Below are 57671 nucleotides of genomic sequence, written 5' to 3' on the forward strand. Positions count from 1 at the left end.
TCCTGCACCATGCCCGCGACAGCATGGTCCGTCTGGCGGCCGAGACCGGCGACACGCTGCTGCTGACGGTGCCGCAGGACGACCATACCCTGTGCCTGGAACGGATCGAGGGCGATTTCCCGGTACGGACCCATGCGCTGATGCGGGGCGACCGTAAGCCCGCGGGCGTCGGCGCGGGCGCCTTGGCGATCCTTGCCGCCCTGCCCGAAGCCGAGGCCGAGGCGCTGCTGGACCGCGTGGCGCCCTTGGTGGGCGAGTGGATGGCCGGCCTGCAGGAGGATCTGGCCCATGCCCGCGCCCAGGGCCATGCCCTGAACCCCGGCCGCATCGTGGCGGGTTCCTGGGGCCTGGGGGTTGCGATACTCTGGTCCGACGGGCGGCCTGCGGGGGCACTCTCCATCGCCGCCATCGAGAACCGCATGACCCCGGCGCGGCAGGCCGAGCTTGCCGCCGCGCTGCACCGCGAGGCCAGGGCCATCGCCGCCCGCCTTGCCGAACTTGAAAGGACTACCGCATGACCGATCCCCTGATCGTCGGCTGGGCGCATACCAAATTCGGCAAGGCCGAGGCGCCCGACACCATGGCCCTGATGACCGAGGTGGCCCTGCCCGCCTTGGAACACGCGGGCATCGCGCCCGATGCCGTGGATGGCATCTTCACCGGCGTCTATAACAACGGCTTCCAGCGCCAGGACTTCCAGGGCGCATTGGTCGCCATGGGCAGCCCGGAACTGGCGGGCGTGCCCTTCATGCGCACGGAAAACGCCTGCGCCACCGGATCGGCCGCGCTTTATGCCGCCGCCGACTTCATCGCGTCCGGGCGCGGCAAGGTGGCCCTGGTGATCGGGGCCGAGAAGATGACCGCCATTCCCATCGCCGATGTGGGCGGCGTGCTGCTGTCGGCCAGCTTCGTGGCCGAGGAGGGCGACACGCCCGGCGGCTTCGCGGGCGTCTTCGGGCGGATCACCGACAGCTATTTCCAGCGAAACGGCGACCGGTCCGAGGAACTGGCCATGATCGCCGCCAAGAACCACGACAACGGCACCCGCAACCCATACGCGCACATGCAGAAGGCCTTCGATCTGGCCTTCTGCAACACGCCCTCGGACAAGAACCCGCTGGTCGCGGGGCCGCTGCGGCGCACGGACTGCTCGCTGGTGTCGGACGGGGCGGCGGCCATCGTCCTGGCCGCGCCCGAGATCGCGGAAACCCTAACCCGCGCCATCCGCTTCCGCGCCCGCGCGCAGGTGGGCGACATGCTGGCCCTGTCGCGCCGCGACCCGACCGAATTCGCGGGCGCCCATCGCGTCTGGGGCAAGGCCCTGGACCAGGCGGGACTGGCGATCACCGACCTGTCGCTGGTGGAAACCCACGACTGCTTCACCACCGCCGAGATGATCGAATACGAGGCCATGGGCCTTGCCCCGCGCGGCCAGGGCTGGCGCGTCATCCGCGAAGGCACGACCCGCATGGACGGCACCCTGCCCGTGAACCCCTCGGGCGGGCTGAAATCGCGCGGCCATCCCATCGGCGCGACGGGCGTGTCCCAGCATGTGATGGCGGCAATGCAACTGACCGGGGACGCGGGCGCCATGCAGGTGCCCGGCGCCGAACTGGCCGGGGTCTTCAACATGGGCGGCACGGCCGTCGCCAATTACTGCTCGATCCTGGAACGAGAGAAATGACCGATCCCGCTGGCGGGCTGGCCCCTGTGTCCACCCGCGTGATGAACCTTGCCACCTTCCTGGCCCAGGCCGCCCGGCGCGATCCCGACGGGGTGGCCCTGGTCATGGGCGATGCCCGCTGGACCTGGGCGGAATGGAACGCCCGCACCGACGCCCTGGCCCATGCGCTGCAAACCCGCTTTGGCCTGCAAAAGGGCGACCGGGTGATGTGTCAGTCGCAGAACTGCACCGAGATGATGCAGGCCATGTTCGCCGTCTGGCGCGCGGGCGGCGTCTGGGTGCCCGCCAACTTCCGCCAGACGCCGGATGAGGTCGCCTATCTGACCCAGGCATCCGGCGCGTCGCTGATGTTCTGCAACGCGGGCTTCCCGGATCACGCGGCGGCCTGCGGCGTCACGACCCTGGCCTTTGGCGCGGCGGATTTCGGGCCGGACGTGACGGCGATCACCGCCGACCACATGGGCCGACGCCCCCAGGTGGCCCCGGTGGACCGCGACGATCCCTGCTGGTTCTTCTTCACATCCGGCACCACGGGACGGCCCAAGGCCTCCGTCCTGACCCATGGGCAGATGGCCTTCGTGGTCACGAACCACCTGGCCGACCTGATGCCGGGGCTGACGGCGGATGACGCCTCGCTGGTGGTGGCGCCCTTGTCGCATGGGGCGGGGGTGCATCAGCTGACCCAGGTGGCGCGGGGGGTGAAGACCGTCCTGCTGCCCACGGAACGCTTCGACGTGGCGCAGGTCTGGGATCTGGTGCGCGAATGGCGCGTGTCCACCATGTTCACCGTGCCGACGATCCTGAAGCTGCTGGTCGAACATCCCTCGACCGCCGCGGCCGACACGTCCTCGCTGCGCTATGTCATCTATGCGGGGGCGCCGATGTATCGGGTGGACCAGCAGAAGGCCCTGCGCACACTGGGTCCGGTGCTGGTCCAGTATTTCGGCCTGGGCGAGGTCACGGGCAACATCACCGTCCTGCCCGCCCACCTGCACCAGGCCGAGGACGGTCCCACGGCCCGCATCGGCACCTGCGGCCATGCCCGCACCGGGATCGAGATCCAGATCCAGGACGACAATGGCCACGAGGTCGCGCCGGGCGAGACCGGCGAGATCTGCTGCATCGGCCCCGCCGTCTTTGCGGGCTATTACAACAACCCCGAGGCCAATGCGAAATCCTTCCGCGACGGCTGGTTCCGCACGGGCGATCTGGGCCACATGGACGAAGAAGGCTTCGTCTATATCACCGGGCGGCAGTCGGACATGTTCATCTCGGGCGGGTCCAACGTCTATCCGCGAGAGATCGAGGAAAAGATCCTTACCCATCCCGCCATCAACGAGGTCGCGGTGCTGGGCGTCCCCGACCCGCTGTGGGGGGAAATCGGCTGGGCGGTCTGCGTGGCGAACACCCCCGTGGCCGAGGAGGATCTGGCCGCCTTCCTGGACGGCAAGCTGTCGCGCTACAAGATGCCCAAGCGGTTCCTGTTCTGGGACAGCCTGCCGAAATCGGCCTATGGCAAGATCACCAAGAAGATGATCCGCGAGGAACTGGAAGCCCGCGGCATGATCGCATGAAGCAGCGGATGATCCATCCCGGCCCGCGCGCTGCGGAACGCGCGGTGGCGGTGCCCGCGTCGCTGCGGCGGATTTCAGGGGTGCTGCCAGCGGGGCGGACGGTGATGACGGCTGTGGCGCGGCTGTTTGCTGATGCGGGCTGCAAGGGCGGCGCGGTCTGGCTGGACGGCGCCCTTTGCGACCCGATGCGCTTCGTGCTGCCCGCGCCTTCGACCGACGGGGTCCATGCGGCCTGGTATTCCGACACCCATGCCCCCGACGGCCCCGTGACCATCGAACGGGCCACGGCCACGGTCGGCTGGAAGGACGGCGCGCCCTTCCTGCATTGCCACGGCACCTGGGGCGGGACGATGGGCCACCTGCTGCCGCTGGATACGGTGCTGGCGGCGGATGCGCGCGTCACCGGCATCGGCGCCCCGGATGCCTGGTTCGAGGCGCTGCCGGATGCGGAAACCGCCTTCACCCTGTTCACCCCGCAGGGCGGCGGCAGCGGCACCGGCCTGCTGGCCCGGATCGGGCCCGGAGAGGATGTGGTCACGGCCATCGAAGCCCTTTGCGCCCGCCACGGCATCGCGGATGCCCGGCTGCACGGCGTGGGCAGCATCGACCATATCTGCTTCACGGATGGCAGCCGCATGGACTGCCATGCCACCGAATTGAGGCTGGACGGGGCCACCCTGGCCCAGGGCCGCGCCACCGTCCCGATCGAGGTCGTGGACATCCGTGGCACCATCATGCGCGGCACGCTGGAACGCGGGGGAAATCCGGTCGGCGTGACGCTGGAACTGATCGTTGAAAGGACCGACACATGACGCAGGACGCCAAGGTGGCAATCGTGACCGGGGGGTGCCGGGGCATCGGCCTGGCCGCGACCGAGATTTTCCTGGAACAAGGCTGGCGCGTCGCCGTGGTGGACCGCGACACCGAGGAACTGCACCGGGTCTGCGACGGGATGGAAAACGTCCTGGCCGTCGAGGCGGACGTGTCGAACCCGCAGGCGGTGGACGGCATGATCCGCCAGACGGTCGCCCGGTTCGGTCGCGTCGATGCCCTGGTCAACAACGCAGGCGTGGCGCTGTTTTCGCGCGCGGACATGACCAGCTTCGAGGAATGGCGCGAAGTGATGTCGGTCAACCTGGACGGCGTGTTCCTGTGCACCCAGGCCGCCGTGCCGGAACTGGCGAAAACCAACGGCGCCATCGTCAACATCGCCTCGATTTCCGGGCTGCGGGCATCGACGCTGCGGGTGGCCTATGGCACGTCCAAGGCCGCGGTGATCCACCTGACCAAGCAATTCGCGGCCGAACTGGGCGAACAGGGCATCCGCGTCAACTGCGTGGCCCCCGGCCCGGTCAGGACCAAGCTGGCCATGGCCGTCCACGCGCCCGAAATCATCGCCGCCTATTACGACGCGATCCCGTTGAACCGATACGGCGAAGCGCGCGAGATCGCCGAGGCCATCGTCTTCCTGTGTTCGGACAAGGCCAGCTTCATCAGCGGGCAGACATTGGCCGTGGATGGGGGCTTCGATGCCACCGGCGTGGGCCTGCCCGCGCTGCGGCGCGAAGCGGCGGCGAAATAGAACCATTTGAATTATCTGAACAACAATGGATAATATATCAGGCTGATGCCTGATATATTGTTTTATATTAATTGTGGATTATCATTTTAGTTAATGATATTCATTCAAATGGGAATCATTTATTTGGGCTGAAAACAGGAAGGCCCGAAATATCCCGAAAAACCGCAGCCCTGCGGCCATTCCTTGTTCGGCGCAAAACCCTTTTGCGTCGGTGTGATCACGATTGCCTGGAGTTCAAGATGCTGTTTTCTCTCAGCCACGGAACGCGGATCGTCCAGGATACCGCCGTCCCTCAGCCCGCCATTGATGCCGCCCTCACCAGGGGAATGGCGGTCCTGGAAAATCCCGCCGCCCAAATGGAACGTCTGGACCTCAAGCCGTTGTCCGCCGTGGTGGACGGCGCGACCGCCCCCGCCCCCGAGGCGGGGAGCCTGCGGGCCATGTCCACCGCGCCGGGGGCTTTCCGATATCTGTTCCGCGACGCGCCCGGCCTGCCGGAAGGTCCTGCCACGCTTGCGGCGCTTGACCAGCTTGCCGACAGCATGGCGACGGAAACGACGGGGCCCGGCGACGGCTCGGTCGCGCCGATCTTCACCTATTTCGGACAGTTCATCGACCACGACATCACCGCCAACACCGACCGGGAGGTCGCGGGCCTGTCGGAAATCGCAGGCGACATCGCCCCCATGGACCGCATCCAGGTCGAGGGTGAGCTGGACAACCTTCGCGAAGGAACGCTGGCCCTGGACAGCCTTTACGGCGATTCCCCGGGCCAAGGGGCCTTTGCGGCCAAGCTGGCCGGGCTGATGCGCCATCCGACCTTTTCCGACAAGATGCGCCTGGGCGTCACCGCCGATTCCGGCGACGGACGCCCGCCCCTGCCCGCCGATCCTGCCGCCGACCTGCTGCGGCTGGGCTTTCTGATGGACCGCGGCGACATCACGGTGGCGGAACTGAACGCCCTGCCCCCGGATCTGCGCGCCAACTTCGTCGATGCCGACGGCCCGATCCGCACACGCGCGATCATCGGCGACGGGCGCAACGACGAAAACCTGCTGGTGGCGCAACTGCATGTGGCCTTCCTGCGCCTGCACAACCGGATGGTGGATCTGGGCCACGACTTCGAGGAAGCCCGCCGCCTGACCCGCTATCATTACCAATGGCTGGTGCTGAACGCCTTCCTGCCCGCGATCTGCGCGGGTGACGTCGTGGACGAGGTTCTGGCCACCGGCGCGCCGCTTTATGCCGAATTCCTGGCCGACAATCCGCCCGCCGATCCGGCCAAGATGCCGATGCCGCTGGAATTCTCGGTCGCGGGCTTCCGCTTCGGACATTCGATGGTGCGCGGCGGCTATGACCACAACCGCTTCTTCGGTCGGGCCGTGGCGGGATCGACGCAGCTTGCGCCATTCGCCAGCTTCACCCAGTTGTTCCAGTTCACCGGCAGCGGCAAGATGCCCTCGCCCCTGACGGCCGATCCCAAGACATCCCTGCCCGGCAACTGGGTGATCGAATGGGACCGCTTCGTCCATGCCGAAACCCCGCTGCGGTCGGCCCGCAAGATCGACACGCATCTGGCGCCGCCCTTGGACGACATGATCAACCAGCCCGCCAGTCCGGCCGTGATGAAGCGCCTGGCCAGCCGCAACCTGCGGCGCGGTTATCGGCTGAACATGCCGTCGGCCCAGGGCCTGATCGAGGCGATCAACGCGACCGGCCTTTACCGCCCGATCCCGGTGCTGACCCCCGAACAGGTGGCCGAGGGACGCGATTTCCTGACCGGACCCGGCCTCGATGCGGCAACGCCCCTGTGGTTCTATGTCCTGCGAGAAGCGGAACTGGTCGGCGGAAACCACCTTGGCGCCCTGGGCAGCCATCTGGTCGCCAACACGCTGGCGGGGCTGGTAATCCACGACGCCGGTTCCTACTGGAACGCGAAGATCGGCGGGCACCGCTGGTCGCCGCACCTGTTCCAGCCCTCGCAGCCCATCGACAGCCTGAAGGCGATGCTGCGCTTTACCGGCTTGCTGGCCTGACGGTCTCTGCCTGGCCGAACCGGTCGGCCAGGGTCTGGACCATCTGCCGCCCCAGGGGGCCTGGCCTGCGATGCGCGGGCCAGGCCACGACCACGGTGCGGACCGGGTGGAACTGCATGTCCTCGCAGACAAGCGGCACGACCTCGCCCCGCGCGATCTCGGGGGCAAAGGTGCCGCTGGCGGAAAAGCACCAGCCAAGGCCCGCCGTGACCATCGACTTGATCGATTCCACGTCGTTCACCGTCCAGACATCCGTCGAAAACAGCCGCCCCACCCGTTCCATGTCGATCTGCGGGGATCCGACGTAATAGATCTGCCGTTCCCGGTCGAAGGCGCGCATCGCCAAGGGCTGCGGCAACCCGGCCAGCCGGTGCCCCGCCGCGCAGACCGGGCCCAGCGTCTCGGTCCCCAGGTGGCGGGCGGCGATGTCCGAGGGGATCGCGGCAGCCAGGGTCAGCGCGAAATCGAAATTGCCGTCCCGCAGGTCGTCCCACAGCGTCGCCAGCGATGAATTGAAGAACTGGAAGCGCGCATGGGGATGGTCGTCCGCAAAGGCCCGCAGCGCCCGGTTCAGGTCGGCGCGGGGAAACAGCACGTCCACCAGCACGCGCAGCCGCGTTTCCTCGCCCTTTTCCAGCGACTGGGCGTGGGTGGTGAAGCTGCGGGCGCGTTCGACCACGCTGCGCGCCTCGGCCAACAGGACCCGGCCGCGTTCGGTCAGCTCCGCCCTGCTGGTGCCGCGCCCCAGCAGGGGAAAGCCGCACTGGCTTTCCAATTGCGCCAGCGAATAGCTGACCGAGGAGATCGGCCGCCGCAATTCCTTGGCCGCCGCCGTCAGGCTGCCCGTGTCGGCGATGGCGCAGAAGGCGCGCAGGTGATCGACCAGGTTCGGGTGCATCTCAGAAATCCCGAAAGAACTTTGCCATTCTTTTCGGTTTACTCAAAAATGCATCCGATGCTAGCCTTTCCTTATCCACGGTCGGAGGAGGAACCGGCCGGCAAGACTGTTTGGGAGGACAGGCTATGCGCGGACTGAACGGGCTTGTGCCCGCATGAGCGATCATACCCTTGTCTGCGACAATGTCGTGCGCCGTTTCGGCGGCGTCGTCGCGCTGAAGAACGTATCCGTGGCCGTGAACCGGGGGGAAATCTTCGGCCTGGTCGGGCCGAACGGTTCCGGCAAGACCACGCTGGTCAATGCCATCACCGGCTTCTATCCGCCGCAGGAAGGCACGATCACGCTGGACGGGCAGCAGATCAACGGGCTGAAGCCGTTTCGCATCGCCTCCATGGGCGTGGCGCGCACCTTCCAGAACGTGGCGTTGTTCCACGGCATGTCGGTCCTGGACAACATCCTGATGGGCCGGCACATCTTCATGAAGCCCAATCCGCTGGCCTCCTTCTTCTATCCCTGGTGGGCGCAAAAGGAAGAAGTGGCCCACCGCCGCCATGTCGAGGAGGTGATCGACCTTCTGCAACTGGCGCCCGCGCGCGACGAACATGTCGATGTGATCCCCTTGGGCCTGCAGAAGCGGGTCGAACTGGCCCGCGCGCTCTGCGCCGAACCGCGCCTGCTGGTCCTGGACGAACCGATGGCCGGCATGAACCAGGAGGAAAAGGAATACATGGTCCGCTTCATCCTGGACGCGCAGGAGGCCCTAGGCCTGACAGTCCTGATCATCGAACATCACATGGATGTCGTGACCGCGCTTTGCGACCGGGTTCTGGTCCTGAACAACGGCCAGGAAATCGCCCAGGGCCCGGCACGCGCAGCCATCGCCGATCCCCGCGTGGTCGAGGCCTATATCGGAAAGCCCCGCCATGCAGCATGATCCGGTGAACATCGCCCAGGCCCAGGCGCTGCACCCGAACTGGCGCCAGGACGACACGATCCTGGCGCGCCTGGCGCAGAACGCGGCCGAGGTGCCGAACCAGGTCGCCATGCGCGAACGCGACCACGGCATCTGGCAGGAATATACCTGGGCCGACTACCTGCGGGCCGTGGTCGAATTCGCGGCGGGGCTTGAAGCGCGCGGCGTGAAGCCCGGCGACGTGGTCATGGTGATCGGCGACAACCGCCCGAACCTGTATTTCGCGATGCTGGGCGCGGCCTGCCTGCGGGCGATCCCGTCCCCCGCCTATGCCGATGCCCCGACCGAGGAACTGGCCGCCCAGATGGAGCGAGAGGACATCCGCGTCGCCGTGGCCGAGGACCAGGAACAGGTGGACAAGATGCTGGAGGCCAAGGGCCGCTGGACGCATCTGGACCTGGTCATCTATGACGACCCGCGCGGGCTTGCGGGCCGCGAACCGGCTGGCGTGGCGGGCTTCGACGCGATCCGCGCCGAAGGGGCTGCGCGGCTGGCCGCCGATCCGGGCCTGGCCCAGGCGCTGATCGCCCGGTCCACGATCCATGACATCGTGGTGCTGATGCATTCGTCGGGCACCACCGGCGCGCCCAAGGGCATCCCGCTGAAGCACGGCCATGTCCTGTCGGGCGTCCGCAATGCCGCCGCCGCCGGCTATTTCCAGCAGGGCGAGGTCCATATGGCCTATCTGCCGATGGCCTGGGTCGGCGACTTCATCTTTTCGGTCGGCGCGGCGATGGAATTGCGCTTTACCGTCAACATCCCCGAGGCGAATGAAACCGCGCTGCACGACCTGCGGGAAATGGCGCCCACGCTGTATTTCGCATCGCCCCGCGCCTGGTCGGCCATGCTGACGCGCGTGCAGGTGGGGATCGCGGAAACCACCGGCCTGAAGCGCAGGCTGTATGATTACTTCATGCCCCGCGCGATGGAGGCTGAACGCGCCCGCCTGGACGGCAAGCCCGCGGGCGGCGGTCTGACGCGATTCCTGGGCGAATGGCTGATCTATGGCCCGATCCGCGACCAGCTTGGCCTGGGCCGCGTGAAGCGCGCCTATACCGCCGGAGAGGCCATCGGCGAGGACGTGTTCCTGTGGTTCCGCGCCATCGGCCTGAACCTGCGCCAGTTCTATGGTCAGACGGAAAACTGCGCCTTGGCGGTTGCGCAAAAGCCCGAGGACATCTCGCTGACCACGGTCGGGCGCCCCTTCCCGGGCGTGGAGATGAAGATCGACGAGCATGGCGAGATCCTGCTGCGCGGCGACAACATCTTCGACGGCTATTTCCAGAACCCGAAAGCCAGCGCCGAGGCGCTGCAGGACGGCTGGCTGCACACGGGCGATGCGGGCCAGATCGAACCCGACGGGCAGTTGGTCGTCCTTGGCCGCGTGTCCGAGGTGGTGGAGAAACGCGACGGCACCCGCTTCATCGCCACCTATCTGGAAAACCGACTGAAATTCAGCCCCTATATCAAGGACGCCGCCGTCATCGGCAAGGGCCGCGACATGCTGGTGGCGATCGTCTGCATCGACTTCCAGGCGGTGGGCCAATGGGCGCAGGAACATGGCGTGGCCTATACCTCCTATGCCGAACTGTCCCAGGCCAGTCGCATCTATGACCTGATCTCGGGCGAGATCGCGGCCGTGAACGCCCATCTGCCGCATGGGCTGTCCATCGACCGCTTCGTGAACCTGCACAAGGATTTCGACCCCGACGACGGAGAGGTCACGCGGACCCGCAAGCTGCGGCGCAACGTGATCGACGACCGATACGGCCCGATCATCGAGGCGCTGAACCGGGGCGACGACCAGATCGACTTCAAGGCGCAGATCACCTATGAAAACGGCCAGACCGGGTCGCTGGACCGGGTGCTGCGGCTGTCCGACGTGAAGGGGGCCGCGTGATGGCTTATTTCCTGGAACTGCTGATCTCGGGCGCGCTGACCGGGCTGATGTATTCGCTGGTCGCCCTGGGCTTCGTGCTGATCTATAAATCCGCGGGCGTGCCGAACCTGGCGCAAGGCGCCCTGGTGATGACGGCGGGCTATGCGGTCTGGCTGGTCATGGCCTGGGGCCTTCATGTCTGGATCGCCATCCCGCTTGCGGCCGCGATCATGTTCGGCTTCGGCCTTGTGGTGGAACGGCTGCTGCTGCGCCGCATGGTCGGCCAGCCGGTCATCATGGTGGTGATGCTGACCCTGGGGCTTGAGATCCTGCTGCGCGGCATGGTGCCGGGCATCCTGGGATCGACGCCCAAGCCCATCGACCTGGGGATCGACTTCGCCCCCATCATCATCGGCGACGTCTTCATCAACCGCACCTCGCTTTACGGCGGCATCATCGCGCTGCTGCTGGTCGGGGCCTCGCTTCTGTTCTTCCGCACCCGGACCGGCACCAAGCTGCGCGCCGTCTCGGACGACCATGTGTCCAGCTGGGCCGTGGGCATTTCCGTGGAACGCGCCATCGGCATTTCCTGGGGCCTGGCGGGCATCGCCGCCGTGGTCGCGGGGGCGCTGTGGGGATCGTCGCAGGGCGTGGACTGGACGCTCTCCGCGCTGCTGTTCCCGGCGGTCGCCGTGGTGATCCTGGGCGGCGTCGATTCGGTGCCCGGCGTCCTGGTGGGCGGCATCCTGGTGGGCGTCCTGGGCACGGTCATCCCCGGATACCTGGACAGCTTCGCGGGCGGTTCGACCCGCGACGTCGTCACCTCGCTCATCATCCTGCTGACCATCATGGTCCGCCCCTTCGGCATCTTCGGCCGAGAAGACATCGAGAGGATCTGACGCCATGTTCTATCGCCTCTCGGGGACGTATCACACCAGCTATCAGGCCGACCGCAAGCTGTGGAAGATCCCCACGGACCGCTGGCTGGTGATCGGGCTTCTGGTGCTGGCGCTTCTCGCGCCGCTTTATGTCTCGCCGCTGTATCTGGGCAGCTATGTCCTGCCATGGGTGATCTGGTCGGCGGCCGCGCTGTCGCTGACGCTGCTGATGGGCCTGGCGGGGCAGCTGCATTTCGGCTTTGCCGCCGTGATGGCGATCGGGGCCTATGCCTCGATCCACCTGGTGCGGGCGGGGGTGCCCTTCGAACTGGCGCTGCTGCTCTCGGGGCTGATCTCGGCGGTGATCGGCGCGATCTTCGGGGGCGCGGCGCTGCGGGTGAAGGGGCTTTACCTGGTGATGGCCACGCTGGCGATGCAATATCTGGTCGATTGGGTCGTGGTGAACGTGCCCGCGATTTCCGGGGGCGCACACGCCACCCTGCGCACGCCTGCGGTCAGCTTCCTGTTCTTTCCCATCGAAAGCCTTTCGGCGCGCTACTGGCTGGCGCTTGGCTGGGCGGTGCTGCTGACGGTGTTCTTCATGAACGTCAAGCGCACTTCGTTCGGGCGCGCCCTTGTGGCGATCCGCGACAAGGATTTTGCCGCCGCCGTGATCGGGGTCGATCCCTTCAGGACCAAGCTGATGGCCTTCTTCACCTCGTCCTTCATGGGCGGCGTGACGGGCGCGATCCTGGCCTTCTGCTTCTATCGCGCGGTGACGCCGGAACAATTCGGCTTCAACGTGTCCATCCAGCTTGTCGCCATGGTGCTGGTGGGGGGCCTGGGATCGGTGATCGGATCCTGGCTGGGCGCGGGCTTCGTGCTGCTGGCGCCGATCTTCCTGACCAACCTGGTATCGGGCCTTGCCGCATCCGGCTGGGTTCCGGTCAGCCAGAACTTCCTGTCGCACCTGCCCCTGATGATCTACGGCGCGATGATCATCGGCTTCCTGCTTCTGGAACCGCTGGGCCTGGCGAAAATCTATGACAACATCCGCAAGTATTTCCTGGTCTGGCCCTTCCGCCACGCCAGAAGCTGACCCTGGGAGGGGGAACGCATAACATGGGAGGAAAACACATGACCTTTCTGCGCAAGCTGGCGCTGACGACGGCCCTGGTGGCCGGGCTGTCCGCCCCCGTGGCCGCCGAGGACGTAAAGTTCGGCCTGCTTCAGGATTTCACGGCGGTTTATACCTTCGTGACCGGCCAGTATAACCAGGGCCAGCAGGATTACCTGGCCCTTGTGAACGCCGAAGGCACGCTGGGCGACGGCAATACCGTCACCGCCATCGTGCGCGACACCGGCAACCAGCCGCAGCGCGGGATCGAGGCCTATAACCGCGCGAAGGAGGAAGGCGCGGTCCTGTTCGACTTCCTGTCCACGCCCGTGTCCGCCGCGATCCTGGACCAGGCGCAGGCCGACAAGAACGTGGTCATCACCCCCGCCCACGGGCGCGGCGACGCCTCCGACGGCACGGTCTTCCCCTATGTCTTCCCGATGTTCGCGACCTATTGGGCGCAGGCCGCTGCCCTGATCGAACACATGAAGGAAACCGGCGGGCTGGAAGGCAAGAAGATCGCCATCGTCCATATCGACAGCCCCTTCGGCCGCGAACCCGGCCCGATCCTTCAGGCCCTGTCCGAACAGGAGAAGTTCGAGTTCCAGGCCTTCCCCTATGCCAGCCCCGGCAACGAACAATCCGCCGCCTGGTCAGAGGTTCGGCGTTACCGCCCCGATTACGTCCTGATCTGGGGCGCGGGCGGCGGTCAGGCCGTGTCGGTCCGCACCGCCATCCAGAACGGCATCCGCCCCGAACAGATCCATTCGGTGATCTGGCTGGCCGAAACCGACGCGGCCAATGTGGGCCCGCAGATGAAGGGCGTGAAGCGCTTCGAGGCCACGGCCTCGGGCACCGACCATCCGATCATCCAGCGCATCCAGGAAAAGGTCATCGACGCAGGCAAGGGTTCGGGCGACCAGGCCAATGTCGGCACCAGCTATTACAACCTGGGCGTCGCCACCATGGCCGTCGCGGTCGAGGCCGCGCGCCTGGGCATGGAAGGCGGCCAGCCCTTGACAGGCGATGCGCTGAAGGCGGGCTTCGAGAAGATCGCGGGCTTTGACGCCGAAGGGCTGATGCCGCCCGTCACCTATACCGCCGAGGACCACCAGGGCGGCGGCGCAGGCCGGGTGTCGGAATGGGACGGCGAGAAATGGGTGCCGGTCAGCGAATGGCACGCCGCCTATCCCGAGCTGATCCGCCAGGTGATCGAGGAATCGGCCGCCAAATACGCAGCCGAGCACTGACGCCATGCCCGCGCTTGTTCTGGAAAACGTCGAGGTGATCTATGACAAGGTCTTCCTTGCCATCAAGGGCGTCTCGCTTGAGGTTGGCGAGGGCGAGATGGTCGCCCTGCTGGGATCGAACGGCGCGGGCAAATCGACGACGCTGAAATCCATCTCGGGGCTCTTGGGCCCCGAGCGTGGGCTGGTCACGCGGGGCGAAATCCGCTGGGGCGACCGGTCGATCCTGAACATGGGGGCGCCCGAACGCGTGGCGGGCGGACTGGTGCATGTGCTGGAAGGCCGGCGCATCTTCGGCCACCTGACCCCGGACGAAAACCTGGTCGCCGCCTATCGCGGGCGTTCCGTCGCGCGCTTCAACGAATTGCGCGAACAGGTCTATGCCTATTTCCCGCGCCTCAAGGAACGCATCAAGTCCAAGGCCGGATATCTGTCGGGCGGGGAACAGCAGATGCTGGCCATCGGCCGGGCGCTGATGACCGAACCGAGGCTCATCATGCTGGACGAGCCGTCACTGGGCCTGTCGCCCCTGCTGGTGCAGGAAATCTTCGGCATCATCGGGGAAATCAACGCGCGCGAGGGGTTGTCGGTGCTGCTGGTCGAACAGAACGCCGCCGCCACCCTGGACATCGTGTCCCGCGCCTATCTGATCGAGCAGGGGCAGGTGGTGATGTCGGGGGCGGCCGAGGTGCTGAAGTCGAACCCCGACGTGCAGGACTTCTATCTGGGCGGGGCGGAACATACCGACTACCGCAACGTCAAACACTATCGCCGGCGCAAGCGCTGGCTGGCCTGAGGAAAGCCCATGACCGTCGATCTTGACCACGCCCGCGACACGCGCGAGGGGCCGCCGCTTGCCCGCCTGAACGCGCAACTGGCGCGGATGCGCGACACCCAAGCCTTCTGGGCGGACCTGCCTGCAACACCGCTGGACAGCCTGGCCGACCTCGCGCGCCTGCCGGTGCTGCGCAAGTCGGATCTGGTCGAATTGCAGGCCAAGGATGCGCCCTTCGGCGGGCTGACGGGCGGTCCGGTATCCGGGTTGCGGCGGCTGTTCGTGTCGCCCGGCCCGATCTTCGACCCGGAAGGGCGCGGGCCGGACTGGTGGGGATCGGCGGCGGCGCTGTCCGCCGCCGGGGTGCAGGGGGGCGACGTGATCCTCAACACCTTCTCCTATCACCTGACGCCCGCCGCCTTCATCTTCGAGGCCGGGGCCGAGGCACTGGGCTGCCCGGTCATCCCGGCCGGTCCCGGCAACACCGCCGACCAGCTTGTGGCGATCCGGCAATACCGCCCGCGCGTCTATGTGGGCGTGCCGGATTTCCTGAAGATCATCCTGGACAAGGCGGATGAAGGGGGCGTGGACCGGACCTGCCTTCAGGTGGGCATGGTCACGGGCGCGGCCCTGCCCGACAGCCTGCGGGCCGAACTTTCGTCGCGCGGCGTGGCCGTCAGCCAGTGCTATGGCACCGCCGACCTTGGCATCGTGGCCTATGAGGATGGCGGGCCGGGCATGGTGCTGAACGACGGCGCCATCGTGGAAATCGTCCGCCCCGGCACCGGCGATCCCGTTCCCGACGGCGAGGTGGGCGAGATCGTGGTGACGCGGCTTGACGCCGACTATCCCCTGCTGCGCTTCGCCACGGGCGACATGTCGGCCATCATCCCCGGCGCGACGGGCGCGCGCCGCATCAAGGGCTGGATGGGCCGCGCCGACCAGGCGGCCAAGGTCAAGGGCATGTTCGTGCGCCCCGAACAGATCGCAGCCATCGGCCGCGCGGTCCCGGGCTGCGAGCGCCTGCGCCTGGAAATCAGCCGCAGCGGCGAACAGGACCGGATGCACCTGCTGGCCGAACATCCCGACAGCAGCGCCGCCGCCGCGTTGGCCGAGAAACTGGCCGAGATCACCCGCCTGAAAGGCTCGGTCGAGGTGGTGGCGCCGGGCAGCCTGCCCAATGACGGCCGGGTCATCGCCGACCTGCGCTGATTATTCGACCGCCGGCGCCCCGTCCGCCAGCCGCGTCCGGTCCAGCACGCGGACGGCGCTACGGCCCATTTCGATGATGCCGGCGTCGCGCAATTCGCCCAGCATCTTGTTGACGGTCTGGCGCGAACAGCCGATGACCACGCCAAGCTGCGACTGGCTGATGCGCACCGCATCGTCCGAATCACCGGTCAACTGGCGCAGATACAGCCGCATCCGCTGATCGGCGGTATAGTAATGATCCGCGGTGCGGTTGCGGTTTTCCCGCATCAGCCGGTCGTGCAGCAGCGTGCACAGGTTGGGGATCAGGATCTGCGGCGGAACATGGGTGTAAAGCGCCTTGGCGGGACAGAACAGCACCGTCGTATCTGTCAGGGTGACGCAGCCGGCCGCGCAGGGCCGACCCGACAGGGCTTCTACCTCGCCCAGCATCTCGCCCGCGGTGGCGATGTGGATGATCACCTGATTGCCCGAACTGTCGACATAGCAGACCTCGACCCGGCCCGAGGCGATGAAATAGCTGCCGGTGGTCGGCTCGCCCTGGCGCAGGATGGGGGTCGAGGCCTTCACGAGGCGAGAGGTGCAGGCCGACAGCAGCGCGTATTTCTGGTCCCGTGTCAGACCTGTCAGGATCGGGGCCTGGAACAGATGGGCGAAATCGTGCGGATCAATCATCGCGGACAGGTCCATCGGCAACGGGGCTGAGTGCCAGTAAACCAAAGTGGACCATGAATGGAACGTAAAAATGGCTATCCCGGCCCCAAGGGGCACCGCATCAACATGATGCAACGGGATAGCCGTAACTCGCACTCAACCATAATCTTGCAGCGCACCACGACTGCGCCCTTAGACTGATAGTCCTTTTGTCTGGCACGAAGTGTCAACCAGACGACATTTCCGCCCTCAAAACGCAGTTGTGCAGCAAACTTGCGCGGCAATGCCCGTCGCATTTGTCACAATATCAACATGACCCTGAAATCGTTCACATTGGTCAAGGTGGGCCCGGTCACCACCTGCGCCCCAAGGGCCGCGAAAAACCCGTGCGCATCGTTCCGGTCCAGCGCAAGCCTGGCCTGGGCGGGGGGGATCGACGTCAGGGTCCGGGGCGAAATCAGCGCCCCCGCGACGTCCGCCGCGCCATCCACCCCATCGGTGTCGCAGGCCAGCGCATGAAGATTCGGCGCGCCGTCCAGGGCCAGGGCCAAGGCCAGGCAATATTCGGCATTCGGCCCGCCCAGGCCGTCGCCCCGGCGGGTCACGGTCAGTTCACCCCCCGACAGGATCACCAGGGGCGAATCGCCCGGCCGGCGCGCGGCCTGTCGCGCCAGGGCCAGACGGGCATGATCCGCCGCCACTTCCCTTGCCTCGCCTTCCAGCGAATCGCCCAGGGTTTCGACCGCGCAGCCCAGGTCGCGGGCCAGGTCGGCGGCGGCTTGCAGCGATTGGGCGGGGGCGGCGATGATGCGGTTTTCGACCCGCGACAGGCGCGGATCGCCCGGCGGGACCACCCCGCTGCCCCCTTCCAGGACGCGGGCCAGGCTTGGCGACTGCGGGATGCCCCAGCGATCCAGCACCGCGCGGGCGTCAGCAGGGGTGGACGGATCGCCGACCGTCGGCCCCGATCCGATCACCCCCGGATCGTCGCCCGGCACGTCGGAAATCATCAGCGTCAGCATCCGCGCGGGCCATGCGGCGGCGGCCAGTTGCCCGCCCTTCACGCGGGACAGATGCTTGCGCACCGTGTTCATGGCCCCGATCGGCGCCCCCGAAGCCAACAGCGCGGCATTCACCGCCTGCTTTTCCGCCAGGGTCAGGCCCTGGGCCGGGGCACACAGCAATGCCGAGGCCCCGCCCGAGATCAGCGCCAGCACAAAGTCGTCCTGCCCCAGGCCGTCCAGCAGCGACAGCATCCGCAGCGTGGCCTGCGCGCCCGCCTCATCGGGGACGGGATGGGAAGCCTCGACGATCTCGATGCCCTGGCAAGGGCGGGCATGGCCATGGCGGGTGATGACCAGGCCTTCGCAGGGGCCCCAGGCGGCTTCCACGGCCTCGGCCATGCGCGCGCTGGCCTTGCCCGCGCCGACGACCACGACCCGGCCGGACGGCCTGGGCGGCAGATGGGCCGCCAGCATCCGCATGGGATCGGCGGCCTGGACGGCGCGGTCGAACAGGCCGCGCAGGAAGGCGGCGGGATCGGTCACGGGGTTCATCGTCTTTGCCCCAAACCCCCGCCGGACTGACGGCGGCGGGCGGTTTCGTCATGGGCCTGCGATTCGGCGATGTCGCGGGCGGCCTTGCGGACATAGGCCAGATGCGCATGGGCAGCGCTCCGGGCGGCATCGGGATCGCCCGACAGGATCGCCAGGCCGATGGCGCGGTGCTGGTCGCGCAGATGGTCGCGGATCCGGTGCAAGGTGAACATCCGCCCCCGGTTCCGCGCCACGTTGCTGCGCAGGTTGCCCGACAGCGCCCGCATGATCTGCAAAAGGACAAGGTTGTGGCTCGCCTCATAGATCGCCTGATGCAGGGCGGCGTCGGCCTCGGCCTCGTCGGCGGGATTGGCGGCGGCATGGGCGGCCTCGATCGCGTCAAGGGCGGCGGCGATGCGGTCGCGATCCAGTTCCGTGGCCCGCAGCGCGGCCAGCCCCGCCGCGTGGCTTTCGACCACGTCGCGGAAATCCAGGTAATCGTCCTCGACCTCGGGGTGGTCGGCCAGAAGCGCGATCAGCGGGTCGGTGATCGCCGCCCGGCCCAAGGCCGCCACCCGCAACCCGCGTCCCTTTTCGCCCGTCAGCAGCCCCCGATCCTGCAGGATCCGCAGCCCGTCCCGCAGCGTAGGACGCGACACGTTCAGCCGCGCCGCAAGATCGCGTTCCGGCAGAAGCCCTTCGTCGGGGGCCAGCGATCCTTCAAGGATCAGCGTTTCGATATGCCGCGCCACGGCCTCGGCCGCGCGTTCGGGGCGGATGGAAAAGTCGGTCATGGCAAGAACCCTAGTGTCGCGCCCATTTCATCGCAATTGACAGGCTTGGTCAATTTATTTTACCAAGGCCCGAACACGGAGGCAAAGCCATGTCCATCGCCATGCCGACACCCGATGCGGGGGTCATCGCCCGCGGTCCGCAGATCGTCGCCGCCCTGCGCGCCGTCCTGCCCCCCGACGCGGTGATCGACGATCCCCAGGAAACCCGCGCCTATGAATGCGACGCGCTGACGGCATACCGTTGCCCGCCGCTGGCCGTGGTCCTGCCGCGCAGCACGGCCGAGGTCGCGGCCGCCATGCGCATCTGCGGCCAGATGGGCGTGCCGGTGGTCCCGCGCGGGGCGGGCACCTCGCTTGCGGGGGGCGCGCTGCCCACCGCCGATTGCGTGATCCTGGGCACCATGCGCCTGCGCGAGGTGCTGGAGATCGACACGGACAACCGCTTCATCCGCGTCCAGACCGGCGTGACCAACCTGTCGGTCAGCGCGGAACTGGAACCATACGGCTTCTTCTATGCGCCCGACCCGTCCTCGCAACTGGCCTGCACCATCGCGGGCAATATCGCGATGAACTCGGGCGGGGCGCATTGCCTGAAATACGGCGTCACCACCAACAACCTTCTGGGCGCGACCGTGGTCCTGACGACCGGAGAGGTCGTGGAACTGGGCGGGCCGGAACTTGGCCCCGCGGGCCTGGACCTGCTGGGCGTGCTGTGCGGGTCCGAAGGCCAGCTTGGCGTCGTGACCGAGGCGACCCTGCGCATCCTGCCCCGCCCGGAAGGCGCGCGGCCCGTGCTGATCGGCTTCGATTCCCCCGAGGTCGCGGGCGAATGCGTGGCCAACATCATCCGGTCCGGCGTGCTGCCGGTCGCCATCGAATACATGGACGAACCCTGCCTGCGCGCGGTCGAGGCCTTCGCCAAGGCAGGATACCCTGATTGCCCTGCCGTCCTGATCGTCGAGGTCGAGGGGTCCAAGGCCGAGATCGACGACCAGATCGCCCGCATCCGCGCCATCGCCGACGCCCTGAACCCCGTCGAGTTCCGCGAAAGCCGCAATGCCGACGAAGCCTTGGCGATCTGGAAGGGCCGCAAGTCGGCCTTCGGCGCGATGGGACGCTTGGGCGACTACATCTGCCTGGACGGCACCGTTCCCGTGGGCCAGTTGCCCTATACCCTGCGCCGGATCGGCGAACTGTCGCGCCAGCACGGGCTGGAGGTCGCGAACGTCTTCCATGCAGGCGACGGCAACATGCACCCCCTGATCCTGTTCAACGCCAACAAGCCCGGCGACCTCGCCCGGGCCGAGGCCTTCGGCTTCGACATCCTGCGCCTTTGTGTCGAGGTCGGCGGCTGTCTGACCGGCGAACATGGCGTGGGCGTGGAAAAGCGCGACCTGATGGGGGACCAGTATGCGCCCGACGACCTGGCGATCCAGATGCAGGTGAAGGATGTCTTCGACCCCGGCTGGCTTCTGAACCCCGCCAAGGTCTTCCCGCTGGACGCCAGCGCCGCCCACCGCGCGAGGGCTGCGGAATGAGCGTCGCCCTGGATCTTGCCCCCGCGACCGAGGCCGAAGTCGCGGAAGTCCTGGCCGATTGCCATGCCCGGCGCACCCCCCTGCGCCTCACGGGCGGCGGCACGCGGGTCGAAAACCGCGCGGCCGGCGAAACCCTGTCGCTGTCGCGCCTGTCCGGCGTCGTGACCTATTCCCCGGGCGAGATGACGCTGATTGCCCGCCCCGGCACGCCATTGCCCGAGATCGAACGCATGCTGGCCGCGGAAGGCCAGGCCCTGGCCTTCGAGCCGCCCGACATGCGCCCCGTCCTGGGGGGCAACGGCACGCCCACCCTGGGCGGCACCGTCGCCGCCAATACCAGCGGCCCGCGCCGCCTTCTGGTCGGGGCCTGCCGCGATCACCTGCTAGGGGTGCGTTTTGTCGATGGTCGCGGACGCATCCTGAAGAACGGCGGGCGGGTGATGAAGAACGTCACCGGCCTGGATTTGTCCAAGCTGCTGGCCGGATCATACGGCACCCTGGCCGTCCTGACCGAGGTGGTGCTGAAGACCCTGCCGCTGCTGCCCGCCCGCACGACCCTGGCCTTTCCCGACGTGACCGAGGACACCGCCCTGCGCATCTTCACGACGGCTTTGTCCACCCCCTATGAGGTGTCGGGCGCGGCCCATGTCGGCGGCACGGCCTATCTGCGGATCGAGGGGCTGGATGGCCAGCTTGCCTATCGCCGCGACCGTCTGCTGGCGCTTCTGGCCGAGTGGCGCCCCGAGGTGACAGACGACGCCCCCTGGCAAGCCATCCGCGACGTGGCGCATTTCGCCGGCGGCGGCCCGCTGTGGCGGATCCTGTGCAAGCCCAGTGATGCGCCCGGCCTTTGCGACGGGCTGCGAACGATGGGCGGGGACTGCTCGCTGGACTGGGGCGGCGGCCTGATCTGGTATCATGGCCCCGGCAACCCGCGTGCCCTTGCCCCCCATGCCACGCTGGTCCGCCGCGAGGGCGCGGAGGGCCCGGCTTTCCCGCCGCTGCCCCCTGCCGTCGCGCGGCTTCAGGACGGGCTGCGCCGCAGCTTCGACCCGGCGGGCATCCTCAACCCCGGCCTGATGGACGCTTAAGATGCAAACGACCTTTACCGCCCAGCAACTGGCCGATCCACTGACCGCGCGGTCGAACGAGATCCTGCGCACCTGCGTCCATTGCGGTTTCTGCACGGCGACCTGCCCCACCTACAAGGTGCTGGGGGACGAATTGGACAGCCCGCGCGGGCGGATCTATCTGATCAAGGACATGCTGGAAAACAGCCGCGTGCCCGATGCCAAGACCGTCCAGCATATCGACCGCTGCCTGTCCTGCCTGTCCTGCATGACCACCTGCCCGTCGGGCGTGCATTACATGCACCTGGTCGATCACGCGCGGGAATATATCGAGGCGAACTATCGCCGCCCCCTGCCCGACCGGCTGCTGCGCTGGATGCTGGCCAAGATCCTGCCCTATCCCGACCGCTTCCGGCTGGCGCTGCGTGGCGCGAAACTGGGCCGCCCCTTCCGCAAGCTGCTGCCCGATCCCCGGCTGCGGGCGATGCTGGACATGGCCCCCCGCGACATCCCGCCGCCCAGTCTGAACGACCGCCCGCAGGTCTTCGCGGCCCAAGGCGCCCGCCGCAAGCGGGTGGCGCTGCTGGTGGGCTGCGCGCAGCGGGCGCTGAACACCGACATCAACGACGCCACCATCCGCCTGCTGCGCCGCCATGGCTGCGAGGTGGTGATCCCCAAGGGCCTCGGCTGCTGCGGCGCGCTGACCCATCACATGGGCCGCACGGACGAAAGCCATGCCATGGCCGCGGCCAACATCCGCGCGGTCATGGCCGAGGTGAACGGCGACGGCCTGGACGCAGTGGTCATCAATACCTCGGGCTGCGGGACCACAGTCAAGGATTACGGCCACATGTTCGCGGGCGATCCGCTGGAAGCCGACGCGGCGCGCGTGGCCGGTCTGGCCCGCGACATCACCGAGGTCATGGCCGACCTGGGCCTGTCGGACGCGACCCATGCCGCGCCCTTGCGGGTCGGCTATCACGCTGCCTGTTCGCTGCAGCACGGACAGCAGATCAAGGCCACGCCCAAGGAATTGCTGGCGGATGCCGGTTTCACCGTGCTGGAACCGAAGGACAGCCATATCTGCTGCGGATCGGCCGGCACCTATAACCTGATGCAGCCCGCCATCAGCGCCGAGTTGAAGGCCCGCAAGGTCGCCACATTGGAGGCCACCAGGCCCCAGGTCATCAGCGCCGGGAACATCGGCTGCATGATGCAGATCGGGTCGGGCACGGGCGTGCCGGTCGTCCACACCGCCGAACTGCTGGACTGGGCCACCGGCGGGCCGCGGCCCCGGGCCTTGGAAGGCATGGACATGTTGCAACCGGGATAATGGTATAGAATTTCTGTCGGGAATCCTTGACGCGAAGCGCAGGATCGGGTGAATGCTGGCCCGTCCAACAATCGCCCAGCGGCTTCCAGCAGGTTCCCCATGTCCGGTCTGTCCCGATCCCTTTTCCTGGCAAGCGTCAGCGCGCTTGCCCTGGCCTGTCCCGCCTTGGCGCAGGATGCCGCCGCACCTGCCGACGATTCGGTCTTTGTGCTGGGCGACATTACGCTGACCGTGGATGACGTCGCGGGCTATTTCGCCAATGGCGCGCAGGCCACCAAATCCGCGCTGCCGATCAGCGAGGCGCAGCAATCCATCAGCGTCGTGACCGAGGAGCAGATCACCGAGCAAGGTTCCGAGAACCTGGGCGAGGCGCTGAACTATTCCACCGGCGTTCTGGGCCAGCCCTTCGGCAACGACCCGCGCTTCAACAACCCGACCCTGCGGGGCTTTCCCGGGGAACGCGCGCAGTATGTGAACGGCTTGCGCCAGGGCCGCCTGTTCGGCGCCGTCGATTACGAAACCTACGGGATGCAGCAGGTCGAGGTTCTGCGCGGGCCTTCGTCCTCGCTTTATGGGTCCGGCTCGCCTGCGGGGATCATCAACCAGGTCCAGAAGCGCGCCCAGTCCACCGATTTCGGCGAAATCGGGCTGGGCCTCGACAGCGACGAAGGCAAGCAGCTGTTCTTCGACGTGAACCGCGCCCCTAACGCGGATCTGTCATGGCGCCTGACCGGGACGGGCCGCGACATCCGCACTCAGGTCGATGACCTGGACAACAAGCGCGGCTATCTGGCGGGTGCGGTCCGCTGGACCCCGGACGAGGCGACGACCATCGACTTCCTGTCGTCCTATACCAAGGACTCGCCCATCACGCCGGTGGGCGTGCCCTATGCGCTGGCGCAATCGGGCGACCTGGACGACCTGCGCGACCTCAACGCAGGCGAGCCGGACTTCGACGACAGCGATCGCAGGCTGTTCACCCTAGGGGTCGAGGTCAGCCACGAACTGGCGAATGGCTGGACCCTGTCACAGGGAGTGCGCTACGAGGACTTTGACTGGAACTACGACGCGACCTCCTGCGCCTTCTTCTGTCCGTTGAACGCGGACGGCACCTTCGACCGCACCACCATCCGCCAGAGCGAGGACAGCCGGACCATCAGCGCCGACACCCGCCTGTCGGGCGAGATCGTGACGGGCGCGGCCACCCATCAGGTGCTGCTTGGGCTGGACGTGCAGAAATACGATTCGGAAGACTTCACCATCTTCGGCACGGCGGCGCCGCTGGATCCGTCGAACCCGGTGTACAATCCCGATGCCGTGACGCTGGACGGTTTCGCAGGCGGGCGCGACATCACCTTCAAGCAGATGGGCCTTTACGCCCAGGATGAGGTGTCTCTAGGCAACTGGCGCGGATCGGCAGGCATCCGCTATGACCGGGCGGAACAGGACGGCCTGTCCTACGGGTCGGATTCGAGCTTTGACGACAGCCAGGTGACGGGACGGCTGGGCCTTGGCTATGCCTTCGCCAACGGGCTTCTGCCCTATGCCAGCTATTCGACCTCGTTCGAGCCGCTGCCGGGCACCGATATCGAGGGCGCGGCCCTGCAACCGACCGAAGGCAAGCAGTGGGAGGTCGGTCTGAAATACAGCCCCGCCGCCTTTGACGGGCTGTTAACCGCCGCCATCTACGACCTGCGCCAGACCAACCTGACCCGCCCGGTGTCCGAGCAGATCGGCGGCGAAATCCGCAGCGGCCTTCGCCAGATCGGCGAGGCCAGGTCACGCGGGCTGGAACTGTCGGCCATCGCCACGGTTGCCGAGGGCTGGGACGTGCAAGCCAGCTATGCCTATAACGACACCGAACAGCTTGAAGGCGACAACGAGGGCAATGCCCTGCCCAACGCCCCCAAGCACCTTGCCAGCCTGTGGGTGATGCGCGATTTCGGCAACGGCATCCGCGCGGGCGGCGGCATCCGCCATGTGGGCGAACGCTTCGGGGACGAGGCCAATGCCCTGGAACTGGACAGCCAGACCCTGGTGGATCTGGGCGCCAGCTATACCCGCGGCAATGTCGAGGCTGCGCTGAACGTCTCGAACCTGACCGACAAGGCCTATGTCGCAAGCTGTTCCAATTTCGGCTGTTTCTTCGGCGAAGGCCGCACCCTGTCGGCGACGGTCAAGTACACATGGTGACGGGCGGGGGCATCATGCCCTCGCGTCGTGCGATCCTGACCGCCGCCGGGGCATTCCTGGCGGCGGGCTTGCCTTTGCGGGCGGCCCCATCCGCGCCACGTCTGGCAGCCATCGACTGGGCGATGCTGGAAACGGCAACGGCCATCGGCCACATGCCCGTCGCCGCCGCCGAACTGGTCCGCTTCCGCGCCGATGTGATCACGCCCGCGATTCCCCCCGATGTCACCGACTTGGGCCTGCGCGGCGCCCCGAACTTCGAGCTGCTGCAGCTGGTGCGGCCGGACCTGATCCTGTCCTCGCCCTTTTACACCCATTACGAGGATCGGCTGCGCCAGGTCGCCCCGGTCCTGTCCCTGCCCTTCTTCGTGCCTGGCGAACCGCCCCTGCCCAAGGCCCTTGCCGCCCTAACGGCCTTGGCCGATGCCATCGGCGATCCGGCCGCGGGCGCGCGTGCCAGGGCAGAAACCGAGGCCACCCTGGACAGCCTTGCCGCGCGGCTGGCGCCCTTCCGCGACAGGCCGGTGGCCCTGGTCAATATCGGTGACGGGCGTCACATGCGGGTCTTCGGTTTCGACAGCCTGTTCGGCAGCACCCTGGACCGGCTGGGCCTGCGCAATGCCTGGGCCGGCGATACCGCCTTCAGCTTCCTTGCCCCCGTTCCGCTGGAGCGTCTGGCAGACATGCCCGATGCCCGGCTGGTCAATATCGGCACCCTGCCCCCTGCGGCCGACCGCGCCCTGTCGCGCAGCATCCTGTGGCGCGCCCTGCCCCCGGTGGCCCAGGGGCGGACCCATCTGTTGTCTGATGTCAACGCCTTCGGCGCCGTTCCTGCCGCGCTGCGCTTTGCCACGCTGCTGGCGCAGGCCTTCGAGACAGGGCCAAAGGCCATCGCATGACCGCGCGGTTGCTGCCCCTTGCCCTGCTGGCATCGGCCCTGTGGCTGTGGGCGGCGCTGCATCTGCTGCCCTTGGCGCAATGGCCCGCCTGGCCGCTGGATCCGGCACGGATGGACATTCCGCAGATCCTGCTGGGTTTCGGGCTGATGCCGCGCGGGATCGTCGCCCTGCTGGCGGGCGCGGCCCTGGGCCTGTCGGGCGCGATGCTGCAGGTCGTCCTGCGCAACCCCGTGGCCGACCCCACCACGCTGGGAATCTCGGCCGGGGCGCAACTGGCGCTGGTGACGGCCACGATCATGGCCCCTGGCCTGTTGCAGGAAGGACGCTGGCCGGTGGCCCTGGCGGGTGCGGGACTGGCGGCCGGGCTGGTCCTGCTGATCGGCGCGCGGCGGGCCTTTGCGCCGGTGACGATGGTGATCGCGGGGATGCTGGTCGGCATGACCGCCAGCGCGGTGGCCACGGCCATGACGCTGGCGCAGGGCGAATACCTGCTGTCGCTGGTGATCTGGAACGGCGGTTCGCTGGTCCAGCAGGACTGGTCGGGGGTGCGGGCGCTGGCGGCGGTGCTGGCCTTCGGCGCCGCAGCGGCGGCCCTGCTGGCGCGTCCCCTGCGCGTGCTGTCGCTGGGCACCGAGGGCGCGCAGGGCCTGGGCCTGAACGTGGCCGCGGTGCGCCTTCTGGCCGTCGGCGTGGCGGTGATCCTGGCCGCCGCCGTGTCCGCCGAACTGGGGCTGGTCGCCTTCGTGGGCCTGGCCGCGCCCGCCTTGGCGCGATCCATGGGCGCTGTGTCGATCCCGCGCCTGCTGGCCCTGTCGTCGCTGGTGGGCGCGCTGATCCTGTCGGTTTGCGACGGGCTGGTGCTGCTGGTGGCAGGCCAGGTGGGCGAGATGTTTCCGACCGGCGCGCTGACCGGCCTGATCGGCGGGCCGCTGCTGATCTGGCTGTTGCCGCGCCTGCGCGGATCGACCCCGCCCGGAACCGAACGCGCCGAAGGCCCCGCGCCGCGCCGCGAACGACCCGCGCCGCTGCTGATCGGGCTGGCGGTGTCGTTGGTCGTTGCCGCCCTTGTGCTGGTCTGGATCGGCCGGGTGCCGGGCGGATGGGCGGTGCTGGACGCCCAAAGCTTCGCGGCCTTTCTGCCCATGCGCCTGCCGCGCCTGATCGCGGCGGCATCCGCCGGGGCGGCCCTGGCGATCGCGGGCGCGATCCTGCAACGGTTGACGGCGAACCCGCTGGCCTCGCCCGAGGTGCTGGGCGTTTCGGGCGGCGCGGCCATGGGCTATGCGGGCGTGGTCTATCTGGTGGCGGCGCCTACGGCTGCCGCGCTGACGGGGGGCACAATGGCCGGGGGGGCGCTGGCCTTGGTCCTGATTGCGGCCTTCGTCAGCCGCCGCGACATGCCCGCCGAAAGGGTGCTGCTGGCGGGGATTGCGGTGTCGGCCCTGGCCTCGGCGCTTCTGTCGGTGGCGATGGCCGTGGGCGATGCGCGGTCCTTCCAGATCCTTGCCTGGCTGTCGGGATCCTCCTCGGTCGTCACCATGTCCGGTGCGCTGGCGCTGGCGGCGGTAGCGGCGGTGCTGTGGACCGGGGCGCTTGCCGCGCGGCGCTGGCTGGCGGTGCTGCCGCTTGGCCCCGGCGTCGCAGGCGGGCTCGGCCTGCCGCTGCGACCGGCGCGGATGGTGCTGATCGCATTGGCCGGGATGGCCACGGGCGCGGCGACCGTGCTGGTCGGCCCCTTGTCCTTCGTGGGCCTGATGGCCCCGCACATGGCCCGCCGTTTGGGCCTTGCCCGGCCCGGCGATCACGTCACGGGTGCCGCGCTGATCGGGGCGGGGCTGATGCTGGCCGCCGATTTCGGGGCGCGGATGGCGGGCTTTCCCTATGAACTGCCGCTGGGGCTGTTCGCGTCCCTGATCGGCGCGCCCTGGCTGATCTGGCTGATGATGAGACCGCAGCGATGAGCCTTTTTTCCATCACCGACCTGAGCGTCGATGTCCCCGGCCGCCGCTTGCTGCACGGGTTGACGCTGGACCTGCCGCCGGGCCGGATGATCGCGCTGATCGGCCATAACGGATCGGGCAAATCCACGCTGCTGAAGGTGCTGGCCCGGCAGATGACGGCCAGCGGCGGCCGTGTCGCCTTCGAAGGCAGGGCCCTGGCCGACTGGCGCGCGCGCGATTACGCCCGCCGCCTGGCCTTTCTGCCGCAGCACCCCCCTGCCGCCGAGGGCATGACCGTGCGCGAGCTTGTGGCCCTTGGCCGCTATCCTTGGCACGGCGCGCTTGGCCGGTTCGGTCCCGATGACCACGCCGCCGTCGCCCGCGCCATGTCCGAATGCGGCGTGACCCCCTTTGCCGACCGCCTGGTCGATACCCTGTCGGGCGGCGAACGCCAGCGCGCCTGGCTGGCCATGATGGTCGCCCAGCAGGCGAGAACCCTGCTTCTGGACGAGCCGATCAGCGCGCTGGACATCGCCCACCAGGTCGAGGTTCTGGCGCTTGTCCGCCGCATGTGCCATGAGGCGAACCGCAGCGCCGTGATCGTCCTGCACGAGGTCAACATGGCCGCCCGGTTCTGCGACCATGTCGTCGCGCTGAAGGCCGGGGGCCTGGCCTTGCAGGGCGGCCCCGCCGACCTGATGCGGCCTGACGCGCTGCAAGATATCTATGGCCTGCCCATGCAGGTGCTGACACGCCCGGATGGCAGCCCGGTTGCCATTCCCGCCTGAAGGAAACGACCGATGCTGCGCCAGTTCTTTTCCTATTACCGTCCCTTCATGGGGCTGTTCTGGCTGGATTTCGGCTGCGCGGTGCTGTCGGGCCTGCTGGAACTGGCCTTCCCGCTGGCCGTCACGGCCTTCATCGACCACCTGCTGCCGCAGGGCGACTGGACGCTGACGGTCGCAGCCGCCGTCGGATTGCTGGTGCTTTATGCGGTCAACGCGGGCCTGCTGACCGTGGTGATCTATTGGGGCCACAAGCTGGGCATCAACATCGAGACCGAAATGCGGGCCCGCGCCTTCGATCACCTGACGCGGCTGTCATGGCGGTGGTACGACCGGGCGCGGACCGGCAAGCTGGTCGCGCGCGTGACCCGCGACCTGGAAGAAATCGGCGAAGTCGCCCATCACGGCCCCGAGGACGCCTTCATCGCGATCATGACCTTCGTGGGCGCCTTCGCCCTGATGTTCTGGGTCAACCCGCAGCTTGCGGTGATCGTGGCGCTGATCGTGCCGGCGATGCTGGCCATCGTGATCGTCTATGGCGGTCGCATGACGCAGACCTGGCGCGACATCTATTCCCGTGTGGGCGACTTCAACGTCCGCCTGGAGGAAGCCCTGGGCGGCGTCCGCGTGGTCCAGGCCTTCGGCAACGAGGCGCATGAGAACCACCTGTTCGCCGCCGACAACGCCCGGTACCGCCAGGCCAAGCTGGACGCCTATCGCGTGATGGCGGCGTCGAACGCCCTGCAATACATGGGGCTGCGGCTGGTGCAGGTGGTTGTCATGGTGGTGGGCGCGGGCTTCGTCCTGTCGGGCGAACTGACCACCGGCGGCTTCGTCGGCTTCCTTTTGCTGGTCGGCGTCTTCTATCGCCCGCTGGAAAAGATCGCCGCCGTGATCGAAACCTATCCGCGCGGCATCGCCGGGTTCCGCCGCTATCAGGAACTGCTGGCGACCGACCCCGAGATCGCCGACGCCCCGGACGCCATCGAGGCCCCGGCCCTGCGCGGCGACATCCGTTTCGAGAACGTGGGCTTCGCCTATGAGGAAGGCCGCACCATCCTGGACGGCATCGACCTGACCGTCCGCGCAGGCGAAACCGTGGCCTTCGTGGGGCCGTCGGGCGCGGGCAAGACCACGCTGCTGGCGCTGCTGCCCCGCTTCTATGAACCGACGCAGGGCAGGATCACGGTGGACGGGCTGGCGCTTGCCGACATGCGGCTGAACAGCCTGCGCAGGCAGATCGGGCTGGTCAGCCAGGACGTGTTCCTGTTCGGCGGCACCCTGCGCGAGAACATCGGCTATGGCCGCCTTGGCGCCACGGATGACGACATCCGCCAGGCGGCGGCGCAGGCGCAGCTGACCCAGATGATCGAAGGCCTGCCCGACGGGTTGGACACGATCGTCGGCGAACGCGGGGTGATGCTGTCGGGCGGGCAGAAGCAGCGCGTGGCCATCGCCCGCGCCTTCCTGAAGAACCCGCCGATCCTGATCCTGGACGAGGCGACAAGCGCGCTCGACAGCCAGACGGAACGGGAAATCCAGACGGCGCTGGATGCGCTTGCGGTGGGGCGCACGACCCTGGTGATCGCGCATCGCCTGGGCACGATCCGCAACGCGGACCGCATCGTCGTCATGCAGGCGGGCCGGATCGCCGAGATCGGCAGCCATGCCGACCTGATCGCCAAGGGCGGCATCTATGCCGCATTGGCCGCCTAGCCCCAATAGGCCGCCGTGGTGAAGGCCTTGCGGGCCATGCCGCGGGCCAGAAGGTGCTTGCGGGCCTGGCGGGCCTGCCCGGCCTCGGCCGCGAACCAGACAAAGTCCCCCTGCCCCGGATCGGCGGAAGCCAGGGTCGCCAGCAGGTCGTCGCAGCGCGTCACGCGCGGGTCGGCGGCCAGCGGGCCAAGGTCGGGATAACCGGCGCGGACATGGGCCGTCACCTCGCACCGCGCCAGATCCAGCATCCGCGCGATGGCAGGCAGTGCGGTTTCGTCCCCGAACAGGTGCAGGCGCTCCGCCTCGGGGCACCAGCCGCCGCCGGGGCCGATGATGCCGACTTCTACCCCCTCGGGCCCGGACAGCGCCCAGTCGCAGGTCGGGCTGCCCGCATGGCGGAAGATGTCGAAATCAACCCAGTCCTCGGCCTGGGCCGCCACCGTATAGACCGGCCGGTGCAGCGCATCGGGTCCTTCGGGCCATTCGGTCCGGCCCGAGGCGCCGATGCGCGGCCAGACCGCCGCCCGGCCCCTGGGTGGCAACAGCAGGCGGAAATGCAGGCTGCCCACGCCGAACCGTGCCGCATCCGGCCCGGCGATCCGCACCCGGATGAAACCGGGGGACCGCCGCGTCACCGACCGCACGCGCATCAGGGACAGGCCGGGCGCCAGCGCGCCCGTATCCACGCGGTCCCAGGCAACCTCCAGCCCGGCTTCGGCGAACAGTTCGGTGGCGCTGTCCTGAAGCGAACCGATCAGCCGCTTTTCGGGCGCGCTGAGTTCGACGCGCAGGTCGTCCCCGCCCGGCACCAGCCGCAATTCGCAGCCCCAGACGAACATGCTCAGCGCCTCGGGCGTTTCCACCAGCGGCACCTCCCAGGCGGCGGCGCGGGCCTTCAGCGCGGCCGCGGCTGCGCCGGATGCGCGGGGGATGGTCCCGAAATTGCGGTGGCTGCGCAGTTGCGACATGAAGCAGACCTTTCCAAGGATGGGCTTTTCCTATACTGAACCAATTCAGTCAACAATATGGAAACCGCCCGCCCGCATGAGCTTTCTGCACAGGATGACCTGCCGGACCGAAGGGATCCGGGCGACCGTCCCGGTCCGCTGGCGCGCGCTTGACGGCATGGTCGGCGTCTTCTGGCAGGCCGAGGGGCAGGCGGGCGCCAAGGGCTATTACCTGTCGCCGGATCCGCGCATCGTGCTGTTCCTGGACGACGTGTCGTCCCATATCATGATCTCGGACCGCGACGGCGCGGTCCCGGCCCAGGGGCGACCGATGCTGCGCGCGATCTATGTCCCGGCAGGCCAGCCGCTGTGGTCGGCCTTCACGGCCAGCCACCGGTTCGCGCATCTGGACCTGCATATCCATCGCGACCGCCTGCTGCGCTTCCTGTCGCCGTCGCTGGGCGCGTCGGATGCCTTGTCCATCCTGCGCCGCCCGGTCGAGGTGCAGGACGCCCCCGCCCTGGCCATGCTGGCCGGGCTTCTGGTGGACGAGGTGTCGCGGCCCAGCCGCCATGGGGCCTTTGCGGAAAGCCTGGTGGGCAGCATCGCGACGGGGCTTCTGGACATTCCCGCCGCCGTCGCTGCCCCGGTCTCGGGCGGGCTGACGCCCGCGCAGATGCGCAGGCTGGCGGCGGCCCTGAAGGCGCGGCCAGACCGGCGCATGACCGTGGCTGACATGGCGGCGGCCGTGGGGCTGTCGGAAAGCTGGTTCGCGGCGGTCTTCAAGCAGACCACGGGCCAGACACCGCTGCAATGGCAACGGGGCCAGCGGATTGACCAGGCGCAGCGCCTGCTGGCGGAAAGCAGCCTGACCGTCGCCAATGTCGCGGCGCAACTGGGCTTTTCCGATCAGGCGCACCTGACGCGTGCCTTCCGGCAGGTGGCGGGGGAAACACCCGCCGCCTGGCGGCGGCGGATGCGGCTGGCAGGCTGACACGCCCTAGAAGCTGTGGCGCAGGGTCACCGCGACTTCCCGGCCGGGGTTATAGTAATCCGCCGTGCCGCGTCCCACGACATGCTGTTCGTCCAGCAGGTTGCTGACATTGACGGCCAGGTTGGTGTTATCCTGCACCTGGTAATTGAACGCCGCGTCCAGCGTGATCGAGGGATCGGCCCGGCCCGTATCGTTCGAGATCGCGAAGTAATACGACCCGACATAGCGCGCCCCCAGACCGAAGGTCATGTCGCCGCGCGTCTGGGTGCCCGGCAGGGTATAGTTCACCCACAGCGACGCCATGTGGTTCGGCACGTCGCTGAACTCGTTTCCTTCCACATCCACGCCCCGGATCGGACCCGACCGCAGCACCTCGGATTCCATATAGGAATAGGACGCGATCACATCGACATTGCCGGCCAGTTCCGCCTTGCCTTCCAGGTCGAACCCGCGCACGCGCTGTTCGCCCACCAGTTCGCGGGTGATGTTCCCGCCGGGCTGGACCACGGCCACGGTGACGTTGTTCTTGCGCAGATCATAGATCGAAGCCGAGATCAGCGCGTTCGTTCCGGCAGGCTGGTATTTCGCGCCCAGTTCGACCTGTTCGCCCCGTTCCGGCTCCACGCCGATGGTCGGAGGCGCCACGGATTCGACATAGCTGACATAGGTCGAGATCTCGCTGTTGATCTTCCAGGTCAGCGCGCCACGGACCGAGGTTTCCGCAAAATCGTCTCCGGACCGCACGCCGTTCAGCGTTTCCTCGATATCCAACTGGTCGTGGCGCAGACCCAGTGTCGCGATGATGCGATCATCGAAGGACAGGTTCTGCTGCACGAACAGCGAGTGGGTGCTGTATTCGTTGTCGCGCAACTCATAGGGCGCGGCCAGTTCGCCCGGCGCCCCCGAATAGACCGGGTTGGCGATGTCGATGGGGGTATAGGTCCCGAAGAACGGCGCGCTTGTGGTGGAAGCGTCGCGGAATTCCACCCCGGCCACGGTGCTGCTGTCGAAGTGGTCGAAGCTGCGGTCATATTGCAGGATGACGTTGCCGATCAGCTCCTCGGCGGTGTTGTCGCCGCCGAAATAGAAGCGGTTCACCACCGTGCCTGTCCGGTCGGCGGTGTCGGACAGATACACATAGCCGAAGTCGCTTTTCAGGTCGCTGTAGCGCAGGTTCGCGCGCAGGTTCAGGCCGTTTTCGAAGTCATGTTCCAAAAGGCCGGTAATGCTGGCGCGCTCGACGTTCTGATAGTTGAAGTCCGGCTCGCCGAAGAAATCGCTGCGGTCGTATTCGCGGTCCAGCGGATAGCCGCCGCTGTTCGGGGTGTTCTCGCGCTTGAGATAGTCGGCGATCACGCTCAGCGTGGTGGCGGCGCCGGGCTGCCAGGACAACCCGCCCATCAGGAAGCGCGAATCGTTGCGGGAATGGTCGTAATCGCGTTCGCCGTCCTGGACCTTGCCGGTCAGCCGATAGGCGAGCGTCCCTTCCGCGTCCAGCACATCGCCCGCGTCGAACCCGTATTCGGCGTTGCGGGGCGATCCGAGGGATCCGTAAACCTCGCCGAACCGTTCGAAGCGGGGCTGCTTGGTGACGAAGTTGATCGTGCCGCCCGGATCGGACGTCCCGAACAGGGTCGAGTTGCCGCCCCGGATCACCTCGGTCCTCTCGAAGGCATAGGGTTCCTCGCGCACGCTGCGCATGGATCCCAGGGTCAGGCCGTCGCGATAGGTGGTGGCCTGGAAGCCGCGGATCAGGACATAGTCGTTGCGGTCGTCGGTGCCGTAGTAATCGGTATGGATGCCGGCGGAATAGCTCAGCACCTCCTCCAGCGTGTCTGCGTCGCGGTCGCGGACTTCCTTTTCGGTGACGACGGACACCGATGCGGGCGTGTCCAGGATGCTGGTCGCGACCTTGCCGCCGGTCCACAGCTCCTGGGCGACGATGGAATTCGCGTCGTCATCGGCCTGGGCGTCCGCATTGATCAGGATCGGCGACAGGCGGTACGGGGCTTCGCCGGTTCCGGTGTCCTGCGCCAGGGCCGGGGATGCGATCAGCGCCGTGCAGCCCAGCAGAAGGGCCGTCAGGGTCCGGCAGGCGCCGGATGAAAGGTCATGTGCCATGATGGTCAAGGTTCCGCATTGTCATTGTTGTTGCTGCTGGCGTCCGGGCATCCCGGTGGCTGGCAGGAAGGGCGCCCATGCGGCAGCCCCACGGCGGCGGGCCGCGGCAACCGCAGGATCACGTTGCGGCGCCTCTTAATGGAGCCTTCCGCCCTTGTCTTGTATATTCCTACGGTTTTTGTCAGAAAGCATGGGAAACCGCCGCATGGTGGCCGCTGCGGCTTGACGGCACAGGCCGGTCGCAGGCAATCCGCACCCACCGCCGAAGGAGATCCCATGCCGATCCAACATCGTTCGTTCGCCGTCCTTCTGGCCTGGACATGCGGCGCAGGCATGGCCCTGGGTCAGGATTTCCCCGTCAGCATCCCCCATGCCTTCGGAACGACCGTGATCTCTGCCAAGCCGCAGCGCGTGGCGACGGTCGCGTCCGGCAACCACGAGGTTCCGCTGGCGCTTGGCGTGGTCCCGGTGGGCATGGCTGCGGCGAATTACGGCGATGACGATGGCGACGGCCTGCTGCCCTGGGTGGCCGGAAGGCTGGGCGAACTGGGTTCCGAACCCCCCGTCCTGTTCGACGAAGGCGACGGCATCGACTTCGAGGCGGTCGCGGCAACCCGGCCCGACGTGATCCTGGCCGCCTATTCGGGCCTCACGCAGGCCGACTATGACACGCTGTCCCAGATCGCGCCGGTTGTGGCCTATCCCGACGGGGCCTGGACGACCGAATGGCGGCAGATGATCCGCATGAACAGCACGGGCATGGGCATGGCGGCCGAGGGCGAGGCCCTGATCGCCGGGATGGAAGCGGCCATCGCCGAGGCGGTCGCCCGCCATCCTGAACTGGACGGCAAGACGGCGATGTTCGTGACGCATCTGGACAGCACCAACCTGTCGGTCGTGAACTTCTATTCCGCCCATGACACGCGGGTGAAGTTCTTCCAGGATCTGGGCCTTGCCATGCCCGCCAGCGTCGTCGAGGCGACGCAGCCGGGGCAGTTCTTCGGATCGGTCAGCGCGGAACGGATCGACGCCTTTGACGACGTGGACATTCTTGTCACCTATGGTGGGGCGGATCTGATGGCGGCGATGCGGGCCGACCCGCTGATGGCGCATATGCCCGCCGTCGCGCACGAAGCCGTCGTCATGCTGAAGAACGACCCCATGGGCAATGCCGCGAACCCCACGCCGCTGGGGCTGCCCTATGTCCTGGAAGACTATACCGCCCTGCTGGCCGAGGCCGCGCGGAAATCCCGGTGACCGCCGATCCCGCCATTTCCGGCCCGGCCCGGCAGCCCGGCGGCATCCGGGGCCTGTGGCTGGTTGCGTGGCTTGCTGTCCTGGGGGTGCTCTGCGCGCTGTCGGTGGCCATCGGCACGCGGGCCGTGGGGCTTGAGGACATCGCCGCCGCCCTGCGGGGACAGGTGGACAGCATCGGCCAGGCGGCGGTGGCGGCGCGCATTCCGCGCACCGTCCTGGCGGCCCTGGCGGGTGCCGCATTGGGTGTGGCAGGCACGGTCATGCAAGGCGTGACGCGCAATCCCCTGGCCGATCCCGGCATCCTGGGGGTGAACCTGGGCGCGTCGCTGGCCGTAGCGGTCGGGGTGGCATGGTTCGGCATCGCCTCGGCCCAAGCCTATATCTGGGTGGCGGTGCTGGGGGCCGGGGCCACGGCGGTCTTCGTCTATGCCATCGGATCGCTGGGTCGGGGCGGGCCGACGCCCCTGAAGCTGGCGCTTGCGGGGATGGCGACCTCGGTCGCCTTCGTATCGCTGGTCACGGCGGTGATGCTGTCGCGGGGCGACATCGCGGGCGGGCTGCACGCCTGGCAGATCGGCGGGGTGGGCGGCGCGACCTTCGCGCGCATGGCCCATGTGCTGCCCTTCCTGGCGGCGGGCTTCGCCCTTTGCCTGATATCGGCGCGCAAGCTGAACCTGCTGGCCCTGGGGGACGACATGGCGGCGGGCCTGGGCGAACGGGTGGCCGTCGCGCGCGGCCTGGCCTCGCTGGGGGCGATCCTGCTTTGCGGGGCGACCACGGCTGTCTGCGGGCCAATCGCCTTCGTGGGCCTGATGGTGCCGCATCTTGGGCGGCTGCTGGTGGGGGTGGACCACCGCTGGCTGCTGCCCTTCTCGGCCCTGGTCGGGGCCTGCCTGCTGATCGCGTCCGACATCGCGGGCCGCCTGATCGCCCGCCCGTCCGAACTGGACGTGGGCATCGTCACCGCCTTTGTCGGCGCGCCCTTCTTCATCTGGATCGTGCGCCGCGCGCGGGTGCGCGACCTATGACCGCCACGCTTCTGATCCGAACCGGCCGCCTGCGCCGCGCCCGTCGCCGCATGGCGGTCATCGGCGGCGCGCTGATCCTGCTTCTGGCGGGATTCGCGCTGACGCTGATGCAGGGCCAGTCCTTCGTGCCGCCGGGCGACGTGCTGCGGGTGCTGGCGGGGCATGACGTGCCGGGCGCGTCCTTCACGGTGGGACAGTTGCGCCTGCCGCGCGCCGCCTTGTCGGTGCTGGCGGGCCTGTCCTTCGGGCTGGGGGGCGCGGCCTTCCAGATCATGCTGCGCAATCCGCTGGCCAGCCCCGACATCATCGGCATCAGCCGCGGCGCCAGTGCGGCGGCGGTGTTCGGGATCGTCGTTCTGGGCATCGACGGGCCGATGCTGTCGGTTCTTGCCGTCCTTGCCGCACTGGGGGTGGCCGTCATGATCCATGGCCTGTCGCATCGGGGCGGTGTGTCGGGAACGCGCCTGATCCTGGTGGGGATCGGCGTCTCGGCCATGCTGGAAAGCTTCATCGCCTATACCCTGTCCCGCGCACCGTCCTGGGATCTAATCGAGGCGATGCGCTGGCTGACCGGCAGCGTGAACGGCGCGCAACTGTCCCAGGCCCTGCCCCTGCTGGTGTCGCTGGCGGTCTTCGGCGGGCTGCTGGTCAGCCGCGCCCGCGACCTGGAATCGCTTCGCCTGGGCGACGACACCGCCGCGGCATTGGGGACAAACGTGGCCCGGACGCGCCTGCTGGTGATCGTGGCCGCTGTCGGCCTGATCGCGGTGGCCACCGCCGTGACCGGGCCGGTGGCCTTTGTGGCCTTTCTGGCCGGGCCCATCGCCGCGCGTATCCTGGGACCGAACGGATCGGTGCTGATCCCGGCCGGGCTTGTGGGGGCGCTTCTGGTCCTGGCGGGCGATTACGTGGGCCAGTTCCTGCTGCCCATGCGCTTTCCGGTGGGGGTCGTCACCGGCGCCCTGGGCGCGCCCTATCTGATTTACCTGATCGTGCGCGTGAACCGCGCCGGAGGATCGCTGTGAGCCGTCATTCCCTTTCCGTCCACGGCCTTGTCGCAGGCTACGGCGACCGCACGATCCTGCACGGGCTGGATCTGGACGTGCTGCCGGGCCGGATCACCGCCATCGTCGGCGCCAATGCCTGCGGGAAATCCACCCTGCTGCGGTCCATGTCGCGGCTGTTGACCCCGCGCGCAGGCCAGGTGCTTCTGGACGGCAAGGCGATCCACAAGATGCCGCCCCGGCGGGTCGCGCAGGTCATGGGCCTTCTGCCGCAATCCCCCACCGCGCCGGAAGGCATCACCGTGGCCGATCTGGTCAGCCGGGGCCGCCACCCCCATCACGGCATCCTGTCCCGCTGGTCGCCCGCCGACGATGCCGCCGTCGCCGCCGCGCTGGAGGCCACGAAGACCGTCGATCTGGCCGAACGCGCGGTGGACGAGCTGTCGGGCGGGCAGCGCCAGCGGGTCTGGATCGCCATGGCGCTGGCGCAGCAGACGGACCTGCTGCTGCTGGACGAACCCACGACCTTCCTGGACATCAGCCACCAGGTCGAGGTGTTGGACCTGCTGACCGACTTGAACCACCGGCGCGGCACGACGGTGGTGATGGTGCTGCACGACCTGAACCTGGCCGGGCGCTATGCCGATCATCTGGTCGCCATGGCGGGCGGCAGGCTGCACGCGCAAGGCACGCCCGAGGCCGTGCTGACTGCCGAAAACGTGCGGGCCGTCTTCGGGCTGGACAGCCGGATCATTCCCGACCCCACCTCGGGGCGGCCGATGATGCTGCCCATCGGGCGGCACCGGATGGCGTGACGGAAAGCCGGGCTGTCACCTCCGGCCTTCCAGCCCGATCACTGCGGATCAAGCTGCCGCCGCGCGTCGAAGCGGTCGGCGTCAAAGACCATCCGGTCGTCGTTTTGCGCCCTCCAGACCGTCTCCATCGACAGAAGGTTGACGAAGAAATCGTTCGTCAAGCGCCCGCAGGCCGCCCACCAGCCGTTCCTCGGCCGGCACGTTGAACTTCCGGCGCTGATAGTTGCAGAAGACATCGGCCATCGGCTCCATCCAGTCGAAGCTTTCCACGTCGGTCTGGTCCTGCGTGGCGTCGCCTTAGGCGGGTCGATTGCGGCGCGCATCGCAAGGCCTGCGGCCCGGATGCTGACCTCGGGCCGCATGGGCCGCAAGCTGGCCTTTATCCGCCGGAAAATCCCGCAGGAAGAATCTTGCTGCAGGCCACGCCTTTCGTGGCAACCAATTCCCCCGTGCGACGGTTCTGGAACTGCCGCCTTCCAGGGCGCGCCGGACGGGATCAATCATGACAATACAGCAGATGCTTGCCTTTGCCATTGTGGGCGTGATGATGGTGTTGTTCATATGGGGCAGGCTCCGCTATGACGTGGTGGCGATGCTGGCGCTGCTGGCATCGCTTCTGGCGGGAACCGTGTCGCCCGACGACGCCTTCACGGGCTTTTCAGACGACATCGTCATCATCGTGGGCAGCGCTCTGGTCGTCAGCGCCGCCGTGTCGCGGTCCGGCCTTATCGAGGCCGTGCTGCGCTGGCTGGTGCGCAAGCTGACGACGATGGGCGTGCAGCTTCTGGTGCTGGTGGGCACGGTCACGCTGCTGTCGTCGCTGGTCAAGAACATCGGGGCGCTTGCGATGATGATGCCTGCCGCGCTGAAGATGGCCAAGAAATCCGGGCAGTCCCCGTCGCTCTACCTGATGCCCATGTCCTTCGGATCGCTGCTGGGCGGGCTGATCACCCTTGTCGGCACCTCGCCCAACATCATCGTGTCGGGCGTCAGGCAGGAAATGACAGGCCAGCCCTTCCGCATGTTCGATTTCGCCCCCGTGGGCCTGGGGCTGTCGGCGGTGGGGGTCACCTTTCTGATGTTCGCCTGGCGGCTGCTGCCGTCCGATCGCCGCGCGACCGCATCCCTGGGCGAGGCGGTGAAGATCAGCGACTATAACACCGAAGCCGCGGTGCCGGAAAAATCCCCGGCGGCGGGCCGCACCATCGGGGCGCTGATCGGCATGGCGGATGGCGAAATCACAGTGACCGGCCTGATCCGGGGCGGCGAACGGCGCAAGGTCGTGCTGTTCGACACCGTGATCGAGGAAGGCGACATCCTGCTGTTGCGGGGCGAGCCCGACGGGCTGGAACGCGCGGTGGCCCAGGGGGGACTGGCCATGACCCGGCACGACACGGCGTCCCGGCTGGAGCTGCCCGCCAGCAAGATCGGCGTGATCGAGGCGGTGACGACCGTGACCTCCAGCCTGGTCGGCAAAAGCGTGGGCAGCATCCGGCTGTTCGACGAACAGGGGATCAGCCTGCTGGCCGTGTCGCGGTCGGGCCACCGCATGACCGAACGCCTGTCCAAGACCCGTCTTCAGGCGGGCGACGTGCTGCTGTTGCAGGGGCCGGTCGAACTGCTGCCCGAACGCATCCGCAGCCTGGGCCTGCTGCCCCTGGCGGAACGCAGCCTGCGCATCGGCAGCGTGCGCAAGGAACTGATGCCGATCCTGATCCTGGGGACGGCGATGGGCCTGACCGCCACGGGGATCCTGCCCGTCGCCATCGCCTTTTTCGGCGCGGCGGTGCTGATGATCCTGTCGGGCGCGATCAGCCCCGAAGGCGCCTATGATGCGGTGGAATGGCCGCTGCTGATCATGCTGGGGGCGCTGATCCCCGTCAGCAGCGCCTTGCAGACGACCGGCGGCACCGACCTGATCGGCGCCTGGCTGTCGGACGTGGCGACCGGCCTGCCGGTCTGGGGGGCGGTCGCGCTGATCATGGTCGCGGCCATGGCGGTGACGCCCTTCCTGAACAATGCCGCGACCGTGCTGGTGATGGCGCCCATCGCCGTGACCTTCGCGGGCACCTTGGGATATGCCCCGGAAGCGTTCCTGATGGCCGTGGCGGTCGGCGCGGGCTGCGATTTCCTGACGCCCATCGGGCACCAGTGCAACACGCTGGTGATGGGTCCGGGGGGATACCGTTTCAGCGACTATCCCCGGCTGGGGCTTCCCTTGTCGGTCCTGGTCGTGCTGACCGGGGTACCGCTGATCCTGACGGTCTGGCCTGTTTAGCGGACAGCCTGCATCCGGCGCGGCGCTTCCCGCTTGGCGAGGCGCAGCACCGTATAGCCCAGGATGCCCGAGATCAGCGACCCTGCCAGGATGCCGATCTTGGCTTCGTCCTGCAGCAACGGCTCCGAGAAGGCCAGAAGCGAGATGAACAGGCTCATGGTGAAGCCGATCCCGCACAGCAGCGACGTGCCCAGCATCTGCAACCAGCTTGCCCCGGCGGGCAGGTTGGCCCAGTCCAGACGCACCAGGATCGCCACCGCGCCGAAGATGCCCACCACCTTGCCCAGCGCAAGCCCGGCGGCGACGCCCATCGTCACGGGCGCCAGCAGCGCATCGGCGCCCACGCCCGCAAAGCTGACGCCCGCATTGGCAAAGCCGAAGATCGGGATGATGACAAAGGACACAGGCACCATCAGCGCCTGTTCCATCCTGTGCAGCGGGCTTTCCGAAGGCAGCGCCTCGGGCGTGGCGGGGGTGCGCTTCAGCGGGATCGTCAGGGCCAGCAGCACGCCCGCGATGGTGGCATGGATGCCCGACCGCCAGACGAAGAACCACAGCACCGCCCCCAGCAGCAGATAGGGCCACAGCCGCATCACGCCGGACTGGTTCAGCCCCACCAGGGCCAGCACGATCAGCGCCGCGATCGCCAGATCGGCAGGCGACAGGCCGGTGGTATAGAACAGCCCAATGATCACCACCGCGCCCAGGTCGTCGATGATCGCAAGCGCCGCCAGGAACACCTTGAGCGAGGTCGGCACCCGCGATCCCAGAAGCGAGATCACCCCCAGCGCGAAGGCGATGTCAGTGGCCGACGGGATCGCCCAGCCATGCGTGGCCCCGGTGCCCGCCGTGAAGAACAGATAGACAAGCGCAGGGACCGCCATCCCCGCTGCCGCCGCGACCCCGGGCAGGATCCGCCGGGGCCAGGACGACAGGTGGCCGTCCACCATCTCTCGCTTGATTTCCAGCCCCACCATCAGGAAGAACAGCGCCATCAGCGCGTCGTTGATCCAATGCGCGACCGACAGCGGCCCGACATAGGCGTGCAGCGCGCTGAAATAGGCATCGGCCAGGGGCGAATTGGCGACGATCAGCGCCAGCACCGCCGCCGCGATCAGCAGCAGCCCCCCGGCCGTGCCATTGTCCAGAAACTTGCGGATCGTGTTTTGAATGCGGCCTGCCATGCACAGCCCCCTTTGTCAGAAACGGTTACACCAGTCTCCGTATTCAGGGGACGTCCCTGGGCGCACGCAGCACACGCCATGATGGACCCGGATAATATTCACCGAAAGCCGGTGATCAAGACCCTTGCGGATGGTCCCTGATTTCGCGCAGCCATTCGCGCCAGATCGCGACCAGCAGGGCCATCAGCACGGGGCCCACGAACAGGCCGACGATGCCCATGGTCTTGACGCCCCCCACCAGCCCGAAGAACGTCGGCAGGAACGGCATCTTGACCGGCCCGCCCACCAGCACAGGGCGGATGGTCTTGTCCACGATGAACAGTTCGACCGAACCCCAGACGAACAGCAGCACCCCCGCCAGGGGCGATCCGCTGGCCACCAGATAGATCGACACCAGCGTGAAGGACAGCGGCGCCCCGCCGGGGATCAGCGCCATGAACCCCGTGATGACCCCCAGCGTGACCGGGGACGGCACGCCCGCGATCCAATAGGCGATGCCCAGGACCACCCCCTCGCCCATGGCGATCAGGGTCATGCCGGTCACCGTGGCGCTGATCGTCAGCGGCACCACGCGCGACAGCCGTTCCCAGCGGCGGGGCAGGATGCGCGCGCCGATGACGTCGATCTGGCCCGCGATCTTGTCGCCGTCGCGATAGAAAATGAACAGCGCGATCAGCATGAACAGCAGGTTCAGCGCCAGGTGGAAGGCCACGTTCCCGGCGGCCAGGATGCTGCGATAGATCGAGGCGATGGTCTCGCCGCTGGTCAGCTGCACCAGTTCGGCGATGGCGCCGGGCCGACCGATATGGCGCGCCCATTGTTCGTCGATCCAGTCGCCGATCCGTGGCAGGTCCACCATCCACAGCGGCGCTGGTGCGCCATTGGCATTGACCTCGAACACCCAATAGATCCACTGCTGCAATTCGCGGAACGCGTAAAGCAGCGCCATCGTGATCGGCACGACCAGAAACAGCACGATCACCAGCACGAACAGCGCGGCCGTGGTGGTCCGGTCGATCCCCAGCCCCCGCTGGACGCTGCGCGACAGGGGCCAGCTTGCAAAGGTGATGATGGTGGCGGCCAGCACCGGCACCAGGAAGCCGTGAAAGAAATAGGCCGCCGCCGCGATGATGAAGACCAGAAGCCAGCGGGCGGCCGATATGTCGCTGATCAGCGGAAAGGGCAGCGTGGCCGGATCCTCGGGCACCGGCGCCTGGGGCCGTGGCGTTGCCTGCTGTGGGTCGATCATTCCGTCGCGCCTGCCTTCCGGGGATTGCCGCCTTGCCCCATGACTGTTGCATTGTTGATCGCCGCGTCAACCCGTCTTTCGGGATTTGCACCCCGCTTGCCGCGCCGGGCCGTTTGCGATAGCCCCCTGCCCTTTCAATCAAGGCCCTTTCAACCAAGGCTGGCCATGACCCTTGCCATCGACTTCGGAACCTCGAACACGGCTGTGGCGATCCTGGATCGCGGGACGGTGCGCCGCCTGCCGGTCGAGACGGGATCGGACACGCTGCCCACGGCGGTCTTCTTTCCGGCGGGCGGCGGCGCGATGCGGATCGGCGATGCCGCGCATCGGGCGCTGACCGACGGGCAGGACGGACGCTACATGCGTGCGCTGAAAAGCGTGCTGGGCACGTCCCTGCTGGGGGAATCGCGGCTGATCGCCGGACGCCGCCGGACGCTTGCGGATGTGATCACGGCCTTTCTGACCGAACTGCGCCAGCGGGCCGAGGCCGCGACCGGCCAGCCGCAGACCCGCGTCCTGTCGGGCCGCCCGGTGCGTTTCCACGCCGATCCGGCCCGCGACGCCCAGGCCGAGGCCGATCTTCGCGATTGTTACCGCGCGGCGGGCTTTGATCACATTCGCTTCATGCCCGAACCCGAGGCCGCGGCCCTGGCCTGCCACGGCATGGGTGCCAGGGGTCGGACCGGGCTGATCGTGGACATCGGCGGCGGCACCTCGGATTTCTCGGTCTATCGGACCGAAGGGGGCGGGGTGCGGATCCTCGGCAGCCACGGCATCCGCCTGGGCGGGACGGATTTCGACGGGGCGGTCTCGCTGTCCCATGCTATGCCGCTTCTGGGCCACGGGACCCAGTTGCGCCGCGAGATGGGGCCGGGCCTTCTGCCCGTGCCCAATGCGATCTATGCCGATCTGGCGGCCTGGGCGCATATCCCCTTCGTCTATACGCCCGAAAACCGCAGGCTGGCCGTCCAGATGGCGCGGCTTGCGGTGGAACCGGAACGGCTGGAAAGGCTGGTCACGGTCCTGACGGACGAGTTGGGCCACGATCTGGCATTCGCCGTCGAACGCGGCAAGATCGCCGCCAACCGGGGCGAAGACACCCGGATCGGCATGGGCTTCGTCCAGCCGCGCCTGGCCGCGCCGATCAGCCGGGCCTCGCTTGACCGGGCCTTGCAGGACCATGGCGCGGATCTGGAACAGGCCGTCGCGGAAACGCTGGCGCGGGCGGGTGTTGCTGCCGGCGATATCGGCGACATCGTCCTGGTGGGCGGGTCGAGCCTGATGAACTTGGTCACGAATCTGGCAGCGCGGATGATGCCCGGGGCATGTCTGCACCGTTCCGAGGCATTCACCGCCGTGGTCGATGGTCTGGCTTTGGCGACCGGGGCGGAATAGTGTTCCAGCCAAGACCGGAACCTCGGGAAACTTGGGTTTTTCTGTATTCCAAACTTGCAACTTGTCCATTGCTGAAGGATAGCGTGCCGTCCCAAGCGACAATGCCCGCATCACGAAACGAGAGTCGATGCCCATGAACAGCCTTGCCGAAACCACGATCACTCCGGCGACCCTGACGCATTTGCAGCGGCTGGAAGCCGAAAGCATCCACATCCTACGAGAGGTCGTGGCCAATGCCGAAAACCCGGTGATGCTGTATTCGGTGGGCAAGGATTCGGCCTGCATGCTGCATCTGGCCCGCAAGGCCTTCTATCCTGCGCCGCCGCCCTTCCCGCTGCTGCATGTGGACACGACCTGGAAATTCCGGGCGATGTACGAATTGCGCGACCGGGCCGCCAAGGACGCGGGCATGGACCTGATCGTCCACCAGAACCCCGAGGCGAAGGCCCAGGGCATCAACCCCTTCGACCACGGCCCCCTGCACACCGACATGTGGAAGACCGAGGGGCTGAAGCAAGCGCTGACCCAGTACAATTTCGACGTGGCCTTCGGCGGCGCCCGCCGCGACGAGGAAAAGTCCCGCGCCAAGGAACGCATCTTTTCCTTCCGGTCCGCCAACCACCGCTGGGATCCGAAGAACCAGCGGCCGGAGCTGTGGAAGCTGTATAACACCCGCAAGGCCAAGGACGAATCGATCCGGGTCTTCCCGCTGTCGAACTGGACCGAGCTGGACATCTGGCAGTATATCCACCTGGAAAACATCGAGATCGTGCCGCTGTATTTCAGCGAGCCGCGCCCGGTGGTGGAACGCGACGGCCTGCTGCTGATGGTGGACGACCACCGCTTCCCCTTGCGCGACGGCGAACAGCCGCAGATGCGGTCGGTCCGCTTCCGCACGCTGGGCTGCTATCCCCTGACCGGCGCCGTGGAATCCAACGCCCGCACCCTGCCCGAGGTGATCCAGGAGATGCTGCTGACCACCACGTCGGAACGCCAGGGCCGCGCCATCGACAAGGACCAGGCCGCCTCCATGGAGAAGAAGAAGCAGGAAGGGTATTTCTGAGATGACCGCCCAAGATCCCGTTTACGTCACGGATGCCCTGATCGCCGAGGACATCGACGCCTATCTGCTGCGCCACCAGCACAAGACCATGCTGCGCTTCATCACCTGCGGGTCGGTCGATGACGGCAAATCGACGCTGATCGGCCGGCTGCTCTATGACAGCAAGATGATCTTCGAGGATCAGCTTGCGTCCCTGGAAGCCGACAGCAAGGTGTCGGGCACCCAGGGCGGGGAAATCGACTTTGCCCTGCTGGTCGATGGCCTGGCCGCCGAACGCGAACAGGGCATCACCATCGACGTGGCCTATCGCTTCTTCGCGACCGACAAGCGCAAGTTCATCGTGGCCGACACGCCGGGCCATGAACAATACACGCGCAACATGGTCACGGGTGCCTCTACCGCCGATCTGGCGGTGATCCTGATCGACGCGCGCCAGGGCGTGCTCACGCAGACGCGGCGGCACAGCTATCTGGTGAACCTGCTGGGCATCCGCAACGTGGTGCTGGCCGTCAACAAGATGGACCTGGTCGATTACTCGGCCGAACGGTTCTACGAGATCGTCAGCGACTATTCGCATTTCGCCAAGCAGATCGGCATGGACAGCTTCCTGCCCATCCCGATTTCCGGGCTGAAGGGCGACAACATCGTCACCAAAAGCCCCGAGATGCCCTGGTACCAGGGTCCGACCCTGCTGGGCCATCTGGAAGAAGCGCCGGTCAGCGACACGCGGATGCAGGACGCTCCCTTCCGCATGGCGGTGCAATGGGTGAACCGCCCGCACTTGGATTTCCGCGGCTTTGCGGGCCAGATCAGCGCGGGCGCCGTCCATCCCGGCGATCCGATCCGGGTGCTGCCCTCGGGCAAGACCACGACCGTGAAGTCCATCGTGACCTTTGACGGCGACCTGCCCCAGGCGGTCGCCGGCCAGTCCGTCACCCTGACCTTCGCGGACGAGATCGACTGTTCGCGCGGCGACGTGATCGTGCGCGCCGACGCCCCTTGCGAGGTCGCCGACCAGTTCGAGGCCACCCTGGTCTGGATGTCAGAGGCCGAGATGCTGCCCGGCCGGCCCTATCTGCTGAAAATCGGAACCCAGACCGTCAGCGCCACCATCACCGAGCCGAAATACGAGGTGAACGTCAACACGATGGAACATCTGGCCAGCAAGACGCTGGGCCTGAATGCCATCGGCGTGGTCAACATCTCGACCGACCGGCCCGTTCCCTTCGAATCCTATGCGGACAACTCCGACCTGGGCGGCTTCATCCTGATCGACCGGATGACGAACGCCACCATCGCCGCCGGGATGCTGCATTTCGCGCTGCGCCGGTCGCAGAACATCCACTGGCAATCGACCGACATCAACCGCGAGGCCCATGCCGCGCAGAAGAACCAGCGCGCGCGCGTTGTCTGGTTCACCGGGCTGTCGGGGTCGGGCAAATCGACAATCGCCAACATCGTCGAACGCAAGCTGCACGCGATGGGCAAGCACACCTTCCTGCTGGACGGCGACAACGTCCGACACGGGCTGAACCGCGACCTGGGCTTCACCGATGCCGACCGCGTGGAAAACGTCCGCCGCGTGGGCGAGGTCGCGAAGCTGATGACCGATGCGGGCCTGATCGTGCTGACCGCCTTCATCTCGCCCTTCCGGGCGGAACGGCGGATGGTCCGGGACATGATGGCCGCCGGCGAGTTCATCGAGGTTTATGTCGACACCCCCCTGGAAGTGGCCGAGGCACGCGACGTGAAGGGCCTTTACAAGAAGGCGCGGTCGGGACAGCTGAAGAACTTCACTGGCATCGACAGCCCCTACGAGGCGCCCGAACAGGCCGAACTGGTGGTCAATACCGTGGCCCTGACGGCCGAGGAAGCCGCCGATCGCGTGGTCGAGGCGATCCTGTCGCAAGGCTGATCGCCCGCCTTACCGGATGCCGATGGCCTGCGGGTCATCGGCCTTCAGGATTCCCCATCGGACAAGGATCCGCGTATTCCCCCGGACGCAGGGCACACGGCGACAGGTGATCCGGTTCGGCCATCTTCGTCGTTCCCGGCGGCTTGCAAGACCACGGAACAGCCCGAAAAGCTGCGCCAGCCGCGTTCCTTGCCATGGGGCAATTTCGACCAGCCACGCGATATCTTCCTGCCCTTCCCGGGACGCAGGAGAAGCAATCACCTGGAAAAATCTGCAAAAACGCCGGGAACCTTTCTTTGTTAACAGACGTTAATTGCCCGTAGTAGATTGCCGTGCCGCAATAATGTAACCAGTATGCCCGCCGTTTTTGTCCGGCGGGCATTTTCGTTCCGCTGACAGCGGCAGGCCCTTTGCCGATCAGCATCCAGGCCCGGATCCATGTCCAATGCGCGGGCCTCGACCACTTGCAGGAAGGCGCTGATACCGCCGCTCGCCGCGATGTGGTTGTCCATGGCCGGATCGCATCCGACAACCAGACGCGGTGGCTGAAGCCGCCGCCATGCAGCACCGCCTGTTTCTTGACCAGCCGCAGGCCGGGGAGGTCTTGCGCGTGCAGGTGATGCGGGCTGATGTGCCCCGCGTTTCGGCCAACAGGATCGCGGCGGCGGCGCCGATATCCGGGCCAAGGCGTCGCTGGGGGAAGGGGGACCGCGCCTGGACCTGACGGATCAGGCGAAAGGCCAAGATGGATGCTTTCCCGATGCCTTGCCGCCGTCGTGCGCGCATCGCGGCGCTTGTGACGGTGCCCGGGGCGATCACCGTAAGGGTGGTGATGTCGTCACGGCCGCTCAGATCCTCGATCAAGGCGGCGCGGATCAGGGGTTCCGGGATCAGGTCGCGGGCATCAGCACGGTCCTGGCGCGGTTCACCGGTCCATGCGCCCATCTCTCGCGCCAAGTCGCAATGGGCCAGCCAGTTCGGCGCGGAGGGTCGTTACGTCCGGCAAGCTCGGCTTCTTCGCGCAGCGCGCACCGCGCCCTCGCATGATGATGGCTGGGGCGATCCTGGCGCGTGATTGACGACGCGGCAACCATGTTCAGGCGGCAGGGCGCCGCGCCCGTTGTCGGCGCGACGGGAAGGATGACCTTTGCCGTTCCCAAAGGCCGTCAGTAGGCGAAGATGTCGTCGGCCACTCCTGCAACGGTCAGGTGGGCTCCGGCCAGGACGATGCGATCTCCGCCGCCCAGGTCCACGATCACCCCGGTGGCGGTCTTCGTCATGTGGTCGCGCATGAAGACCGCCGGATCCTGGTCCAACAGGGCCTTGGCGATCAGCAGGCGGTCCACGCCTTGCTGGAAATCCTGGATGGTGTCGGCGCCGCCGCCCTTCACGAAGACGAAGCTGTCGATGCCCGCGCCGCCGTTCAGCAGGTCGTTGCCCGCCCCGCCCGTCAGCGTGTCGTTCCCGTCGCCACCTGCCATTGTGTCGTTCTGCGCGCCCCCGTGCAGCCAGTCGTTGCCCGCCTGACCCGACAGGAGGTCCGCCCCGTCGCCGCCGAACAAGCGGTCGGCACCGAACCCGCCCCACAGCTTGTCCTGGCCCGCATCGCCGAACAGCAGGTCGTTGCCGTCCTCGCCCGCAAGCTGGTCGTTTTCGGTGCCGCCTTGAAGCGTGTCGTTGCCAAGACCGCCGTTCAGCACATCCGCCCCGGCCCCGCCGATCAGCCGGTCCGCCCCCTTTTGGCCATGCAGCCGGTCGTTCCCGGCCCCCCCCGCGACCCAGTCGTTGCCTGCGCCCGCCTGAACGGTATCGTTCAAGGCGGTCAGACGATAATCGTCGTTCATCGCGGTGCCCATGGCGGAGGTCGTGAAAACCTTGCCATTGAAGGCATCCAGCCAGTCGGCACGCGATTGCACCGCGCTGCTTGCCGTGGGCGGGGCCACGCGCAGGAAGGTGCCGCCATCCAGCCGGACCTGTCCATCCGTATCGGCAAAGTTCTGGGTCGCCATCAGCACCTGATAATTGCGGCCGCCGACGGCGATGGTCCCCACCTCCAGCCCGATCCCGACATAGGCCGCCTTGCCCATGATGTTGGCGTAATGGCCGGGGCTATCCAGCAGGTTGCGGTGCAATTCGCGGATTTCATCCTGAAGGTCGCTGGCGCCCTGGATGCTGACATAGGCGATGTTTTCGGCGGTCATCCATTGTCCCGCCAGATCGAAACCGGCCTTTTCGATGCGCTGCCGCGACGAAGACCCGCCCTGCCCCTTATGGGAAAACACATCCGTTTCCAGCATCCAGCGGCTGTGCGCCTGGGCCGAATCGTTCAACCGCTTTTCCAGGACAAGCGGCGCCAGCCCCTCGGCCTTGCGGGACTGGTTGATCAGGCTGGCGAAATAGCGTTCGTTCGCGTTGGCATAGGACATGATCGCGCCTTGGGTGATGGTCTTTACCAGGCACAACTATAACGTGCGGGGTGCGAAAAGGCCGCAGGCAAATCCCTAAAAGGCGAGATGTTGCCGATCCGGGCAGGACAGGCAGGTGTCCTGCAACGCCTTGCCAGGCACGCCGCATCCATTGACGGGCTTGGCGATGATGGACGCGAAATCCAGCCCGGACCGGCAGATCGCCTTCGGAAGCCGTGAAGGGCTGGTGCTGGAACAGGGTTGCCGGGAAGGGACCAGGCCGCCCCGCTGCACGGCATGGGCGGCCTGTCGTCTCTCGGGGGTGTCATGCCGGCCTGTCGGAAGGTCAACTCGGCTGTCAGTAATCCCGTTCGAAATAGATCCCCAGGGTGCTGTCGCCTTCGGTTCCCACCGATCCCCGCGCCGTCAGCGAATCGGTCACGTCCAGGTTCAGGTTCAGGGTGCTCTTGCCGTCCGCCCCCACCGCGACATCGGTATAAAGGCTCTCGGACAGGTATTTGCCTGCCCGCACCTGCACATTCCCGTCGTCGTCGGTGGCCAGGTCCAGATCGTCCAGGCCCACCTGGTTGCGCAGGTTGCCGATGATCCCCTCGCCCCCGCGGCCCGCCAGGACGGCGATGGCATTGGCAAGCTGGGCGGCCTGCAGGGGGCTGATATTGTCCAGCCCCTGCCCGAACAGCAGTTGGGACAGAACCTCCTCCTCGGGCAGTTCGGGCGAGGACTCGAAGGTGATCTCGGGGTCGCGCACCTCTCCGTCGATGATGATGCGGGTGGTGATGCCGTCGCGTTCGGTCTGGGCGACCAGGCGGATCACGGGGATCAGGCTGCCCTGCAGTTCGACAAGGCCTTCGGACAATTCGAACCGGCGGCCCAGCAGATCGACCCGCCCCCGGATCAGTTCCAGGAAGCCGATGGGGATCGCGTTGCGCGTGGTGCCCTGCACCTGCAGCGACCCGCCCAGTTCGGCATCGACCCCCCGCCCGCGCACGAAGACCTGGTTGGGCGCATTGATCACCAGATCCAGCCGAGGCGGCGCGGATGGCGGGACCGAGGGCGGCCCGGCCAGCCCCGCCTCGCGCGAGGCTTCGCTGGGATAGGGTTCCAGCCCTGCCTTGGCGCGGGTGGACCGAACGGGGCGGGTGTCGCCGACGTGGTTGATGTCGGGAATCGCCTTGGCTCCGCCAAGTCCGGTCGAGGGGATGCGGATCTCGGTCTCGCCCAGGTTGACGGTGCCGGAAATCAGCGGGCCATCGGCATTGCGTCCCGACATCCGCAGATTGCCGCTGATGATGGTCTCGTACAGGTTCGGATCGCGCGCGACCACCTGATCCAGCAGGATCGCCAGATCCAGCGTGCCGCCGCCCAGGTCGATGGGTCCGGTCACGGTGACGCGCCCGCCTGCGGACACGGCGGCCGAGGCATCCAGGTTTATCCGTCCCCCGGCGAGGTTGGCGGTGGCATTCACGCCTTCCAGACGGATGCCGACGCCCGGATCGGCGACCTGCCCGTTCGCCAGCCGCACCTGGCCGCTGACGGATTGCAGGGACGGCGGGCCGTTGACCGACAGATCGAAGGACAAGGGCCCTTCGATGCTGCGGGTGCGGATGAAACTGTTGGCGATGGATGCGTTGCTGGTCCCGTCGATCGACAGCGCCATGACCGAAAAGTCGCGCGCCACGCTGCCCGACACCTGTATCTGCGTATTGCCCGGCGCGGTGGCGGACAGATCCGTCACGAAATTGGCGCCGTCTTCGCGAATGGTGCCGTTGACCTGGACGGCCCCCGGGAACTCGGCCTGCAACAGGCCCAGATCGGCCAGCCGCGCGTCGATGGTCATGCCGCTGGCGGTGTCGCCCTGGGCCTGGATCCGCAACTGGGGATTCTGCACGTCCAGCCGCTGGAAGGACAGGCCCGCCTGCGACTGGGTGGCCGCGACGTCAAAGCTTGTCTCGCCCCGCAGCAGCGGATCAAGCCGGGGCTGGCCCAGGGACAGGCCGCTGCCGGTCCCGGTCGCGGTGATGCGCCGGACCCCGCCCTGCTGGACCAACTGGCCATCCGCGTTCAGCGCGCCGCTGATGCCATTGCCCAGAAAGCGCAGATCCTGCGCGTTGACCTGGGCCGACACGTCGGTCTGGTCGCCCCCGACCGTGCCGGTTGCGGTGGCGTTCAGGCGCGGGTTGTCGATCCGGGCCTGTTCGATGGTGAAGATGCCGTTTCGTTCGGTGCCGGTGACCGCCAGCCGTGTTTCCCCCGCCAGCGCGCCGTCCACCTGGGCCTGCCCAAAAGACAGGTCGCGTCCGGTGCCCGACACCTCCAGCCGCCGGATGCCGTCGCCCGCCTCGCGGAAGCTGCCGGTCAGATCCAGCGCGCCGCGCCAGCCGGGGCCGAAGGGCGCCAGCGATGCCACGGCGACATCGGCGGAAATGTCCGTCACGCCGGGGCCATAGGTGCCTTGGGCGGTCGCGTTAAGCTGGTCGTTGACCAGTTCCACATCGCGCAGGGTGACGGTTCCCTCGCGCTCCTCGGCCTGGACGCGCAGGCGGGTCGTGCCGGTCAGGGCGGCATCCGCGTTCTGGACGCCGAAGGACAGGTTCTGCCCCGATCCCGTCAGGTCGATGAAGCGCGTGCCCTCCTGCTCGGTCAGCCGCGCGGTGGCATCGAAGCCGCCCGTCCAGCCGTCGCGGATGGCCGACAGATCCGGCACGGCCAGATCGACCGTGGCATCCAGCGCGCCTTGGGCGAAACTGCCCCGTCCTTCGGCACGGATCTGCGGGTTGGCAAGGCGGAACACCTCGACCTCGAAGCCCTGGGGCTTTTCGGCGGCCAGGACGGTCAGCGTGGTCTGGCCTTCAAGCGCGTTGTCCAGCGCCTCGATGCCGATGCGCAGGTCCTCGGCCTCGCCGCTGACGGTCATTTGGCGCGACCCGGACGCGCCCGACAGCTTCGCATCGGCCTGCAAGGCGCCCGAGAAGTTCGGATCGGCGTCCTGCAGGGAGGGCATGGATATGGTCGCGGTCACGTCGCTGGACAGGCTGTTCACATACCCTTGCGCCTGGGCCGTCAGCCGCTGGGCGTTGATCGACAGCTCCTCGATCTCGATCCCGGTTTCATCGCGCCGCGCATCCAGCGCGATGGTGGACCGACCTTCCAGCAGCCGGTCCAGTTGCGGCTGGTCCACCGCAATGTCGGTGCCGGTCACGCTGGCGTCGATGTCGAAGCTGCGGTTCAGGAACCGGTAATAGCCGCGCAGGCTGGCATCCGCCCTGCCCTGCACGCCCCGCCCGGCAAGGGTCGAGATGCGGGCCAGATCCTCGTATCGCGCATCGGCATCGACCGACAGCACGAAGCCGCTTTGCAGCCCCGACAGCAGGACCAGCCCGTCCAGGCCGTAATCGGGACCACTGACGGTCAGGTCGGTGAATTCCACCACGTTGCCGGGGGTGAAGTCGAAACGGGTGCTACCGGTGATCTCCGGACCGATGGCCTGGGCCAGGCCCGCATCGGCAAAGACCATCTGCCGCGAGGCAAAGCGGATGCCCCCGTTCAGGGATCCAAGGCTGCCCTGATCCAGCACCACCGCGCCCGACCCGTTCAGCTGCAATTCGCCCAGGCTTACATCGCCCAGATCAAGCGCGCCCACGCGCCCGTCCAGGGTCCAGCCCTGGCCCTCGGCCGCGTCATAGCGCAGTTCCAGCCGCCCCGATTCCACGGTCGAATTGTCCCCGGCGAAGGGCAGGGCGACCGGAACCTGTTCCGCGCCCGCGTCGGAACCCAGCGCGATCAGCAATTCGGCATTCTGCGGCGCCCCTTGGGCGTTCACGGCCAGCGATCCGTCCAGCGACAGCGCCTCGGTCACAAGGTTCAGGGTGGGGATTTGCAGCCGCCCGTCCTCGCCCCGCCAGCCTTCGGCACGAAGCTGGACCTGGTTGCCGAAGAAGCTGCGGTTTTCGGGGGCCAGCAGGGACGCCACGTCGCCGCCCAGTTGCAGGGCGAAGTTCGTGCCGGGATTGCCGGCCTGATCCGGGGCGCCCGATGCGCTGACCCGGCCCGTGACGCGCGGCAGACCGTCGGTCGCCAGCCTGATGTCCACGCCAAAGTCGCGGATCTGGCCTTCGCCGCTGATTTCCGCCACGACCGAGGGCTTGTCGTAAAGGTCGATCAGGTTGACCAGCAGCCCGTCCTCGGCCTCGTCCAGGGTCAGATCGACGCGCAGGATCTGGGTCTGGTTCGAAAAGGCGGCGTCCAGGTTGAAATTGCCGCGCGGGCCGTCCAGCCGCTGGATGGCCAGCTTGGCCTGGCCTTCGCCGCCTTCCAGGCTCAGGCCGCCCTGCACGGAAATCGCGGCGGCGATCCCGATCACGGGTTCGCCCAGGTCCACGCGCTCGGCGCGGATCTGCTCGATGTTGATGGCCACGGGCAGTTCGGGCAGGGCGAATTCGAATTCCCGCGCCTCGGCGGTGACGGTCCCGTCCTGCTGTTCGCCCTGGGGCAGGCGAGGCAGCAGGATCTCTCGGGCCGACAGTTCGGCGATCTCGATCCGGCCGCGCAGCAGGGCGGACCGGTTCCACTGGATCGCGCCGTCGTTCAGCGTCAGCCAGACGCCATCCGCATCGGCGATGCTGATCCGGTCAAAGGTCGCGCGGGACGACAGGGCACCCTGGAAGCCGTCGATCACCACCGCGCGGCCCGCGCCCGACAGGTTGCGTTCCAGAAGCCGGGTCAGGAAACCCCGGTCGTCGCTTTCCTGCTGGGAAATCTCGGCTGCGCTTTGCGCCATCACCGACAGCGGGAAAAGGATCGCGAAGACGATCAGCCAGAGTGTGCGCATCAGAAAGCCTGCCCCAGTCCAAGATAGAGTTGCACGCCCTCTCCGGTGTCCCCTCCGGTCGGTCCGGCCACGTCGAAACGCAGCGGCCCGATGGGCGTGTTGTACCTAACGCCGATCCCCGCCCCCGAGTGCCATTCGCTGCCGCCGTTCCAGCCATCTTCCGCCCAGACCTCGCCGTAATCGGCGAAGGCCACGACGCCGATGCGTTCGCGGACCTGCCAGCGGACCTCGGCCGACAGGTTCGCCACGCTCATGCCGCCGGTCTTGATGGGACCGTTGGGGCCGGTGATCTCCTCGACGCCCAAGGACTGATAGGGCTGGCCCCGCACGGTGCCGCCCCCGCCCGAGAAGAACAGATAGTTGCGCGGCGTGTTCTGGATGTCGCTGCCCAGGACGCTGCCCAGACGCGCGCGGCCCGCAAGCGTGAAGCGGTCCTCGGGCCCCAGGGAATAGAAGGCGCGACCCTCGCCCAGCAGGCGGATGCCGCTGTCGGTGCCGTCGAAGCCCTTGAAGGGCGTGGCGTCGCCTTGCAGGTAATAGCCGCGCTTGGCGTTGTTTTCATTGTCGCGCGCGTCCCACATGACGCTGGTGGGCAGGGCCAGGACCTTGAAGTCCGTCTCGCCCAGGTCGTCGTAAACGCGCGAGAACTGGTACTGGACGGCCGTGTCGAAGGTGAAGCGGTCGCTGAAGATCTGGTTGAAGCCCAGGCCGATGATGCCGGTGTCCTCGTCGTAATCCTCCTCTCGCATCCGCGCCAGGCTGGTCAGGACATAGGCGATCGTGTCGGGCGTGATCGTCGCCGGGCGGTCGATGCGCAGGGTGATCTGTTCGTCCTTGCCGCTGGTATCGGATCCGATGTCCTTGACCTCGCCCTCGATCCGCAGGCGCTCGCCGCCGCCCAGCAGGTTGCGGTGCATCCAGTAGGCCGAGACCATGGCCCCGTCGGTGGATGAAATCTCGAAGCCCGCGCCGATGCGGCGGGGTTTCTGTTCCACCACGGTCAGGTTGATGTCCATGCTGCCGTCGGGGTTCAGGGTTTCCGCCTCTTCCAGGGTGATGGCGGAAAAGACGCCTGACCGGCGCAGGCGCTTGCGGACATCCTCGACTTCGTCGGGATCGAAGCGCGCGCCTTCGGGCAGGCCTGCGATCTTGCGCAACCGCCGCGGATCCAGGCGGTCATAGCCGCGCATGTTCAACTGGCCGAAGGTGACGCTGGGACCGGGCGCAAGGCCGATCCGGCTGTCCACGACGGTGTTCACATGGTCGGCGGTGATCTCCTGGTCCGCGACCTCGGCCTTGGCATGGCCGACATTGCGCCAGCCCTCCACACCCGCGCGGGCCGCGCCCCGGATCGTGCCGGTGCCCGCGAATTCGCCCTGGCGGTATTCGGCGGGCAGGTCGGTGCGGGGCGCCAAGGGGGCGATGGCGGCGCGGGAAAATCGAAAGCGGGGACCGGCCTGGATGCTGACGACCACCTGGCGCACGATGTCGGGCGCGTCCAGGGGCGCGATCTCGGCCGCCTCGACCCCGTCCAGCGTGATGTTGATGATGGCCGAATAATATCCCCGGTCATAAAGATTGCCCAAAAGGCGGGCGTAATCGCCCCGGGCGGCGGCCAGGACATCCTGGCCGGTGGTGCGGCCTTCCGACAGCGCCCCCGAGATCAGCGAGGCGTTGCGCAGCGGCCGGTCGAGGTCGTCGGCGCCCTGGACGCGGAATTGCAGATCGACCGGGCCTTCGTCCGTGCGCCCGCCGAACAGGCCGGAAAAGGGCGAGGACGCGGATTGCGCCCAGGCCATTCCGCCGAAGGCCATCACCGTGGATGCCACCAATGCCGCCCGAAGATATGCCCGCATCGTCCCGCGCCCTGCCTGTTCTTGGTTTTGGACCATATGAACAGGACGGCCGGATGAAGCCAAGCGATTCATCGACGGAAATCGGGCAGGCGCACGGGTTTCCGCCGCCTGTTGCCGTCAGGCCAGCGCCGCCAGGCAGCCGTGCAGGGCGGCCATGTCGTCGCGGATCAGGAAGATCGGCGTATTTTCGGGGATGTGGCGCATATAGGGCTCGGCCAGGAAGGACGCCTCGAACCGATCCATCCGGTCCGAGATGCTGCGCCCGACGCTGCCCGCCAGGAACATCCCTTCCAGCGGCATGAACCGCATCGCCAGTTCCCGGCACAGCAGGCCCACCAGGTCGGTGAACAGGTCATAGGTCGCATTGGCGACCGGATCGCCCGCATCGGCCGCCCGGTCGATCTGTTCCCCCGGCACCGGCGTCGTCCCCGTCAGCGCGGCATGAAGGCGCGACAACCCGCGCCCGGCAAAGGCTTCCTCGGTCGAGATGAAGCCCGCCATCGCCTCGGGGCCGACGGCGTCCAGCAGGCGAAGATAGATGTTGGCGGGCAGGCTGGTATGGCCTTCCTCGGCCTCGAGCGCGGCGATGGCGCCGCCGGGCAGGCTGCGGACCGCGCAGACGTTGAAGCCGGTGCCCAGGTTGACGACCAGCGACTGCCCGTTGCGGGGCCGTCCGGCCGGCGCGCTGCGCAAGGTGGCAAGGCCATCGCCCGACAGGACGGGCGTGGCATAGCCCATCGCCGTCAGGTCGTTGATCAGCCGGACCTGGTCCGCATCGGTCAGCCGCGCCAGCCGATCCTCGGAAAAGTCCCAAGGCCGGTTGGTCAGCCGCGCCTGGCCGTTGCTGACCGGACCCGCCACGGCGACGCAGACGGCGGTGATGCGGGGCTGGTCCTGTTCCTGCAGGAACTGGCGCACCACGTCATCGAAGCTGGCATAATCGTCGCCGCGGAAGCGGGTCACCGACTGCCGGTCGATGCTGCCGTTCCGCGCAAGGGCCAAACG

Annotated in this window: 44 protein-coding genes (2 of these 44 running past the window's edge); 30 read left to right on the forward strand and 14 right to left on the reverse strand. The window is 67.5% G+C overall.

Annotated features, from left to right (window positions below):
• The 6 genes from CK944_RS05465 to CK944_RS05490 form a co-directional block, all read left to right on the forward strand.
• On the forward strand, positions 1-518 hold the 3' portion of the coding sequence (locus CK944_RS05465) for an IclR family transcriptional regulator (RefSeq protein ID WP_103172033.1). 271 nt of this gene lie to the left of the window's left edge; the window shows 518 of its 789 coding nt (coding positions 272-789); its start codon lies beyond the left edge, outside the window; its stop codon occupies positions 516-518.
• Complete coding sequence (locus tag CK944_RS05470; RefSeq protein ID WP_103172034.1) at positions 515-1684, forward strand: acetyl-CoA acetyltransferase; 1170 nt, start codon at positions 515-517, stop codon at positions 1682-1684. Before CK944_RS05465 ends, CK944_RS05470 begins: the two co-directional genes overlap by 4 nt.
• On the forward strand, positions 1681-3258 hold the full coding sequence (locus tag CK944_RS05475; RefSeq protein ID WP_103172035.1) for an acyl-CoA synthetase: 1578 nt from the start codon (positions 1681-1683) through the stop codon (positions 3256-3258). Before CK944_RS05470 ends, CK944_RS05475 begins: the two co-directional genes overlap by 4 nt.
• Positions 3255-4070 (forward strand): PCC domain-containing protein, encoded by an 816-nt coding sequence (locus CK944_RS05480; RefSeq protein WP_239985969.1) that lies wholly within the window; start codon positions 3255-3257, stop codon positions 4068-4070. The genes CK944_RS05475 and CK944_RS05480 overlap by 4 nt, the downstream gene beginning before the upstream one ends.
• A complete protein-coding gene (locus CK944_RS05485) occupies positions 4067-4840 on the forward strand; it encodes an SDR family NAD(P)-dependent oxidoreductase (RefSeq protein ID WP_103172036.1) in 774 nt (257 codons plus the stop codon). Before CK944_RS05480 ends, CK944_RS05485 begins: the two co-directional genes overlap by 4 nt.
• Positions 4841-5079: 239 nt before the next feature.
• The gene (locus tag CK944_RS05490; protein WP_103172037.1) at positions 5080-6876 is read left to right on the forward strand and encodes a heme peroxidase family protein; all 1797 of its coding nucleotides are present in this window, start codon (positions 5080-5082) and stop codon (positions 6874-6876) included.
• Here CK944_RS05490 and CK944_RS05495 read toward each other — a convergent pair.
• A complete protein-coding gene (locus tag CK944_RS05495) occupies positions 6857-7774 on the reverse strand; it encodes a LysR family transcriptional regulator (protein WP_103172038.1) in 918 nt (305 codons plus the stop codon). The two genes, CK944_RS05490 and CK944_RS05495, sit on opposite strands and share 20 nt — an antisense overlap.
• Before the next feature lie 154 nt (positions 7775-7928).
• Between CK944_RS05495 and CK944_RS05500 the strand changes: the two genes are divergently transcribed.
• Genes CK944_RS05500 through CK944_RS05530 form a run of 7 tightly spaced genes read left to right on the forward strand, consistent with a single transcriptional unit; the run spans position 7929 to position 15855 of the window.
• The gene (locus tag CK944_RS05500; RefSeq protein ID WP_103172039.1) at positions 7929-8708 is read left to right on the forward strand and encodes an ABC transporter ATP-binding protein; all 780 of its coding nucleotides are present in this window, start codon (positions 7929-7931) and stop codon (positions 8706-8708) included.
• The gene (locus tag CK944_RS05505; RefSeq protein WP_103172040.1) at positions 8698-10647 is read left to right on the forward strand and encodes a long-chain fatty acid--CoA ligase; all 1950 of its coding nucleotides are present in this window, start codon (positions 8698-8700) and stop codon (positions 10645-10647) included. Before CK944_RS05500 ends, CK944_RS05505 begins: the two co-directional genes overlap by 11 nt.
• Complete coding sequence (locus tag CK944_RS05510; protein ID WP_103172041.1) at positions 10647-11525, forward strand: branched-chain amino acid ABC transporter permease; 879 nt, start codon at positions 10647-10649, stop codon at positions 11523-11525. The genes CK944_RS05505 and CK944_RS05510 overlap by 1 nt, the downstream gene beginning before the upstream one ends.
• Positions 11526-11529: 4 nt before the next feature.
• Positions 11530-12603, forward strand: a complete 1074-nt coding sequence (locus CK944_RS05515) for a branched-chain amino acid ABC transporter permease (protein WP_103172042.1) — start codon at positions 11530-11532, stop codon at positions 12601-12603.
• 38 nt (positions 12604-12641) lie between these two features.
• A complete protein-coding gene (locus tag CK944_RS05520; RefSeq protein ID WP_103172043.1) occupies positions 12642-13871 on the forward strand; it encodes an ABC transporter substrate-binding protein in 1230 nt (409 codons plus the stop codon).
• 4 nt (positions 13872-13875) lie between these two features.
• Entirely contained in the window at positions 13876-14664 is a 789-nt protein-coding gene (locus CK944_RS05525) for an ABC transporter ATP-binding protein (RefSeq protein ID WP_103172044.1), read from the forward strand.
• Between the two features lie 9 nt (positions 14665-14673).
• Positions 14674-15855 (forward strand): phenylacetate--CoA ligase family protein, encoded by a 1182-nt coding sequence (locus CK944_RS05530; RefSeq protein WP_103172045.1) that lies wholly within the window; start codon positions 14674-14676, stop codon positions 15853-15855.
• On the opposite strand, the gene CK944_RS05535 is transcribed toward CK944_RS05530, so the two are convergent.
• The 3 genes from CK944_RS05535 to CK944_RS05545 all read right to left on the reverse strand — a co-directional run bounded on the left by CK944_RS05535 (position 15856) and on the right by CK944_RS05545 (position 18835).
• A complete protein-coding gene (locus CK944_RS05535) occupies positions 15856-16527 on the reverse strand; it encodes a Crp/Fnr family transcriptional regulator (RefSeq protein WP_158247961.1) in 672 nt (223 codons plus the stop codon).
• A gap of 278 nt (positions 16528-16805) precedes the next feature.
• Positions 16806-18062: a glycerate kinase gene (locus CK944_RS05540; protein ID WP_103172047.1), complete on the reverse strand. Its 1257-nt coding sequence runs from the start codon at positions 18060-18062 to the stop codon at positions 16806-16808.
• Complete coding sequence (locus tag CK944_RS05545) at positions 18059-18835, reverse strand: FCD domain-containing protein (protein ID WP_103172048.1); 777 nt, start codon at positions 18833-18835, stop codon at positions 18059-18061. The genes CK944_RS05540 and CK944_RS05545 overlap by 4 nt, the downstream gene beginning before the upstream one ends.
• 95 nt (positions 18836-18930) lie before the next feature.
• Between CK944_RS05545 and CK944_RS05550 the strand changes: the two genes are divergently transcribed.
• From CK944_RS05550 to CK944_RS05585, 8 genes are all read left to right on the forward strand, one after another.
• Positions 18931-20373 carry an FAD-linked oxidase C-terminal domain-containing protein gene (locus CK944_RS05550; RefSeq protein WP_205049007.1) on the forward strand — a complete coding sequence of 481 codons (1443 nt, stop codon included), beginning with the start codon at positions 18931-18933 and terminating at the stop codon, positions 20371-20373.
• Positions 20370-21464, forward strand: coding sequence for an FAD-binding protein (locus tag CK944_RS05555; RefSeq protein ID WP_103172050.1), 1095 nt, complete (start codon positions 20370-20372; stop codon positions 21462-21464). The genes CK944_RS05550 and CK944_RS05555 overlap by 4 nt, the downstream gene beginning before the upstream one ends.
• A gap of 1 nt (position 21465) precedes the next feature.
• Positions 21466-22776 carry a glycolate oxidase subunit GlcF gene (gene glcF / locus CK944_RS05560; RefSeq protein WP_103172051.1) on the forward strand — a complete coding sequence of 437 codons (1311 nt, stop codon included), beginning with the start codon at positions 21466-21468 and terminating at the stop codon, positions 22774-22776.
• Positions 22777-22875: 99 nt separating this feature from the next.
• Positions 22876-24969, forward strand: coding sequence for a TonB-dependent siderophore receptor (locus tag CK944_RS05565; protein ID WP_103172052.1), 2094 nt, complete (start codon positions 22876-22878; stop codon positions 24967-24969).
• Positions 24966-25865 carry an ABC transporter substrate-binding protein gene (locus CK944_RS05570; protein ID WP_103172137.1) on the forward strand — a complete coding sequence of 300 codons (900 nt, stop codon included), beginning with the start codon at positions 24966-24968 and terminating at the stop codon, positions 25863-25865. The genes CK944_RS05565 and CK944_RS05570 overlap by 4 nt, the downstream gene beginning before the upstream one ends.
• Positions 25862-27826: a Fe(3+)-hydroxamate ABC transporter permease FhuB gene (fhuB, locus tag CK944_RS05575; RefSeq protein WP_103172053.1), complete on the forward strand. Its 1965-nt coding sequence runs from the start codon at positions 25862-25864 to the stop codon at positions 27824-27826. The genes CK944_RS05570 and fhuB overlap by 4 nt, the downstream gene beginning before the upstream one ends.
• The gene (locus CK944_RS05580) at positions 27823-28593 is read left to right on the forward strand and encodes an ABC transporter ATP-binding protein (RefSeq protein ID WP_103172054.1); all 771 of its coding nucleotides are present in this window, start codon (positions 27823-27825) and stop codon (positions 28591-28593) included. The genes fhuB and CK944_RS05580 overlap by 4 nt, the downstream gene beginning before the upstream one ends.
• A gap of 12 nt (positions 28594-28605) precedes the next feature.
• The gene (locus CK944_RS05585; protein ID WP_103172055.1) at positions 28606-30306 is read left to right on the forward strand and encodes an ABC transporter ATP-binding protein; all 1701 of its coding nucleotides are present in this window, start codon (positions 28606-28608) and stop codon (positions 30304-30306) included.
• Here CK944_RS05585 and CK944_RS05590 read toward each other — a convergent pair.
• Complete coding sequence (locus tag CK944_RS05590) at positions 30303-31274, reverse strand: siderophore-interacting protein (protein ID WP_103172056.1); 972 nt, start codon at positions 31272-31274, stop codon at positions 30303-30305. The genes CK944_RS05585 and CK944_RS05590 overlap by 4 nt on opposite strands.
• A gap of 76 nt (positions 31275-31350) precedes the next feature.
• Here CK944_RS05590 and CK944_RS05595 point away from each other — a divergent pair, with 76 nt between their 5' ends.
• Positions 31351-32247, forward strand: coding sequence for an AraC family transcriptional regulator (locus CK944_RS05595; RefSeq protein ID WP_192877728.1), 897 nt, complete (start codon positions 31351-31353; stop codon positions 32245-32247).
• A 6-nt stretch (positions 32248-32253) separates the two neighbouring features.
• On the opposite strand, the gene CK944_RS05600 is transcribed toward CK944_RS05595, so the two are convergent.
• A complete protein-coding gene (locus tag CK944_RS05600; RefSeq protein ID WP_103172138.1) occupies positions 32254-34368 on the reverse strand; it encodes a TonB-dependent siderophore receptor in 2115 nt (704 codons plus the stop codon).
• Positions 34369-34644: 276 nt separating this feature from the next.
• Here CK944_RS05600 and CK944_RS05605 point away from each other — a divergent pair, with 276 nt between their 5' ends.
• From CK944_RS05605 to CK944_RS05620, 4 genes are read left to right on the forward strand one after another with little or no spacing between them, the layout of a single operon-like run.
• Positions 34645-35625, forward strand: coding sequence for an iron-siderophore ABC transporter substrate-binding protein (locus CK944_RS05605; protein ID WP_103172058.1), 981 nt, complete (start codon positions 34645-34647; stop codon positions 35623-35625).
• Positions 35622-36653, forward strand: a complete 1032-nt coding sequence (locus CK944_RS05610; RefSeq protein ID WP_371411647.1) for a FecCD family ABC transporter permease — start codon at positions 35622-35624, stop codon at positions 36651-36653. The genes CK944_RS05605 and CK944_RS05610 overlap by 4 nt, the downstream gene beginning before the upstream one ends.
• Positions 36650-37678 (forward strand): iron chelate uptake ABC transporter family permease subunit, encoded by a 1029-nt coding sequence (locus CK944_RS05615; RefSeq protein WP_103172060.1) that lies wholly within the window; start codon positions 36650-36652, stop codon positions 37676-37678. Before CK944_RS05610 ends, CK944_RS05615 begins: the two co-directional genes overlap by 4 nt.
• Positions 37675-38472, forward strand: a complete 798-nt coding sequence (locus tag CK944_RS05620; protein WP_103172061.1) for an ABC transporter ATP-binding protein — start codon at positions 37675-37677, stop codon at positions 38470-38472. Before CK944_RS05615 ends, CK944_RS05620 begins: the two co-directional genes overlap by 4 nt.
• Before the next feature lie 81 nt (positions 38473-38553).
• Here CK944_RS05620 and CK944_RS22820 read toward each other — a convergent pair whose 3' ends face one another.
• A complete protein-coding gene (locus CK944_RS22820) occupies positions 38554-38742 on the reverse strand; it encodes a hypothetical protein (protein ID WP_146038607.1) in 189 nt (62 codons plus the stop codon).
• Positions 38743-38974: 232 nt separating this feature from the next.
• Here CK944_RS22820 and CK944_RS05625 point away from each other — a divergent pair, with 232 nt between their 5' ends.
• Positions 38975-40750 carry an SLC13 family permease gene (locus CK944_RS05625; RefSeq protein WP_103172062.1) on the forward strand — a complete coding sequence of 592 codons (1776 nt, stop codon included), beginning with the start codon at positions 38975-38977 and terminating at the stop codon, positions 40748-40750.
• Here the strand turns inward: CK944_RS05625 and nhaA are convergent.
• Complete coding sequence (nhaA, locus tag CK944_RS05630) at positions 40747-41934, reverse strand: Na+/H+ antiporter NhaA (protein WP_103172063.1); 1188 nt, start codon at positions 41932-41934, stop codon at positions 40747-40749. The two genes, CK944_RS05625 and nhaA, sit on opposite strands and share 4 nt — an antisense overlap.
• A 115-nt stretch (positions 41935-42049) precedes the next feature.
• Positions 42050-43183, reverse strand: coding sequence for an AI-2E family transporter (locus CK944_RS05635; RefSeq protein ID WP_103172064.1), 1134 nt, complete (start codon positions 43181-43183; stop codon positions 42050-42052).
• Between the two features lie 165 nt (positions 43184-43348).
• On the opposite strand from CK944_RS05635, the gene CK944_RS05640 reads away from it, so the two are divergent.
• The 3 genes from CK944_RS05640 (at position 43349) to cysN (ending at position 47556) form a co-directional block, all read left to right on the forward strand.
• A complete protein-coding gene (locus CK944_RS05640) occupies positions 43349-44578 on the forward strand; it encodes an Hsp70 family protein (RefSeq protein ID WP_103172065.1) in 1230 nt (409 codons plus the stop codon).
• 133 nt (positions 44579-44711) lie between these two features.
• Positions 44712-45641 carry a sulfate adenylyltransferase subunit CysD gene (gene cysD / locus CK944_RS05645; RefSeq protein WP_229665087.1) on the forward strand — a complete coding sequence of 310 codons (930 nt, stop codon included), beginning with the start codon at positions 44712-44714 and terminating at the stop codon, positions 45639-45641.
• A gap of 1 nt (position 45642) precedes the next feature.
• Positions 45643-47556 carry a sulfate adenylyltransferase subunit CysN gene (cysN, locus tag CK944_RS05650; protein WP_103172067.1) on the forward strand — a complete coding sequence of 638 codons (1914 nt, stop codon included), beginning with the start codon at positions 45643-45645 and terminating at the stop codon, positions 47554-47556.
• A 299-nt stretch (positions 47557-47855) separates the two neighbouring features.
• Here the strand turns inward: cysN and CK944_RS22825 are convergent, their stop codons facing one another.
• The 5 genes from CK944_RS22825 to CK944_RS05675 form a co-directional block, all read right to left on the reverse strand.
• Entirely contained in the window at positions 47856-48068 is a 213-nt protein-coding gene (locus tag CK944_RS22825; protein WP_146038608.1) for a hypothetical protein, read from the reverse strand.
• Between the two features lie 654 nt (positions 48069-48722).
• Complete coding sequence (locus tag CK944_RS05660; RefSeq protein ID WP_103172069.1) at positions 48723-49982, reverse strand: CAP domain-containing protein; 1260 nt, start codon at positions 49980-49982, stop codon at positions 48723-48725.
• 337 nt (positions 49983-50319) lie between these two features.
• On the reverse strand, positions 50320-54810 hold the full coding sequence (locus CK944_RS05665) for a translocation/assembly module TamB domain-containing protein (RefSeq protein WP_103172070.1): 4491 nt from the start codon (positions 54808-54810) through the stop codon (positions 50320-50322).
• Positions 54810-56666 (reverse strand): autotransporter assembly complex family protein, encoded by a 1857-nt coding sequence (locus CK944_RS05670; RefSeq protein ID WP_103172071.1) that lies wholly within the window; start codon positions 56664-56666, stop codon positions 54810-54812. Before CK944_RS05670 ends, CK944_RS05665 begins: the two co-directional genes overlap by 1 nt.
• 117 nt (positions 56667-56783) lie before the next feature.
• A protein-coding gene (locus CK944_RS05675) for a glucokinase (protein WP_103172072.1) crosses the window boundary here: on the reverse strand, positions 56784-57671 show its 3' portion. Its footprint extends 39 nt past the window's final position; the window shows 888 of its 927 coding nt (coding positions 40-927); its start codon lies beyond the right edge, outside the window; its stop codon occupies positions 56784-56786.

The sequence above is a fragment of the Paracoccus sp. SY genome (genome assembly GCF_002901215.1).
Lineage (GTDB): Bacteria > Pseudomonadota > Alphaproteobacteria > Rhodobacterales > Rhodobacteraceae > Paracoccus > Paracoccus acridae.

What these genes read in the sequence shown, in the direction of transcription:
- CK944_RS05470 (WP_103172034.1), top strand. Translation starts at nt 515, where the DNA reads ATGACCGATCCCCTGATCGTCGGCTGGGCGCATACCAAATTCGGCAAG.
- CK944_RS05475 (WP_103172035.1), top strand. Translation starts at nt 1,681, where the DNA reads ATGACCGATCCCGCTGGCGGGCTGGCCCCTGTGTCCACCCGCGTGATG.
- CK944_RS05480 (WP_239985969.1), top strand. Translation starts at nt 3,255, where the DNA reads ATGAAGCAGCGGATGATCCATCCCGGCCCGCGCGCTGCGGAACGCGCG.
- CK944_RS05485 (WP_103172036.1), top strand. Translation starts at nt 4,067, where the DNA reads ATGACGCAGGACGCCAAGGTGGCAATCGTGACCGGGGGGTGCCGGGGC.
- CK944_RS05490 (WP_103172037.1), top strand. Translation starts at nt 5,080, where the DNA reads ATGCTGTTTTCTCTCAGCCACGGAACGCGGATCGTCCAGGATACCGCC.
- CK944_RS05495 (WP_103172038.1), bottom strand. Translation starts at nt 7,774, where the DNA reads ATGCACCCGAACCTGGTCGATCACCTGCGCGCCTTCTGCGCCATCGCC.
- CK944_RS05500 (WP_103172039.1), top strand. Translation starts at nt 7,929, where the DNA reads ATGAGCGATCATACCCTTGTCTGCGACAATGTCGTGCGCCGTTTCGGC.
- CK944_RS05505 (WP_103172040.1), top strand. Translation starts at nt 8,698, where the DNA reads ATGCAGCATGATCCGGTGAACATCGCCCAGGCCCAGGCGCTGCACCCG.
- CK944_RS05510 (WP_103172041.1), top strand. Translation starts at nt 10,647, where the DNA reads ATGGCTTATTTCCTGGAACTGCTGATCTCGGGCGCGCTGACCGGGCTG.
- CK944_RS05515 (WP_103172042.1), top strand. Translation starts at nt 11,530, where the DNA reads ATGTTCTATCGCCTCTCGGGGACGTATCACACCAGCTATCAGGCCGAC.
- CK944_RS05520 (WP_103172043.1), top strand. Translation starts at nt 12,642, where the DNA reads ATGACCTTTCTGCGCAAGCTGGCGCTGACGACGGCCCTGGTGGCCGGG.
- CK944_RS05525 (WP_103172044.1), top strand. Translation starts at nt 13,876, where the DNA reads ATGCCCGCGCTTGTTCTGGAAAACGTCGAGGTGATCTATGACAAGGTC.
- CK944_RS05530 (WP_103172045.1), top strand. Translation starts at nt 14,674, where the DNA reads ATGACCGTCGATCTTGACCACGCCCGCGACACGCGCGAGGGGCCGCCG.
- CK944_RS05535 (WP_158247961.1), bottom strand. Translation starts at nt 16,527, where the DNA reads ATGATTGATCCGCACGATTTCGCCCATCTGTTCCAGGCCCCGATCCTG.
- CK944_RS05540 (WP_103172047.1), bottom strand. Translation starts at nt 18,062, where the DNA reads ATGAACCCCGTGACCGATCCCGCCGCCTTCCTGCGCGGCCTGTTCGAC.
- CK944_RS05545 (WP_103172048.1), bottom strand. Translation starts at nt 18,835, where the DNA reads ATGACCGACTTTTCCATCCGCCCCGAACGCGCGGCCGAGGCCGTGGCG.
- CK944_RS05555 (WP_103172050.1), top strand. Translation starts at nt 20,370, where the DNA reads ATGAGCGTCGCCCTGGATCTTGCCCCCGCGACCGAGGCCGAAGTCGCG.
- glcF (WP_103172051.1), top strand. Translation starts at nt 21,466, where the DNA reads ATGCAAACGACCTTTACCGCCCAGCAACTGGCCGATCCACTGACCGCG.
- CK944_RS05565 (WP_103172052.1), top strand. Translation starts at nt 22,876, where the DNA reads ATGTCCGGTCTGTCCCGATCCCTTTTCCTGGCAAGCGTCAGCGCGCTT.
- fhuB (WP_103172053.1), top strand. Translation starts at nt 25,862, where the DNA reads ATGACCGCGCGGTTGCTGCCCCTTGCCCTGCTGGCATCGGCCCTGTGG.
- CK944_RS05580 (WP_103172054.1), top strand. Translation starts at nt 27,823, where the DNA reads ATGAGCCTTTTTTCCATCACCGACCTGAGCGTCGATGTCCCCGGCCGC.
- CK944_RS05585 (WP_103172055.1), top strand. Translation starts at nt 28,606, where the DNA reads ATGCTGCGCCAGTTCTTTTCCTATTACCGTCCCTTCATGGGGCTGTTC.
- CK944_RS05590 (WP_103172056.1), bottom strand. Translation starts at nt 31,274, where the DNA reads ATGTCGCAACTGCGCAGCCACCGCAATTTCGGGACCATCCCCCGCGCA.
- CK944_RS05595 (WP_192877728.1), top strand. Translation starts at nt 31,351, where the DNA reads ATGAGCTTTCTGCACAGGATGACCTGCCGGACCGAAGGGATCCGGGCG.
- CK944_RS05600 (WP_103172138.1), bottom strand. Translation starts at nt 34,368, where the DNA reads ATGGCACATGACCTTTCATCCGGCGCCTGCCGGACCCTGACGGCCCTT.
- CK944_RS05605 (WP_103172058.1), top strand. Translation starts at nt 34,645, where the DNA reads ATGCCGATCCAACATCGTTCGTTCGCCGTCCTTCTGGCCTGGACATGC.
- CK944_RS05615 (WP_103172060.1), top strand. Translation starts at nt 36,650, where the DNA reads ATGACCGCCACGCTTCTGATCCGAACCGGCCGCCTGCGCCGCGCCCGT.
- CK944_RS05625 (WP_103172062.1), top strand. Translation starts at nt 38,975, where the DNA reads ATGACAATACAGCAGATGCTTGCCTTTGCCATTGTGGGCGTGATGATG.
- nhaA (WP_103172063.1), bottom strand. Translation starts at nt 41,934, where the DNA reads ATGGCAGGCCGCATTCAAAACACGATCCGCAAGTTTCTGGACAATGGC.
- CK944_RS05635 (WP_103172064.1), bottom strand. Translation starts at nt 43,183, where the DNA reads ATGATCGACCCACAGCAGGCAACGCCACGGCCCCAGGCGCCGGTGCCC.
- CK944_RS05640 (WP_103172065.1), top strand. Translation starts at nt 43,349, where the DNA reads ATGACCCTTGCCATCGACTTCGGAACCTCGAACACGGCTGTGGCGATC.
- cysD (WP_229665087.1), top strand. Translation starts at nt 44,712, where the DNA reads ATGAACAGCCTTGCCGAAACCACGATCACTCCGGCGACCCTGACGCAT.
- cysN (WP_103172067.1), top strand. Translation starts at nt 45,643, where the DNA reads ATGACCGCCCAAGATCCCGTTTACGTCACGGATGCCCTGATCGCCGAG.
- CK944_RS22825 (WP_146038608.1), bottom strand. Translation starts at nt 48,068, where the DNA reads ATGGACAACCACATCGCGGCGAGCGGCGGTATCAGCGCCTTCCTGCAA.
- CK944_RS05660 (WP_103172069.1), bottom strand. Translation starts at nt 49,982, where the DNA reads ATGTCCTATGCCAACGCGAACGAACGCTATTTCGCCAGCCTGATCAAC.
- CK944_RS05665 (WP_103172070.1), bottom strand. Translation starts at nt 54,810, where the DNA reads ATGCGCACACTCTGGCTGATCGTCTTCGCGATCCTTTTCCCGCTGTCG.
- CK944_RS05670 (WP_103172071.1), bottom strand. Translation starts at nt 56,666, where the DNA reads ATGCGGGCATATCTTCGGGCGGCATTGGTGGCATCCACGGTGATGGCC.